At 61.8% G+C, this 56,964-nt stretch carries 50 protein-coding genes (1 of these 50 only partly in view); 35 read left to right on the forward strand and 15 right to left on the reverse strand.

Annotated features, from left to right (window positions below):
• Positions 1-222: 222 nt before the first annotated feature.
• Genes NR164_RS00005 through NR164_RS00035 form a run of 7 tightly spaced genes read left to right on the forward strand, consistent with a single transcriptional unit; the run spans position 223 to position 7,537 of the window.
• Positions 223-1,002 carry a sterol desaturase family protein gene (locus NR164_RS00005; RefSeq protein WP_256822031.1) on the forward strand — a complete coding sequence of 260 codons (780 nt, stop codon included), beginning with the start codon at positions 223-225 and terminating at the stop codon, positions 1,000-1,002.
• Positions 999-2,585, forward strand: coding sequence for a type VI secretion system protein TssA (gene tssA, locus NR164_RS00010; RefSeq protein WP_079444068.1), 1,587 nt, complete (start codon positions 999-1,001; stop codon positions 2,583-2,585). Before NR164_RS00005 ends, tssA begins: the two co-directional genes overlap by 4 nt.
• Positions 2,586-2,609: 24 nt before the next feature.
• Complete coding sequence (tssF, locus tag NR164_RS00015; protein ID WP_079444067.1) at positions 2,610-4,379, forward strand: type VI secretion system baseplate subunit TssF; 1,770 nt, start codon at positions 2,610-2,612, stop codon at positions 4,377-4,379.
• Entirely contained in the window at positions 4,343-5,440 is a 1,098-nt protein-coding gene (gene tssG, locus NR164_RS00020) for a type VI secretion system baseplate subunit TssG (RefSeq protein ID WP_256822032.1), read from the forward strand. Before tssF ends, tssG begins: the two co-directional genes overlap by 37 nt.
• The gene (gene tssJ / locus NR164_RS00025; RefSeq protein WP_256822033.1) at positions 5,421-5,957 is read left to right on the forward strand and encodes a type VI secretion system lipoprotein TssJ; all 537 of its coding nucleotides are present in this window, start codon (positions 5,421-5,423) and stop codon (positions 5,955-5,957) included. The genes tssG and tssJ overlap by 20 nt, the downstream gene beginning before the upstream one ends.
• Before the next feature lie 3 nt (positions 5,958-5,960).
• Positions 5,961-6,401, forward strand: coding sequence for a type VI secretion system baseplate subunit TssE (tssE, locus tag NR164_RS00030; RefSeq protein ID WP_079444065.1), 441 nt, complete (start codon positions 5,961-5,963; stop codon positions 6,399-6,401).
• 23 nt (positions 6,402-6,424) lie between these two features.
• Positions 6,425-7,537 (forward strand): OmpA family protein, encoded by a 1,113-nt coding sequence (locus tag NR164_RS00035; RefSeq protein ID WP_256822036.1) that lies wholly within the window; start codon positions 6,425-6,427, stop codon positions 7,535-7,537.
• Positions 7,538-7,540: 3 nt separating this feature from the next.
• Here the strand turns inward: NR164_RS00035 and NR164_RS00040 are convergent, their stop codons facing one another.
• Entirely contained in the window at positions 7,541-8,785 is a 1,245-nt protein-coding gene (locus NR164_RS00040; protein ID WP_017846579.1) for a methionine gamma-lyase, read from the reverse strand.
• Between the two features lie 123 nt (positions 8,786-8,908).
• Here NR164_RS00040 and NR164_RS00045 point away from each other — a divergent pair, with 123 nt between their 5' ends.
• Positions 8,909-9,379, forward strand: coding sequence for an Lrp/AsnC family transcriptional regulator (locus NR164_RS00045; protein WP_017846578.1), 471 nt, complete (start codon positions 8,909-8,911; stop codon positions 9,377-9,379).
• A 114-nt stretch (positions 9,380-9,493) separates the two neighbouring features.
• Entirely contained in the window at positions 9,494-9,931 is a 438-nt protein-coding gene (locus NR164_RS00050) for a carboxymuconolactone decarboxylase family protein (protein WP_046383718.1), read from the forward strand.
• A gap of 18 nt (positions 9,932-9,949) precedes the next feature.
• Here the strand turns inward: NR164_RS00050 and NR164_RS00055 are convergent, their stop codons facing one another.
• Entirely contained in the window at positions 9,950-12,100 is a 2,151-nt protein-coding gene (locus NR164_RS00055) for a TonB-dependent siderophore receptor (protein WP_256822037.1), read from the reverse strand.
• 181 nt (positions 12,101-12,281) lie between these two features.
• On the opposite strand from NR164_RS00055, the gene NR164_RS00060 reads away from it, so the two are divergent.
• Entirely contained in the window at positions 12,282-13,076 is a 795-nt protein-coding gene (locus NR164_RS00060; RefSeq protein ID WP_256822038.1) for an acetoin reductase, read from the forward strand.
• A gap of 117 nt (positions 13,077-13,193) precedes the next feature.
• Here NR164_RS00060 and NR164_RS00065 read toward each other — a convergent pair whose 3' ends face one another.
• Complete coding sequence (locus tag NR164_RS00065; RefSeq protein ID WP_108526524.1) at positions 13,194-15,062, reverse strand: sigma-54-dependent Fis family transcriptional regulator; 1,869 nt, start codon at positions 15,060-15,062, stop codon at positions 13,194-13,196.
• 310 nt (positions 15,063-15,372) lie between these two features.
• Between NR164_RS00065 and NR164_RS00070 the strand changes: the two genes are divergently transcribed.
• From NR164_RS00070 to NR164_RS00080, 3 genes are read left to right on the forward strand one after another with little or no spacing between them, the layout of a single operon-like run.
• The gene (locus NR164_RS00070; RefSeq protein WP_177034233.1) at positions 15,373-16,350 is read left to right on the forward strand and encodes a thiamine pyrophosphate-dependent dehydrogenase E1 component subunit alpha; all 978 of its coding nucleotides are present in this window, start codon (positions 15,373-15,375) and stop codon (positions 16,348-16,350) included.
• Between the two features lie 39 nt (positions 16,351-16,389).
• The gene (locus NR164_RS00075) at positions 16,390-17,409 is read left to right on the forward strand and encodes an alpha-ketoacid dehydrogenase subunit beta (protein WP_017846572.1); all 1,020 of its coding nucleotides are present in this window, start codon (positions 16,390-16,392) and stop codon (positions 17,407-17,409) included.
• Positions 17,406-18,509, forward strand: a complete 1,104-nt coding sequence (locus NR164_RS00080; RefSeq protein ID WP_017846571.1) for an acetoin dehydrogenase dihydrolipoyllysine-residue acetyltransferase subunit — start codon at positions 17,406-17,408, stop codon at positions 18,507-18,509. Before NR164_RS00075 ends, NR164_RS00080 begins: the two co-directional genes overlap by 4 nt.
• A gap of 400 nt (positions 18,510-18,909) precedes the next feature.
• On the opposite strand, the gene NR164_RS00085 is transcribed toward NR164_RS00080, so the two are convergent.
• The gene (locus tag NR164_RS00085; protein ID WP_256822039.1) at positions 18,910-19,806 is read right to left on the reverse strand and encodes a helix-turn-helix domain-containing protein; all 897 of its coding nucleotides are present in this window, start codon (positions 19,804-19,806) and stop codon (positions 18,910-18,912) included.
• A 140-nt stretch (positions 19,807-19,946) separates the two neighbouring features.
• On the opposite strand from NR164_RS00085, the gene NR164_RS00090 reads away from it, so the two are divergent.
• The 3 genes from NR164_RS00090 to NR164_RS00100 are packed head-to-tail and all read left to right on the forward strand — an operon-like array spanning position 19,947 to position 23,711.
• The gene (locus tag NR164_RS00090; RefSeq protein ID WP_046383711.1) at positions 19,947-21,305 is read left to right on the forward strand and encodes a glutamine synthetase family protein; all 1,359 of its coding nucleotides are present in this window, start codon (positions 19,947-19,949) and stop codon (positions 21,303-21,305) included.
• Positions 21,306-21,327: 22 nt separating this feature from the next.
• Positions 21,328-22,416, forward strand: a complete 1,089-nt coding sequence (locus NR164_RS00095; RefSeq protein WP_079444059.1) for a polyamine ABC transporter substrate-binding protein — start codon at positions 21,328-21,330, stop codon at positions 22,414-22,416.
• Positions 22,413-23,711, forward strand: a complete 1,299-nt coding sequence (locus tag NR164_RS00100) for an FAD-binding oxidoreductase (protein ID WP_079444058.1) — start codon at positions 22,413-22,415, stop codon at positions 23,709-23,711. The genes NR164_RS00095 and NR164_RS00100 overlap by 4 nt, the downstream gene beginning before the upstream one ends.
• Positions 23,712-24,036: 325 nt before the next feature.
• On the opposite strand, the gene NR164_RS00105 is transcribed toward NR164_RS00100, so the two are convergent.
• Positions 24,037-25,290 (reverse strand): hypothetical protein, encoded by a 1,254-nt coding sequence (locus NR164_RS00105; protein WP_079444056.1) that lies wholly within the window; start codon positions 25,288-25,290, stop codon positions 24,037-24,039.
• Between the two features lie 392 nt (positions 25,291-25,682).
• Here NR164_RS00105 and NR164_RS00110 point away from each other — a divergent pair, with 392 nt between their 5' ends.
• The gene (locus tag NR164_RS00110) at positions 25,683-26,099 is read left to right on the forward strand and encodes an SRPBCC family protein (protein ID WP_046383707.1); all 417 of its coding nucleotides are present in this window, start codon (positions 25,683-25,685) and stop codon (positions 26,097-26,099) included.
• Positions 26,100-26,179: 80 nt separating this feature from the next.
• On the opposite strand, the gene NR164_RS00115 is transcribed toward NR164_RS00110, so the two are convergent.
• From NR164_RS00115 to NR164_RS00125, 3 genes are all read right to left on the reverse strand, one after another.
• The gene (locus NR164_RS00115) at positions 26,180-27,571 is read right to left on the reverse strand and encodes a HAMP domain-containing sensor histidine kinase (protein ID WP_046383706.1); all 1,392 of its coding nucleotides are present in this window, start codon (positions 27,569-27,571) and stop codon (positions 26,180-26,182) included.
• Complete coding sequence (locus NR164_RS00120) at positions 27,549-28,232, reverse strand: response regulator transcription factor (RefSeq protein WP_003219726.1); 684 nt, start codon at positions 28,230-28,232, stop codon at positions 27,549-27,551. Before NR164_RS00120 ends, NR164_RS00115 begins: the two co-directional genes overlap by 23 nt.
• A gap of 187 nt (positions 28,233-28,419) precedes the next feature.
• Positions 28,420-29,340, reverse strand: coding sequence for a MurR/RpiR family transcriptional regulator (locus NR164_RS00125; RefSeq protein ID WP_256822040.1), 921 nt, complete (start codon positions 29,338-29,340; stop codon positions 28,420-28,422).
• Positions 29,341-29,624: 284 nt separating this feature from the next.
• Here NR164_RS00125 and iolC point away from each other — a divergent pair, with 284 nt between their 5' ends.
• From iolC to NR164_RS00190, 13 genes are all read left to right on the forward strand, one after another.
• Positions 29,625-31,562, forward strand: coding sequence for a 5-dehydro-2-deoxygluconokinase (iolC, locus tag NR164_RS00130; RefSeq protein ID WP_256822041.1), 1,938 nt, complete (start codon positions 29,625-29,627; stop codon positions 31,560-31,562).
• Between the two features lie 163 nt (positions 31,563-31,725).
• Positions 31,726-32,619, forward strand: coding sequence for a myo-inosose-2 dehydratase (iolE, locus tag NR164_RS00135; protein WP_256822042.1), 894 nt, complete (start codon positions 31,726-31,728; stop codon positions 32,617-32,619).
• Positions 32,616-33,404, forward strand: a complete 789-nt coding sequence (iolB, locus tag NR164_RS00140) for a 5-deoxy-glucuronate isomerase (protein WP_046489003.1) — start codon at positions 32,616-32,618, stop codon at positions 33,402-33,404. Before iolE ends, iolB begins: the two co-directional genes overlap by 4 nt.
• A gap of 10 nt (positions 33,405-33,414) precedes the next feature.
• Positions 33,415-35,346, forward strand: coding sequence for a 3D-(3,5/4)-trihydroxycyclohexane-1,2-dione acylhydrolase (decyclizing) (gene iolD / locus NR164_RS00145; protein WP_256822043.1), 1,932 nt, complete (start codon positions 33,415-33,417; stop codon positions 35,344-35,346).
• Positions 35,347-35,365: 19 nt separating this feature from the next.
• Positions 35,366-36,376, forward strand: a complete 1,011-nt coding sequence (locus tag NR164_RS00150; RefSeq protein ID WP_256822044.1) for a Gfo/Idh/MocA family protein — start codon at positions 35,366-35,368, stop codon at positions 36,374-36,376.
• Between the two features lie 839 nt (positions 36,377-37,215).
• Entirely contained in the window at positions 37,216-38,244 is a 1,029-nt protein-coding gene (locus tag NR164_RS00155) for a Gfo/Idh/MocA family oxidoreductase (RefSeq protein ID WP_256822045.1), read from the forward strand.
• Positions 38,245-38,372: 128 nt separating this feature from the next.
• Positions 38,373-38,552: a hypothetical protein gene (locus tag NR164_RS00160; RefSeq protein WP_079444050.1), complete on the forward strand. Its 180-nt coding sequence runs from the start codon at positions 38,373-38,375 to the stop codon at positions 38,550-38,552.
• A gap of 48 nt (positions 38,553-38,600) precedes the next feature.
• Entirely contained in the window at positions 38,601-39,536 is a 936-nt protein-coding gene (locus NR164_RS00165) for a sugar ABC transporter substrate-binding protein (RefSeq protein WP_057004687.1), read from the forward strand.
• Between the two features lie 65 nt (positions 39,537-39,601).
• Positions 39,602-41,155 carry a sugar ABC transporter ATP-binding protein gene (locus NR164_RS00170; RefSeq protein ID WP_057004686.1) on the forward strand — a complete coding sequence of 518 codons (1,554 nt, stop codon included), beginning with the start codon at positions 39,602-39,604 and terminating at the stop codon, positions 41,153-41,155.
• 54 nt (positions 41,156-41,209) lie between these two features.
• Positions 41,210-42,232: an ABC transporter permease gene (locus NR164_RS00175; RefSeq protein WP_017846553.1), complete on the forward strand. Its 1,023-nt coding sequence runs from the start codon at positions 41,210-41,212 to the stop codon at positions 42,230-42,232.
• 344 nt (positions 42,233-42,576) lie between these two features.
• Positions 42,577-42,981, forward strand: a complete 405-nt coding sequence (locus NR164_RS00180; protein ID WP_010564800.1) for a TraR/DksA C4-type zinc finger protein — start codon at positions 42,577-42,579, stop codon at positions 42,979-42,981.
• Between the two features lie 546 nt (positions 42,982-43,527).
• A complete protein-coding gene (locus NR164_RS00185; RefSeq protein WP_371928173.1) occupies positions 43,528-44,760 on the forward strand; it encodes a methyl-accepting chemotaxis protein in 1,233 nt (410 codons plus the stop codon).
• A 115-nt stretch (positions 44,761-44,875) separates the two neighbouring features.
• On the forward strand, positions 44,876-45,079 hold the full coding sequence (locus NR164_RS00190; RefSeq protein ID WP_017846551.1) for a hypothetical protein: 204 nt from the start codon (positions 44,876-44,878) through the stop codon (positions 45,077-45,079).
• Positions 45,080-45,085: 6 nt separating this feature from the next.
• On the opposite strand, the gene NR164_RS00195 is transcribed toward NR164_RS00190, so the two are convergent.
• The 3 genes from NR164_RS00195 to NR164_RS00205 form a co-directional block, all read right to left on the reverse strand.
• Positions 45,086-45,322, reverse strand: coding sequence for a DUF2789 domain-containing protein (locus tag NR164_RS00195; RefSeq protein WP_017846550.1), 237 nt, complete (start codon positions 45,320-45,322; stop codon positions 45,086-45,088).
• A gap of 72 nt (positions 45,323-45,394) precedes the next feature.
• Positions 45,395-45,625, reverse strand: coding sequence for a hypothetical protein (locus NR164_RS00200; protein ID WP_017846549.1), 231 nt, complete (start codon positions 45,623-45,625; stop codon positions 45,395-45,397).
• A gap of 110 nt (positions 45,626-45,735) precedes the next feature.
• Positions 45,736-46,011 carry a hypothetical protein gene (locus tag NR164_RS00205; RefSeq protein ID WP_081610137.1) on the reverse strand — a complete coding sequence of 92 codons (276 nt, stop codon included), beginning with the start codon at positions 46,009-46,011 and terminating at the stop codon, positions 45,736-45,738.
• 414 nt (positions 46,012-46,425) lie between these two features.
• On the opposite strand from NR164_RS00205, the gene NR164_RS00210 reads away from it, so the two are divergent.
• Positions 46,426-46,875, forward strand: a complete 450-nt coding sequence (locus NR164_RS00210; RefSeq protein WP_017846547.1) for a hypothetical protein — start codon at positions 46,426-46,428, stop codon at positions 46,873-46,875.
• A 132-nt stretch (positions 46,876-47,007) separates the two neighbouring features.
• Positions 47,008-48,024: an ABC transporter substrate-binding protein gene (locus NR164_RS00215; protein WP_256822049.1), complete on the forward strand. Its 1,017-nt coding sequence runs from the start codon at positions 47,008-47,010 to the stop codon at positions 48,022-48,024.
• Positions 48,025-48,113: 89 nt separating this feature from the next.
• Here the strand turns inward: NR164_RS00215 and NR164_RS00220 are convergent, their stop codons facing one another.
• Positions 48,114-50,240 carry a TonB-dependent siderophore receptor gene (locus NR164_RS00220; protein ID WP_046383696.1) on the reverse strand — a complete coding sequence of 709 codons (2,127 nt, stop codon included), beginning with the start codon at positions 50,238-50,240 and terminating at the stop codon, positions 48,114-48,116.
• 93 nt (positions 50,241-50,333) lie between these two features.
• Positions 50,334-50,723 carry a DUF2946 domain-containing protein gene (locus tag NR164_RS00225; RefSeq protein ID WP_046383695.1) on the reverse strand — a complete coding sequence of 130 codons (390 nt, stop codon included), beginning with the start codon at positions 50,721-50,723 and terminating at the stop codon, positions 50,334-50,336.
• 93 nt (positions 50,724-50,816) lie between these two features.
• Here NR164_RS00225 and NR164_RS00230 point away from each other — a divergent pair, with 93 nt between their 5' ends.
• Positions 50,817-51,254: a DUF3995 domain-containing protein gene (locus tag NR164_RS00230; RefSeq protein ID WP_256822050.1), complete on the forward strand. Its 438-nt coding sequence runs from the start codon at positions 50,817-50,819 to the stop codon at positions 51,252-51,254.
• On the opposite strand, the gene NR164_RS00235 is transcribed toward NR164_RS00230, so the two are convergent.
• Positions 51,151-54,282, reverse strand: coding sequence for a DUF6531 domain-containing protein (locus NR164_RS00235; protein WP_372340272.1), 3,132 nt, complete (start codon positions 54,280-54,282; stop codon positions 51,151-51,153). The two genes, NR164_RS00230 and NR164_RS00235, sit on opposite strands and share 104 nt — an antisense overlap.
• Positions 54,283-54,631: 349 nt before the next feature.
• Here NR164_RS00235 and NR164_RS00240 point away from each other — a divergent pair, with 349 nt between their 5' ends.
• On the forward strand, positions 54,632-54,961 hold the full coding sequence (locus NR164_RS00240) for a hypothetical protein (RefSeq protein ID WP_026139966.1): 330 nt from the start codon (positions 54,632-54,634) through the stop codon (positions 54,959-54,961).
• Between the two features lie 948 nt (positions 54,962-55,909).
• Here the strand turns inward: NR164_RS00240 and NR164_RS00250 are convergent.
• Entirely contained in the window at positions 55,910-56,272 is a 363-nt protein-coding gene (locus NR164_RS00250) for an NUDIX hydrolase (RefSeq protein ID WP_017846540.1), read from the reverse strand.
• Positions 56,273-56,398: 126 nt separating this feature from the next.
• Between NR164_RS00250 and NR164_RS00255 the strand changes: the two genes are divergently transcribed.
• Positions 56,399-56,964: the 5' portion of a Gfo/Idh/MocA family protein gene (locus tag NR164_RS00255; RefSeq protein WP_256822051.1), read on the forward strand. 415 nt of this gene lie beyond the right edge of the window; only the first 566 of its 981 coding nucleotides appear in the window; it begins with the start codon at positions 56,399-56,401; its stop codon lies beyond the right edge, outside the window.

Raw genomic sequence — 56,964 nt, forward strand, 5'->3', positions numbered from 1 at the left:
ACCTGACGTGGCACCTGCGCACCGAACTGGATGCGGGGCCGCTGGCGTTGCTCAAACTGCGTGATTTCAGGTTGCCGCAACAGATATTTCTCAATGAGGGCGCCGCAGAAGAACCCTATGCGCAGAACGGGAGTTTCGAACTCCGGTGAATCACTGCCGCCATCGGCGCGCTGACGTAACCAAGGAACACCCTTAACAGGTATTGGATACAAAGGATGTGTAATGCAAAAAATTAAAACTTATCTTCGGGACCATGGCCACGCTCCATTCAAATTCGGCGAGGGGCGTATCAGCGGTTATATCTGCGCTGCACTCGGGCTGTTGAGTCTGCTGGCCGTGTTGTGTTTCTTGCTTCCCGAGTGGCTGACAACGACAGAACTGCGCAAGGTTTACAACGAACAATTGGCGCGTAGCCTGCTACTGCTCGGATTGGCGCTCCTCATCTCCGCGGCGGTCTTTATTCCGCTGGAAAGGCTGTATGCCAAGAATGCGGTGCCGTGGTTATGGCGTTTCCATGCGGTGCACCATTCGAGTACGGCGATGGATTGGCTGACCGGCTCGCGTGTCCACTTTGTCGAAGTGCTATTGACGCGCACCGCCGTACTGATGCCGCTGATGTTGCTGGGCTTTTCTGCGCAGGCATTGAATGCCTATGTGGTGCTGGTCGGCGTCCGGGCGGTGCTGGCTCATGCCAATGTGTGCATCAAAGGTGGTTGGCTGGAATACGTATTGGTACTTCCACGCTACCACCATTGGCACCATGCCCGTCATCCAGACTACCGCTACAAAAACTATGCGATTCACCTGCCGCTGATCGATAGGGTGTTTGGAACATTCAAATTGCCCGCAAAGGACTGGCCAACGCGCTACGGAGTGTTTGGCGAACCGTTGCCGGACGGCATTCTGCGCCAGCATCTATATCCATTCCAAAAGCGTGTGCAGAAGTGCGGCAAGCATGAGGGTGTAACACAGCCCGCTGGCGTGAGTGAGGGGGCCGAATGAGCCTGCGCGCCTTGATCGCCCGCTGCCTTGGGGAGCGTGACGCACTGTCTGTCGCACACGAACACGCCGCCCACTGGCAACCCTGGCTACACCCCATCAGCACCGAATCCCCTGTCGGCGACGACCCCGGCTACGACGATGACTTCCAACGCATGCGCGAAGAAGTCAACAAACTGTCGGGTGCCGATGCCGAGCAGGTTGCCCAGCTGGCGCAGAAGCTGCTGACCCAGCGCTGCAAGGACCTGCGCGTCGCCACGTACTACCTGTGGGCGCGCTTGCACAAGGACGGCGAACTCGGTTTGGCGGATGGCTTGAGCCTGTTGGCCGCGCTGGTGGAGCGCTTTGCCGACGCGGTGCTGCCCAGCCGTCCGAACAGCCGCAAGATGGCCCTGGAATGGTTGGCCAGTGGCAAGGTGTTGGACACGCTGTCGCTGTACCCGGAAGTGGTCAAGGCCGAAGCCGAGCGCACCGCCGCCGCGCTCGCCTGGCTGGAGCGCGGCTTGAGTGGGTGGGCGCCGGAGCAGCGTCCGGATCTGCAGCCGCTGTACGCGGCATTGTCGGCGCGACTGGCGCAGTCCGGCGGGATGGACGCATTGGTCCCGCAACACACCGCCAGCCTTGAGTCGACTGTGCATGCCAACGCGTCGCCGCCGACGATGATCAAATCCGGGCGGGACCTGTTGGACAGCGGCCGGGCCCTGGCGAGCTACCTGCGCGAGCAACCCTTGGGCTGGCTGGCCGCTCACCGACTGATGAAGAGCTTGCGCTGGGACACCGTGCATCAGACGCCGCCTCAGGAGGCCAACGGCAACACGCGCCTGGCGCCGCCGCGTGCAGACTATCGGGCACAGCTCAAGCGTTTGTACCTGCAACAGAACTGGGCGGAGTTGATCGAACAGGTCGAGCGGATGTATGCCGAAGGCGTGAACCATTTCTGGCTCGACCTGCAATGGTACCTGTATCAGGCCTTGAGCAAACAACCCGCACCGCAGGACCGCTGGGCCGCTATCACCAAACGTGACCTGGGCATGTTCCTCGAGCGCCTGCCGGGTCTGGAGGTGCTGTGCTGGAGTGACGGCACCCCGTTCGCCGACGAAACCACCCGCGAGTGGATTGCCCAGCACGTCAGCGGCAACCAACCCCAGCAATGGCTGCCCGTACCCTCGGCGGCCGTGGCCAGCAGTGATGCGGACATCTTGTCCCTGGAAGGTGAGGCCGTGGCCCAGGCCGACAGCGACGGCGTGGATCACGCGCTGGCGTGGCTGGCTGCGCGGCCCGGTATCGACAGTGGACGCCAGCGCTGGCTGCTGCGCTTGCTGATGGCGCGGGTGGCCGAACAGCATGGCAAGAGCGACCTGGCCATTCACCTGCTGGGGGAACTGGACGCCACCGCGCAACGCCAGGCCCTGGCCGACTGGGAGCCGGCGCTGTATTTCGAGGTCAAGGCGCGCCTGCTCAAGCTGCTGCGCGTGAAAGCCCAACGCAACGACGCCGACAAACCCAGCCTGGCGCGGCGCATGGAAACCCTGCTGGCGGCGCTGGTCGCCATCGACCCGGTACGCGCCGCCGTGCTGTGCGGCTAACCCTTATCTATCAGGAGTCGTTCTGTGAACATGGACAATCTCACACTGCGCTATTTCGATGCCGAAATGCGCTACCTGCGCGAGGCCGGCAAGGAATTCGCGGAGGCCTTCCCGGATCGGGCGGCACAGCTCAACCTGGACAAACCGGGGGCGCAAGACCCCTATGTGGAGCGCCTGTTCGAGGGCTTCGCGTTCCTGATGGGCCGCCTGCGGGAAAAACTCGACGATGACCTGCCGGAATTGACCGAAGGCCTGGTCAGCCTGCTCTGGCCACATTACCTGCGCACCATCCCGTCGCTGTCGATCGTCGAACTGGTGCCGGAACTGGCGCAGATGAAGCACAGCGAGTTGATCGCGCAGGGCTTTGAAGTGCTGTCGCAACCCATCGGGCCCCAAAGTACCCGTTGCCGCTACACCACCACCCAGGACCTGGCCCTGCGCCCGCTGGCCCTGGCCTCAGTCGGGCGCAGCTTCGCCCCGGATGGTCGCTCCGTGTTGCGCCTGCGTTTTGCCTGCGGCGCGTTGACTGACTGGAGCCAGATCGACCTGAGTCGCGTGCCGCTGTACCTGAATGCCGAAGCCCCTTTGGCCAGTGCTTTGCATCAGGCGCTGACCCTGAATGTGCAGGCGATGTTCGTGCATTGGCCCGGCCAGACCGAACGCCAGCCGGTGGCCGGGCATTTTGCACCCAGGGGGTTTGCCGATGAAGACCGGCTGTGGCCCAAGGGCGACAGTGCGTTCAGCGGTTATCAGTTATTGCTGGAGTATTTCAGTTTCCGCGAAAAATTCATGTTCGTGACCCTGTGTGGCCTGGAGCATCTGCAGATTGCTCCCGACGCCGCCTGGTTCGAGCTTGAAGTGGTGTTACGTGAACCCTGGCCGGCCGATTTCGACCTGAGCCGCGAGCATATCCGCCTGCATGCGGTGCCGGTGATCAACCTGTTCGCGCTGGAGGCCGACCCGCTGACCCTGGCACCGTTGCAAAGCGACTACCTGCTGCGCCCCATGCGTTTGCAGGACGGCCATACCGAGATCTATTCGGTGGACCGCGTGACCGCCTCGCGAAACGCCGAGCGCCAGGACTATGTGCCGTTCAGCAGCTTTCGCCACAAGGGCGGCATGTTGCGTGACGAGGCTCCCGAACGCTACTTCCATACGCGCCTCAAGCGCGCCGCCAATGGCTTGCATGACACCTGGCTGATCCTCGGCGGCGAGGGCTTCGACAGCGACCGCCTGCGCACGCGTGAAAGCCTGTCGTTGCGACTGACCGGCACCCACGGCCAATTGCCGCGCAAGGCGCTGCAAAGCACCGTGCTCGACACGCTGGTGCAAAGCCCCCAGGCCGGTTTGCGGGTGCGCAACCTGTGTGCGCCGAGCTTGCCCTGCTACCCGCCGAACCGCGACCGCTTTCACTGGCGGGTGCTTAGTCACCTGGGCTCGAACTTCCTGCCGATGCTCGACAACGCCGAGGTGTTGCGCGGCACATTGGCCTTGTACGACTGGACGGGCAGCGAACTCAACCGTCGTCGTCTGGCGGCGATCGTCGAGGTCCGTCATCACTTGGTCCAACGTTTCGAGAAAGGCTTTTTGCTACGCGGCGTGGATATCGAGATCACCCTCGATGCCAACGGCTTTTCAGGGGAGGGCGACATCAGCCTGTTCGGCGAGATGCTCAATCGCTTCTTCGCCTTGTATGCCGACATTCATGTGTACACCCAGCTCACGCTGATCCTGCAACCTACTGGAAAGTGCCTGCGATGGAACGAGAATCACAGTCAGCGTATTCCCGGCTGAAAGCCAGCGGTTTGCTGGATGCCTTACAGGGGCAGGTGGCCGAGGCCAATCTGCAGCGTTTTTGCCAGTTGCTGGAACAGGCCTTGCCCGGCCATCCGCCGCTGGGCAGCACCGCGCACCCGGCGGATGACGCCGTGCGCTTTCGGCCCGATCCGGGCATGGGCTTTCCGGCCGGCGAGTTGAAGTCGATTGAAATCGATGAAGCGCACCCGGAGCGAGCGGCGACGGTACGCACGCGCTTGCTTGGGTTGTACGGGGTCGATTCGCCGATGCCGACCGTGTACCTGGATGACATCGCGCAGCGTCGGGAGGGGCATGAAGCGCTGGAAGCCTTCCTGGATATGTTCAATCACCGGATCTTCACCCAGTTCTACCGGATCTGGCGCAAGTACTCCTACCCGGCGACGTTCGAAGCGGGCGGCACCGATGCCACCTCGCAATGCCTGCTGGGCCTGATCGGCCTGGGCATTCCCGGCACCGCGCAACAGGTCGCCACGCCGGTCTCGCGCTTTCTGGCCTTGCTCAGCGTGATGCGCCTGCCCACGCGGAATGCACAAGGCATCGTCGCACTGGTCAAATTGCTCGCCCCCGACACCCAGGTGCAGGTGACTCCGCATTGGCCGCAGAACATTACGTTGGCGGCGCCGGCCAGCCTCTCCCGGCAACGTCCGGTGAGCCTGGCCCAGGGCACGCCGCTGGGGCGTATCGGCCGCGACGCCAACAGCCAGTTCGGTCTGACGCTCTATACCGAGCACGCCCAGGAAGCCCGTGGCTGGCTCCCCGACGGCCAGCTACACCGCGACCTGCGGGTGCTGTTGCGCGTTTACCTGGGCTGGCGTTGCACGGCGAAACTGCGCTTGTCGCTGCCGTTGCACAGCCTGCCTGCGCCGGTGTTGGGGCTGGCCACCCTCCGGCTCGGCATGACCGGTGTGCTGGGCTTGGGAGGCAGCGCTTGGCGCACGACGGAACACGAGACCCTCACGATCAACCTGGGGCGCTACCAAGGCCTTTCGATTAACCCGCGCAACAGGGAGACACAGCATGTCGCGTACCATTTTTAATCTTGTGCTGCTGGCGGCTTTCACGCTACCGCTCGGCGGTTGTGGGTTAGCCCAGACCGTGGCGGATGGCACGGCATCCACCGCCAAGGCGATCTTCTACAAGCAGGTCAACACCCTGCATCTGGATTTCAGCGCGCGCACGGCGCTGAACACCGATGCCACGGACATGCGTGCGTTGTCGGTGCCGACCCTGGTGCGGGTTTACCAATTGCGCGACAGCAAGGCGGTGGAGCTGGCGACCTACGAAGGCCTGCTGGGCGATGACGAGCGCTTGCTCGCGCGTGCGTTACTGGACAAACACTCGGTGGTGGTAAAGCCCGAAGAAGGCGCTCAGCTGAACGTGCCGATGGACAAGGACGCGCAGTTTGTCACGTTGGTGGCGTTGTTTCGCGACCCCGATACCCGGCAGAACAGCTGGCGCCTGACATTGACGCGTGACGATCTCGACCCGGATCGCGCACGGGTGATCGAACTGGGCGATAACCGCTTGATCCTGCGCCCATTGACGAAGGATTGAGCCATGACCGAGTACGCCCCTTCGCTCTACGAACGCCTGTTGCAGAATTTCGCCGGTGAACTGGACCTGCAGCGGGTCTGCGAGGCGGACCAGCACGCCCTCTCGGTGCTGGACAACCTGCAGCGCATCCTCAACAGTCGAGCGGGCGCGCTCAGCCATCTGCCGGATTACGGGCTGCCGGACATGGGCCTGATCCTGCAAGGGTTGCCCGCCACGGCCCAAGGCCTGATCGGCGTCATGACCGACACGTTGCTCAAGTACGAACCGCGTCTGGCGGCGATCACCATCGAGCTGCTGCCCCAGGTGCTGCCGGGGCATCTGGAGTACGCCCTGGACATGCAATTGAAGGATGGGCAGCACGTGACCTTCGGCACCCGCTTGACACCCGAAGGCCGGGTGCTGGTGCGTCACTTGAAGCGACAGCATTACCTGTCGAAGCCTTGAACCGATAACGCAAGGGAAACCCGATGACGGCGTTGTTTGAGATGCGTATTCAAGTCGGCGGTGATCCGCGCGGCTTCAGTGAGTTCATCGCTTTGCGCGAGGAATTGGCCAAGCTCAGCCATCCCGCCTGCCCGGATGTGGACTGGGCCAAGGTCGAGCAAGGCTGCCTTGCGCTGTTCCAGCAAAACGGCGCGGAGTTGCACAGCGCGTGCTTTTACACCTTGGCTCGCGGCCAGCGTCATGGGGTCGAGGGCATCACCCAAGGTGTGGCGTTGATCGAGGCGCTGGGCGGTGAGTGGGTGCGCCTGTGGCCGCTGATGGCGTCGGCGCGCGTGGACTTGCTGGGATGGTTGTTCGAGCAACTGCAACTGTTGCTGCGCAGCCGGGCGATGACCGCCCACGGCGTGCCCGCGCTGGTTCAATTGGACCTTGAGTTGGCCCGTTTGCAGGTGCGTTTGCGGGCTCATCTAGACCACCCTCTACAACCGCTGCACGCCCTGCGCTATCAGGTCGGCGGCTTGATCCAGCGCCTGGAGCAAAGCCCCGCGCCGGACGGCACGATGCTCGCGCCGCTCAGGTTGCCGGCGCCGGCGCTGGTGAGCCCCGTGGTGATCCTGCCGCCACCCGCAGTGGTGGCGCGCCGGCCACGCATCGCGCTGTGGGGGCTGGTCGGGGCGCTGATCGTTGCCTTGCTCGCAGGGATCGGTTGGCGCATGTGGTTGGCCGGTCCAGGCACTGAACCCCTTATGCCCGACCCCGTTCGACTGGATAGCCTGTCGCTGTTCGATGCCGGCAGTGCCACGCTCAAGCCAGGCTCGGCCAAGGTGCTGATCAATGCCCTGGTCGACATCAAAGCCCAACCCGGCTGGCTGATCGTGGTCGCCGGGCATACGGACGCGACCGGTTCCGTCGAACAGAACCTGGCGCTGTCCCATGCCCGCGCCTCTGCCGTGCGCGACTGGATGCAGCGCATGGGCGACATCGCCGACAGTTGCTTTGCCGTCCAGGGCTTCGCGGCCAGTCAGCCGATTGCCAGCAATGAAACCGACGTCGGGCGCGCCGCGAACCGTCGCGTGGATATTCACCTGGTGCCGCAGACAGGGGCCTGCGGCGAGGCCACGGTGGCCGTGGACTGAGCGCTATTTCATCGCATGCTCGACCACCTGTGTCGCACGCGGCGCAGCCCGCAGACACTTGGTCAAAGCCTGCTGCACATCCGCCAGCAGGTCGGCGATGTCCTCCAGCCCGACCGACAGACGCACCAACCCCTCGCTGATCCCGTGGGCTGCCCGCTCCTCTGGGGTGTAGGTGGAGTGGGTCATGCTCGCCGGGTGTTGGGCCAGGGACTCCGCATCGCCCAGGCTGACCGCGCGGCTGAACAGCTTGAGTGCGTTCATGAAGCGCCGGCCGGTCGCGATCCCGCCTTTGAGCTCGAAGGCAATCATCCCGCCGGGCATCCGCATCTGCCGCGCCGCCAGTTCGTACTGGGGAAATGAGCGCAACCCCGGGTACGTCACGCGCTCGACGGCCGGGTGGGCCTGCAAGGCTTCGGCCACTGCCTGGGCGTTGCTGCAATGGCGGTCCATGCGCAGGGCCAGGGTCTTGAGGCCGCGCATCAGCAGCGATGCGTCCTGCGGGGACATGACCGCACCGGTCAGGTCTTTGAGCCCTTGCAGACGAATGCGCTGCGCCAGTGCGTGGTTGCTCACCGCAATGCCGGCGGTGATGTCGCCATGTCCGCTGAGGTACTTGGTGGCCGAATGCACGACCACATCGGCGCCCAACTCCAGGGGCCGTTGCAGGTACGGCGTGCAGTAAGTGTTATCGACCACCACGATGACGTTGGGCTGCTGGTGCGCCAGCGTGGCGACGGCGGCAATATCGACCAGTTGCAGGTTGGGGTTGGCCGGAGTTTCGCAGTAGATCATGCGCGTGGCCGGGGACAGCGCGGCGTGCAGTGCATCCAGGTCGGTGAGGTCGACATGGCGCACCTTGATGCCGAACTCCGCGATGCCATGGTGCAGTAGGGCGAAAGTGCAGCCGTAGAGTGTCTGGCTGACGATCACCTCATCGCCGGGGCGCAGCAGGGTCCAGAAGGTGGCGGCAATCGCGCCCATACCGGAACTGAAGGCGACGGCGGCCTCGCCGTTTTCCAGGGTCGCCATGCGCGCTTCCAGCAGGGCCAGGGTCGGGTTGGAAATGCGTGTGTAGAAGTGCCCGCTTTCTTCACCGGCAAAACACGCGGCGCCGTATTCTGCGGTGGGGAAGGCGAACGTGGCGCTGAGATAGATCGGCGGTACGAGGGCGCCGTGGTGGTCCTTGGGGTCGTAACCGTGGTGGATGGCACGGGTGGAAAAGCCGAATGCATTGTGTTTATTGTTCATGTCGGACACTCCTTATTTCCTACAATGCTATGCTCATAACCACAGCTGAACTTTGCAATATTTGCTGACAAATCCCGCGCAATGGGATGAAACCTTTCTAAAAATAATGATTAGAGGCACGTTATGCCCCTCAGTCTGGATCGCACCGACAAGGCGCTTTTAAACGCACTGCAAGGCAACGCCCGCTTGACCGTGGCCGAGCTCGCCGAGCGCGTGTCCCTGACCACCTCCCCGTGTTGGCGGCGGGTCAGGAACCTGGAAGAGAGCGGGGTGATCAGCGGTTATCAGGCGATCCTGTCGCCCAAGGCGTTGGGCTATGGGGTGACGGCGTTTGTCAGCATCATGATGGAGAGCCATACCCAGGAAATTGCGCGGGCGTTCGAGCAGCGCTTGCTCGACATTCCGGAAATCGTCGCCTGCCATAACGTCTCGGGGCGCTATGACTTCCTGCTGGAAGTGGTGGCCAAGGACCTGGAGTCGTTTGGCGAATTCGCGCGGGAGGTGTTGCAGACATTGCCGTGCGTCAAAGAGATCTACTCGAGCTTTTCCTACAAATCGGTGCGGCCTTTGCGCGTGATTCCGCTGCCGCGCTGAGGGGCTGAGCCCGTGGGCACATTGGCTACCTGATCTTTGCCGGAATTGGCTATTTCTCCTGAGTGCTGCGCTGACTAATCTGGCCACCAATTTCCAGTGTTCAGGAGCTCTACCATGCAACCCCGTACCGATTTCTACACCGCTTCCCCAGACGCCATGAAAGCCATGCTCGCCCTGGAAACCGCAGTGGGCAAACTGTCCATCGAACTGCCCCTGCTGGAACTGGTGCGCCTGCGCGTGTCGCAGATCAATGGCTGCGCCTTCTGCCTCGATATGCACACCGCCGATGCGCGCAAGGGCGGTGAGACCGAGCGCCGCCTGTACACATTGTCGGCCTGGCGCGAAACGCCGTTCTTCACCCCGCGTGAACGCGCCGCCCTGGCCTGGGCCGAAAGCCTGACCCTGGTCAGCCAGACCCGCGCCGCAGACGAAGACTACAACGCACTCGCCGCCGAGTTCAGCCCCCAGGAACAGGTCGATCTGAGCGTCGCCATCGCCACCATCAACAGCTGGAACCGCCTGGCGGTGGGCTTTCGCAAGATGCCCAAGTAAGCCCGGGGCCGTGCGCGGTCAGAAGTTGACCGAGGCACTCAGGCGCGCTGTCAGCGGCGCGCCCTGGAACAGGTAGTCATCGCCCATGTACTCGCCCGCGTCGCGCCAGTAGCGTTTGTCGAACAGGTTGTCGACACTCAGGCGAAACACCGTTTCATAGCCATCGACTTTGGTGGTGTAACGGCTGCCGACGTTGACCACCGCATAGTCCCCGACCTCGACATTGCCACTGCGGTTGGCGTACTTCTTGGCGCTGTATTGCACGCCGCCCAGGACCGCCAGGCCGTTGACCCACGGCAGCGCATAGTCGGCGTAGACACTGGCGCGCAGCTTGGGCACGTTGATCGCCTGGTGGCCTTCGTAGTCCGGCGTGCCGCTGCCGCTGACCCGCGCCCGAATCGCCGCGACGCTGGTGGCGATCTGCAGGCGGTCGGTGGCCCAACCATTCGCCGACAGTTCCAGCCCAGTGTTCTTCTGCTCGCCTTGTTGCACGTAGGTGAAACTCCCGGCGCCATCCGGCTTGGCGTACTGGTAGGCCTGGCGCGTCTGGAACACGGCCGCGGCGAAGCTGATGCGGCGCCAGTCGTATTTCACGCCGGCTTCTATTTGTCGCGACACGGTCGGGGCCAGGGTCTCGTCCGGGTTGTTCGCGAACCACGGCGCCGTGCCGCCCAGGGACAGGCTCTTGCTGTAGCTGGTGTACAGCGAGATGTTTTCAATCGGCTTATAGATCAGCGAGGCCTGGGGCAGGAACACGTACTGCTGGGTATGGCGCGCCTGGTCGCCATTGCTGTCAAAGGCTTGTTCATCGAGGCGCACTTCGCGACCGCCGAGGAGGGTTTGCCACTGCTCGTTGAAGCGGATGCGGTCGGTGACGAACACGCCGTACTGGCGGCTGTCGAGGGTGCGATGGCTGTCGTTCAGCGGCACGTTGGTCGGCGCAAACGTCGGCGTGTCCTGATTGATATTGCCGCTGCCGATGTACTCGTTGACCGTCTTGCGCTTGTCGATCACCCGGCGAAACGCGCTGGTGCCGAAGGTCAATTCATGGCCCAGGCCGGCGGTGTCGAACAGCCCGGTCATGGCCGCCTGCACTTCATCGTCGCGGCGGGTGTCGTCGGGGCTGCGGTAGTCGTAGATGTCGTAGTCACCCTCGGGGCTGAACGTGTTGGCGTTGCACGTGTTCACGTAGAAACAGCCCCAGGCGAACGAACTGTAGTCATCGATCACCACCTTGCTGCGCGCCGCGCTGACACTGCCTTTCCACTGGTCGCTGAAGCGGTATTCGAACTTGCCGTTGAGGTTCAGCGAATCAATACCGACCTGCTTGGAACCGCTTTGATGGCCCAGCAGCTGTTTCGGCGATGCATCGTGGGGCACTTCACTGCCGCCCAGCAGTTGGTAGCCCGGCACCGAGCGCTGTTGTTTGTTCTGGTATTCGGCATCCAGTTGCAGCACCGCGTCGGGGCTGATGTTCCAGTCGAACGCCAGGGACAGGAAGTCGCGCTGGCCGTTGGCGTGTTCCACGTAGGAATTGAGGTCTTCATGGGCCACGTTGGCGCGCAGGCCGAACTGCCGCTCGCTGCCGAACCAGCCGCCGACGTCGGTGGCGATATAACCGCTGCCACGGTCGTCGCTGGACACCGTCACCGAACGCACGTCTTGCGGGCGCTTGGTCACGTAGTTGATCACGCCGCTGGGCTCGGAGATCCCGCTTTGCAGGCCGGCCAGGCCCTTGAGTACTTCCACCTGCTGTTTGTTTTCCAGGGCGACGTTCTGCTCGCCGGTGATGGTGCGGCCGTTGATCTTGTAGCTGCTCGCCGCGTTCAGCGAGAAGCCGCGCACCACGAAGTTTTCGTAGTAGCCGATCGGTGCGTAGCTGTCGCCCACCGAGGCGTCGTTGCGCAGCACTTCGCTGAGCAGGCGGGCTTGCTGGTCCTTGATCAGGGCGGCGTTGATCACGCTGATCGAGGCGGGAGTGTCCAGCAGCGGCGCTTCATTGAAACCGCCGACCGAGGCGGTTTCACTGCGATAACCGGACTCATCCTGGCCCTGGACCTGTACCGCCGGCAGTTCAATTTCCGCAGCCAGGCTGCTGCCGATGCCACCGCTGAGCAGCAGGCCGAGGGCGAAACGTGACGTGACGACGGGGCGAAAACGCAGAACCATGGGGCAAGGCCTTAAAGCGCAGGACGGGGGGCGCATAAGCTAGGCATAAGTGCGCGCATTTACAAGGATTCGCGCATTGAGACATCCGGTCTCAGCGCGCACGCCGATTCATGTGCGCCTCGACAGCCCTGGCGTGCATCTGCGATAGACGAGGCTTCTCTCATCGTTGCAGGAGGTCGTCATGAGTACCGCTGGAAACCTCATCGCTGGAAAAGTTGCGCTGGTGACTGGCGCCGGGCAGGGCATCGGCCGCGCCATCGCCCTGCGCCTGGCACGGGACGGTGCCGATATCGCGCTGATGGACATCAATGGCGCCAAGCTCGAAGCCGTGGCTGCTGAAATCGTCGCGGCAGGGCGCAAGGCCTCGGTGTTCATCGCCGACGTGTCCAAGCGCGAACAGGTGGTGGCCGCCGTCGAACACGCATACCAGACCCTCGGTGGTTTCGACATCATCGTCAACAACGCCGGGGTGGCACAGATCGATTCACTGCTGGACGTCAGCCCCGAGCAGGTCGAGCGCACCCTGGGCATCAATGTGCAGGGTGTGTTGTGGGGCATCCAGGCCGCCGGCAAGAAGTTCAAGGCGCTCAAGCAGAAGGGCAAGATCATCAACGCCTGCTCAATCGCCGGGCATGAAGGTTTTGCCCTGCTGGGCGTGTACTCGGCGACCAAGTTCGCCGTGCGCGCCCTGACCCAGGCGGCGGCCAAGGAACTGGCCAGCGCCGGGATTACGGTCAATGCTTATTGCCCGGGCGTGGTCGGCACCGATATGTGGGTCGAGATCGACAAGCGCATGGCCGAGATTACCGGCGCCGAAGTCGGTGCGACCTATAAGAAGTATGTGGACGGGATTGCCCTGGGCCGTGCGGAAACGCCTGAGGATGTGGCCGGGCTGGTGTCTTACCTGGCGGGGCCGGATGCGGACTACATGACCGGCCAGTCGCCGTTGATCGATGGTGGGATTGTGTACCGATAACGCGGTTCAAAGGTGGGAGTGGGCTTGCCCGCGAAGGCGGCGGTTCAGTCACGGCATCGGTGGCTGATACACCGCCATCGCGGGCAAGCCCGCTCCCACATGTTTGACGGTGCTGGGTCAGATATGTTTGCCCGGCATGTCGATGCCCAGTTGGTTGACCCGGCGATACAGGGTCGCCCGCGAAATCCCCAGCGCCTGGGCCGTCGGCGACGGCTTCCAGCGATGCCGGATCAGTGCATCCAGCACCACCTGGCGTTCCGGGCTGACACGTTCTTCCACGTCGGCCTCGATCTGCTCGCCGCGCACCTCCACGGGCAGGTCAGCCAGCTGGATGGTGCCGCCGTCGCACACCGCACAGGCATACGCCAGCACATGGCGCAGTTGCCGCACATTGCCCGGCCAGGCATAGCCGAGCAGTACCTCCAGCGCGGCGGGGCCGATGCCCACGGAGATTGCGCCGCTGTGCGCCTCCTGTTCCAGCAGCCGATTGATCAAGGCCAGTTTGTCGCTGCGCTCGCGCAAGGGCGGCAGGCAGAACCGTGCGCAGCCCAGGCGAAAGTACAGGTCTTCGCGAAAGCGCCCCTCGCTGACCAGCACCGCCAGGTCGCGGTGGCTGGCGCAGATCACCTGGATATCCACCGCACGGGTTTTTGCCGCACCCAGCGGCGCCACTTCACCTTCGGCCAATACCCGCAGCAAGCGCGTCTGCAGGGCCAGCGGCATATCGCCGATTTCATCGAGGAACAGCGTGCCGCCATCGGCCTGCAACAACAGCCCGGGCATGCCCTTGTTCGACGCGCCGGTAAAGGCCCCGGCGACATAGCCGAACAGCTCGCTTTCGATGAGGTTTTCCGGGATCGCCGCGCAGTTCACCGCCACGAAGGGCCCGTCGCGACGAGCGCTGCGCTCATGCAGTTGGTGCGCGAAGACTTCCTTGCCGGCGCCGGTTTCACCCTGCACCAGCACCGGCAGGTTGCGGTCCTTGACCCGCAAGGCCAGGCGCAGGTGTTCTTCCACCCGGGGGTCGACCTGATTGTTTACGGCCTTCGCTGGACGCGCCGGCTTACGCCGCGGCGCGCTGACCCGCACATGCAATGCGCCGGGCTCGCCCAGCCAGTGCAGCTGTTGCGCCGATTGATCGGTGACCGCGCGCAACGCATCCAGGTCGAAGACCTCGCCGATATGCGCCGGCACCTGGCCAAAGCGCCGACGCAGGGCCTGGCGCGCCTTGCTGTTCAACGCATGCAGGCGCCCATCCTGGTCCCAGGCCAGCAGCAGGTCGGGCTGGCTGTCGACATAGCCGGGCGTACTGTGGGCCTGGAGCACCCAGTGCTGACGCGCGCTGTGCATGAAGAAGGCATTTTCGATGGCTTGTGCGCTCTGCGCCACCATCTGTCTTACCAGATGCTGGCTGCGCCGGTCATCCGGGGATTTGAGCGCCGAGGCGTCCATCACCCCCAGCAGGTTGCCCTGGGGGTCGAAGATCGGCGCGGCGGAGCAGGTCAGCCCGATAAACGCTGCGCGAAAGTGATCGCGCTTATGCACCGTCACGGCAGCCTTGCTGGTCAGCACCGTGGCCACGCCGCAGGTGCCTTCTTCGGCTTCCGACCAGCAGGTGCCCAGGTACAGGCCGGCCTTGCGGCAATCGGTGCGAATCGCCGTGTCCACGCGGTGGTCGATGGTCTGGCCCTGGGCGTCGGTAAGCATCACGCAGTAGTCGGCATGGCGCACGCGGTGGTGGAGTTGGCCGACTTCTTCGCTGGCGATGTGCATGAACAGTTCGGCGCGCTCACGGCATTCCTTGAGCAGCGGTTCACTGAGAATGCGTGGCCCTTGCAGCGAGCCAGGGTCGAGGTGGTGTTGCTCCATGGAACGGCGCCATGAATCGAAAATCAGCGACGGCACCGGTGCCTGGGGCAGGCGATCGGCATTGCGGACCACGCGACTGACGCAGTCGACATGGTCTTTGGAGTTCGCGGCGAGCATAAGGCCTCCGGTTCTCGATCTTTTGTTGTTATGCCCGCCATTAAGCGCGCATGCGCGCAGGGGGACAAGGGCGGCCTGACCAACTGCCCGGTGTGAGACGCAGCGTCTCATCCGGCCGCGCACGCCACGGGCAGGTTGCAATGGCGCGTCTCATTCTGTGGTTGGCGGTCGCCGCCGCACAACCGCGTGGCACTGCTCTGGATCAAGCCTGTGCGAGGTTTTTCGAGGCGTTGGCACAGGCTGTGCTGAAGGTCTTGCAACTGGCTGCAGCCAGCCTTTTGTGTGTCGAGACAACCTGGAGAACAACAAGATGTCCACTCACCTGTCTACTGATCAACTGCTCCATGCCTACACCGTGATGCGTACCATCCGCGATTTCGAGGAACGCCTGCACGTGGAATTCGCCACTGGCGAGATCCCTGGTTTCGTCCACCTGTATGCCGGCCAGGAAGCCAGCGCCGCCGGGGTCATGGCCCACCTCAACGATGAAGATTGCATCGCCTCCAACCACCGTGGCCACGGCCACTGCATCGCCAAGGGCGTGGACGTGTTCGGCATGATGGCCGAGATCTACGGCAAGAAAACCGGGGTGTGCGGCGGCAAGGGCGGTTCCATGCACATTGCCGACCAGGAGAAAGGCATGCTCGGCGCCAACGGCATCGTCGGTGCCGGCGCGCCCTTGGCGGCCGGAGCGGCGCTGGCGTCCAAGCTCAAGGGCAGCCAGGGCGTGGCCGTGGCGTTTTTCGGCGACGGCGGCTCCAACGAGGGTGCGGTGTTCGAGGCCATGAACCTGGCCGCGATCATGAAACTGCCGTGTCTGTTCGTGGCTGAAAACAACGGCTACGCCGAAGCCACCGGCTCGGGCTGGTCGGTAGCGTGCAAAGACATCGCCGAGCGCGCCGTGGGCTTCGGCATGCCGGGGGTGATCGTCGACGGCAATGATTTCTTCGCCGTCCACGCGGCCCTGGGGGTAGCCGTGGAACGTGCGCGCAACGGCCAGGGGCCGACGCTGGTGGAGGTCAAGTTGAGCCGTTTCTACGGCCACTTCGAAGGCGACGCGCAAACCTATCGCGGCCCCGACGAAGTGAAGAACCTGCGCGAATCCCACGATTGCCTGGTGCTGTTTCGCCAACGCTGCAGCGCCGAAGGCTGGCTCGATACGGCGCAGTTCGAGCGCATCGACGCGGAGGTCGCGCAACTGATCGAAGACGCCGTGCGCCTGGCCAAGTCCGATCCCAAGCCTCAGGCCGCAGACCTGCTCAGTGATGTCTACGTCGCTTACCGCTAATCGCCACCCACTACAAAAATAATCCGTGGAGAATTGATCATGGCTCGCAAAATCAGTTATCAGCAGGCAATCAACGAAGCCCTGGCCCAGGAAATGCGTCGCGACCAGAGTGTGTTCATCATCGGCCAGGACGTGTCCGGCGGCACCGGCTCCCCCGGCGAGCAGGATGCCTGGGGCGGCGTGCTCGGCGTGACCAAGGGCCTGTACCCGGAGTTTCCCGACCGCGTCTTGGATGCACCGTTGTCCGAAATCGGTTACGTCGGCATGGCGGTCGGCGCGGCCACCCGCGGCATGCGCCCGGTGTGCGAGTTGATGTTCGTCGACTTTCTCGGCTGCTGCCTCGACCAGTTGCTCAACCAGGCCGCCAAGTTCCGCTACATGTTCGGCGGCAAGACCGCCACGCCGCTGGTGGTGCGCGCCATGTACGGCGCCGGCCTGCGCGCCGCCGCGCAGCATTCGCAGATGCTCACCTCGATGTGGACGCACATCCCCGGCCTCAAAGTGGTGTGCCCGGCCACGCCCTATGACGCCAAGGGCATGCTGATCCAGGCGATCCGCGACAACGACCCGGTGATCTTCCTCGAACACAAAATGCTCTACAGCCTGCAGGGCGAAGTGCCGGAAGAGCTGTACACCGTGCCTTTCGGCGAAGCCAATTACGTGCGCGAAGGTAATGACGTGACCCTGGTCACCTACGGGCGCATGGTGCATATCGCCCTGGAAGCCGCTGCCAACCTGGCGCGCCAAGGCATCGACTGCGAAGTGCTCGACCTGCGCACCACCAGCCCGCTGGACGAAGACAGCATCCTGGAAAGCGTGGAGAAGACCGGCCGCCTGGTGGTGATCGACGAGTCCAACCCGCGCTGCTCGATCGCCACCGATATCAGCGCGCTGGTCGCGCAGCGCGGGTTTTCGTTCTTGCGCGCACCGATCGAAATGGTCACCGCGCCGCACACGCCGGTGCCGTTCTCCGATGCGCTGGAGGATCTGTACATCCCCAACGCAGCGAAGATCGAAGCCGCGGTGTTGAAGATCGCCGATAAGAGGACTGCCGCATGATCCATATCTTGACCATGCCCAAGTGGGGCTTGTCGATGACCGAAGGCCGCGTGGATGTCTGGCTCAAACAGCCGGGCGACCGGGTGGAGAAGGGCGAGGAAGTGCTCGACGTGGAGACCGATAAGATCTCCAGCAGCGTCGAGGCGCCGTTCAGTGGCGTGCTGCGCCGCGTGCTGGCGCTGAGCGACGAGACCTTGCCGGTGGGCGGGCTGCTCGGGATCGTGGTGGAGGGCGAGGCCACGGAAGCCGAGATTGATGCGGTAATCGAAGGTTTCCAGGCCAGCTTCGTGTCGAGTGCGGCCGAGGCGCAAGCGTCCGGGCCCAGCGCGCAGAAAGTCGAGGTGGGTGGGCGGCTGTTGCGTTATCTCGATCTCGGTGAGGGCGGGACGCCGTTGGTGTTGGTCCACGGGTTTGGCGGCGACTTGAACAACTGGCTGTTCAACCACCCGGGGTTGGCGGCGCAGCGCCGGGTGATCGCCCTGGACCTGCCGGGGCATGGCGAGTCGGGCAAGCAACTGCGCAGCGGCGATGCCGACGAGTTGAGCCAGGCGCTGCTGGCGTTGCTCGATCATCTCGCGCTCGACCGCGTCCACCTGGCCGGCCACTCAATGGGTGGCCTGGTCAGCCTGACCGTGGCGCGCCAGGCCCCCGCGCGGGTCGCCTCGCTGACCCTGATCGCCAGCGCCGGGCTCGGCGAAGAGATCAACGCGGACTACTTGCACGGCTTCACCGACGCGACTAACCGCAACGCGCTCAAGCCGCACTTGATTCAACTGTTCAGCGACCCGGCGCTGGTCACGCGGCAGATGCTGGAGGACATGCTCAAGTTCAAGCGCCTCGAAGGCGTGGATCAAGCGTTGCGCCAGCTCAATGCCCAGCTGTTCGAGGGCGGGCGGCAGCGCCTGGATCTGCGCAATATTGTCGGGCAGCAGCCAAGCCTGGTGATCTGGGGCAGCGACGACGCAATCATCCCGGCCAGACATGCTGAGGGGCTCGAGGCCCAGGTGGAAATCCTGCCGGGGCAGGGGCATATGGTGCAGTTGGAGGCGGCGGAGCGGGTCAACCAGTTGATGGCAACCTTCCTCAACTCCCAGCCTTGATGCAGTCCAATGTGGGAGGGTAACGAGTAGTTTTCAATGCCACCAAACGCGAACGGATTGCGACCGCTTACCACTGATCTCAGGCCGACGAATATCTCAATGTGGGAGGGGGCTTGCCCCCGATAGCGGTGTCTCAGTCAATATTCCTAGTGACTGACCCATTGCCATCGGGGGCAAGCCCCCTCCCACCATTTAGAGTGCATTTCAAAAGTTGGAGGCGGCGGAGCGGGTTAACCCGTTGATGGCAACCTTCCTCAACGCCCAGCCTTGATGCAATCCAATGTGGGAGGGGTGGTGCGACGATTCGACTTGCCCCCGATAGCGGTGTCTCAGTCAATATTCCTGGTGACTGACCCATTGCCATCGGGGGCAAGCTCCCTCCCACCATTTAGAGTTCGTTTCAAACGGCGCGCTTGAGGGTTTCGCTCGGCAGCTCCTTGAACAACGCCCGGTAGCTATTGGAAAACCGCCCCAAATGCCAGAACGACCAGTTCATCGCCACTTGCGCCACTGTGGCCGCGGCTGAACTCAACAACTCCTGCCGCGCCCCGTTCAAGCGGCGCAAACGCAACCACTGCGCCGGGCTCATTCCGGTGTAGGTCTTGAAGCCTTGTTGCAACTGGCGCAACGGCACGCCGGCGATCTGCGCCAGCTCCAGCAGGTTGACGGTGTCATCCGGTGCATCGACCGCCCATTCGCCGATGCGCGTCATCAGCCGGCGCTCTTCGCTGCGGCGCTGCAATGACTGGCGGTCCAGGCATACGCAGGCGTTGTCGAGAATGAACAGGCAATCGTCGAGCAACTGCTGGGTGAGGGCATCGCGGCTGATCGGGTCGGTGGTGCCGGACAACCGTGTGAGCGTACCACTGAGCCAGCGGCTGAATAACGCATTCTGCTGGCAGGTCAGTGGCGCCATGAACAACCCTTCGAGTTTCGCCACATCCAACCGATGGCGCTGCACGAACTGCGGCCCGAATACCACCGCCACTTCACGGTAGTTCTCCGGGGTGATCCAGGTGTTGCGGCTCTCGCCATTGAGCAGGTACAGCGTGTTGTCGCTGCCGTCGAAACAGAACGCCAGGGCCCCCGGCGGCGCGTTGAAATGCTGCTCCACCCGGGTGTTCATGCTCTCTTCGTAGACCTCCACGCCGTGCAGGTCGAGGTAGCGGATCTGCCCGGCAAAATGCCCGGGGGACATCTGCTGGTAGTGCTGCACCCAGCCGGGTGTCGCACGGCATTGAGCGGCCACATCACCGGTGGTGAAGGCCTGTACGCGCAAAGCGGTTGCCTGTGTCATAGGGGGAACCTGCTCGCACTCTATTGGTGCGTTGTGTTCGGAGCAAAGTGGATAGATGCCGTGGCGCGGCGAGCCCAAGATAGACCTCAATGCGCCGGGAGTACAAGCCGGTGCAGTCTCCCACCCATGACGAGGTCCTTATGAACGCCCCCTTCGATCAGCTGTCCGCCTGGCTGAAAGAACACAAGATTACCGAGGTCGAATGCGTGATCAGTGATTTGACTGGCATCGCACGCGGCAAGATTGCGCCCACCAACAAGTTCCTGCATGAGCGAGGCATGCGCCTGCCGGAAAGTGTGTTGCTGCAAACGGTAACCGGGGACTTTGTCGACGACGATGTCTACTACGACCTGCTCGACCCGGCCGACATCGACATGGTCTGCCGCCCGGTGGCCCACGCGACCTACGTGGTGCCATGGGCGATTGAACCGACCGCCATCGTGATCCACGACACCTTCGACAAGCAGGGTAACCCCATCGAACTGTCGCCGCGCAACGTGCTGAAAAAGGTGCTGCAGCTCTACGCCGAGCAGGGCTGGCAGCCGATTGTCGCGCCGGAAATGGAGTTCTACCTGACCCAGCGCTGCGATGACCCGGACCTGCCGCTGAAAACCCCGGTCGGCCGCTCCGGGCGGGCCGAAACCGGTCGCCAGTCGTTCTCCATCGACGCCGCCAACGAGTTCGACCCGCTGTTCGAAGACGTCTACGACTGGTGCGAAGCCCAGGGCCTGGACCTCGACACACTAATCCACGAAGACGGCCCGGCGCAGATGGAAATCAACTTCCGCCACGGTGACGCCCTGGATCTTGCCGACCAGATCACCGTGTTCAAACGCACCCTGCGCGAAGCCGCGCTCAAGCACAATGTGGCCGCGACCTTCATGGCCAAGCCGGTGGCCGACGAGCCGGGCAGCGCCATGCACCTGCACCAGAGCGTGGTCGACATCGCCACGGGCAAGCCGGTGTTCGTCGACGCCGACGGCCAGATGAGCACGCTGTTCCTGCACCACATCGGCGGCCTGCAGAAGTACATCCCCAAGCTGCTGCCGATGTTTGCGCCCAACGTGAATTCGTTCCGCCGCTTCCTGCCGGACACCTCGGCGCCGGTCAACGTGGAATGGGGCGAAGAAAACCGCACTGTCGGCCTGCGCGTGCCGACATCGAACCCCGACGCCATGCGCGTGGAAAACCGCCTGCCCGGCGCGGATGCCAACCCGTACCTGGCGATCGCCGCCAGCCTGTTGTGTGGCTACCTGGGCATGATCGAAAAGATCGAGCCGAGCGCGCCGGTGGAAGGCCGCGCCTATGAGCGGCGCAACCTGCGCCTGCCGATCACGCTCGAGGATGCGCTGGTGCGTATGGAGGAGTGCGCGACGGTCAAGCAATACCTGGGCGACAAGTTCGTGCGCGGCTACGTCGCGGTCAAACGCGCCGAGCATGAGAATTTCAAGCGGGTGATCAGTTCCTGGGAGCGTGAGTTCCTGCTGTTGAGCGTCTAAACAATCATAAAGGGGTGTCGATATGCGTCTGATGAAAAAACTTCTCCCGCTGGCCCTGGTGGCGGCATTCAGCAGCGCCGCGCAGGCGGAGCCGACGGTCAGTGTCTACAACTGGACCGACTACATCGGTGAAACCACCTTGGCCGACTTCCAGGCCAAGACGGGGATCAAGGTGATCTACGACGTGTTCGACTCCAACGAAACCCTGGAGGGCAAGTTGCTGGCGGGGCGCACCGGGTATGATGTGGTGGTGCCGTCCAACCACTTCCTGGCGCGCCAGGTCAAGGCCGGCGCGTTCCTCAAGCTCGACCGCGCGCAGTTGCCCAATTTCAAGAACCTCGACCCCAAGCTGCTCAAGCTGCTGGAGAAAAACGACCCGGGCAACGCGCACTCGGTGCCGTACCTGTGGGGCACCAACGGCATCGGCTACAACGTCGACAAGGTCAAGCAGGTGCTCGGCATCGACCATATCGATTCGTGGGCGGTGCTGTTCGAGCCGGAGAACCTCAAGAAGCTCAACCAGTGCGGCGTGGCCTTCCTCGACTCGGCGGATGAGTTGTTCCCGGCGATCCTCAACTACATGGGCAAGGACCCGCGCAGCGAGAACCCTGAAGACTACAAACAGGCGCAAGCCAAGCTGTTGACGCTGCGGCCTTACATCACCTACTTCCATTCCTCCAAGTACATCTCGGATTTGGCCAACGGCGATATCTGCGTGGCGTTCGGTTATTCCGGCGACGTGTTCCAGGCCGCCAACCGCGCCAAGGAAGCCAAGAACGGGGTGAACATTGCCTATTCGATTCCCAAGGAAGGCTCCAACCTGTGGTTCGACCTGCTGGCGATCCCCGCCGATGCGAGCAACCCGAAAGCAGCCCATGCGTTTATCAACTACCTGCTCGACCCTGAAGTCATCGCCAAAGTCAGCGCCTCGGTCGGCTATGCCAACGCCAACCCGGCAGCCAATGCCTTCATGGACCCGGAATTGGTGAACAACCCTGAGGTGTACCCGTCCCAGGCCGTGCTCGACAAACTCTATATTTCCACCACGCCGACCCCGGCGACCATGCGCCTGATGACCCGCGCCTGGAGCAAAGTGAAGACCGACAAATGATCCAATCGAACGACCACGCCCGGTCCTATTACCGGGCCTCGGCCAATGCCATGCCCGAGCGTCCGGCCTTGGCCGCCGACTTGAGCGCGGATGTGTGTGTGATCGGCGGTGGGTTCACCGGGGTCAATACCGCCATCGAACTGGCCCAGCGCGGGCTGTCGGTGATCCTGCTGGAGGCGCGGCGCATCGGTTGGGGCGCCAGCGGGCGCAACGGCGGGCAATTGATTCGCGGCATCGGCCACGACGTGTCGGGCTTTGCCAAGTATGTGGGCGAGGAGGGCGTGCGTTATCTGGAGCGGGCCGGGATTGATTCGGTCACGTTGGTGGGGGAACGCGTTCGCACGCAGGGTATCGACTGCGACCTGCGCTGGGGCTTTTGCGAACTGGCCAATACCGCGGCGCAGTTCGCCGCGTTCAAGGGCGAGCAGGAGCGCCTGTTGGCGCAGGGCTACAACCATGAGGTCCGTGTGGTAGGTCCGCAGGATATGCACCAGGTCGTCGGCTCGCAGGTCTATGCCGGCGGCCTGGTGGACATGGGGTCCGGGCACCTGCACCCATTGAATCTGGTGTTGGGCGAGGCGCGGGTCGCCGAGTCCCTGGGGGTGCGGATTTTCGAGCACACCCCAGCGTTGGAACTGCTCCACGGCGACACCGTGCAGGTACGCTGCGCCGGCGGCACGGTGCGTGCCAGCAACCTGGTGCTGGCCTGCAATGCACACTTGGAGGCGTTGGAGCCGCGCTTGAGCGGCAAGGTACTGCCTGCCGGCAGCTACATCATCGCCACCGAACCGTTAACGGAAGGGCTGGCCGAGCAATTGATCCCGCAGAACCTGGCGCTGTGCGACCAGAAAGTCGGCTTGGACTACTACCGACTGACCGCCGACCGACGCCTGTTGTTCGGCGGCGCCTGCCATTATTCGGGGCGTGATCCGCAGGACATCGCCGCGTATATGCGACCGAAGATGCTCCAGGTATTCCCGCAACTGGCCAATACCGCGATCGAGTTCCAGTGGGGCGGCAAGATCGGCATCACCGCCAATCGCTTTCCCCAGGTCGGGCGGTTGAAGCAGTACCCGAATGTGTTCTACGCCCAGGGTTATTCCGGGCATGGGCTGAATGTGACCCATTGGTGTGCGCGGCTGCTGGCTGAAGCCATTCATGCCGGGCACAGTCAGGGCTTGGAGGTGTTCAGCCAGGTCCCGCACATGACCTTTCCGGGCGGCAAACTGTTGCGCTCGCCGTTGTTGGCGTTGGGGATGCTGTGGTTCAAGTTGCGCGAGCAACTTGCCTGGTAGCTGGGGGCGCGTTGTGAAAGGGCCTTGCCAGCTTTTATCGAATCGTTGACAGGCAGGGCAAAACGGAAGAGCGCAATTGCTCCTTTTCGTACTGCTTGAGGCTAGCCCCTTTCCGCAATAGGTCCGGGGCGGCGTGTTTCGCTATGCAGCTCAGGTACGCCTGTTTTTTTCCATCGGCTAACGGAATGGCCATCGCATCCGCAGCCAACGTGCTAGCTATTGCAAATAACATTGCGACCGGGAATTTTGCCGGTAGTCTGTGAGACATCACGCACCTCCAACTTAACAGTCTGTGCCAGGCCACGCCGCAAAACGGGCTCCTTGTTCAGGGCAACGTAGCTCCCACCGCATTGAAATCGTTGGAGGTATCCGTCGCCGTACCAAAAATAAATACGCCGCTAGGCGAAATGCCGCTCGACTCGCTGGACGTTCCGCCAAGACCCACCACGGATACGGTGCCTCCCGAGGGCGTCCAACTGCAGGCAGTGGGGTATTGGTTACTGTTCAGGCAAGTCATGGCGACGCTGTCGTTATCCCCAAAACCTGCAAAGTTGGTCTGATTACTGCCCGGCAATGGCTGGATGGGCGCTACGGTGAAAGAGTTGGTGGGGTCTGGCCAGAAGAGAAGTGTCAGGAGGCCCAATGGGTTCCTGCCATAGGCCACCACATGCCCACGGGCATTGATTGCCATTGCCACGTTCTGTGCATTCAACGGCATTGTCAGCAGCAACGGTGTGCTAGTTGCAGAGGCCCAATAGGCGGTCTGGAGCGTATCGGGGGACGAACCGGGGAACGTGCAGGTGCCGACGAACTGACCCGCATCGTTCATGTCCACGGCCTCACAGTAGCTGGCGCCTGCCGGAAGCGGCGGCGTCACGAGGGAAAATCCACTCCCGCTCCAACTGGCCGAGGTGATCTCAGGCGTACCGTTCGCTCCTGGGCAATTCATGAGGATGCGTGGCCAGCCATTCGTCAAGGTTTCAGTCAGGTCGACACCGGAGCAGTTGTTACCCCAGCCCGATACACGCTGTGGCGTCGCGCTACCCGCAGCATAGACCACCACCGTTGCCTGTTCGTTTGCACTCAGGCTCTGTGCGAGCACCATACCGTTCTGATTTTGCGCAGTAGGGACTGTCTGCTTGTCGGCGGGGCGTAGCGGCGGCAACAGCAATGAAAAAGGCAGCGGAGCCATGGCGGTCGGCGGGTTGCCGGGCGTCGCCGCGTTCCAATACACGCCCAAAGCGACATTGCCGACATTGGCGCACAGCCCCACCATCCAGCCATTGTTGGCAATTGCGCTGACGCTGCACGGTTGTCCCGTGACCAATGGCAACAGCACTTGTTGGGGACCTGCCAGTGTCGATGAGAACCACGGGTTGGGGTTGGTACTCGGCGTCGCCGAGTTGCAGTTACCGACCGCCTGACCATTGTCGTTGATCCCGGAGGTCGCGCATTGCGGTCCGGCCGCGTGACCTGAACTGACGAATGTGGCTGCGTTGGCGCTTGCGCTATGTCCGCAAAACGATACGCCAACACTTAACAGCACTGGAACCATTAGCTTCTTGAATGTGCGCTGCATGGGCTGTCCTTCCCTGGTGGGTGAAACCATCTGCGGGGGACAAGGACGCCCCGCAGGCCTTGCGTAACAGTGAAGGCCGCCGTCAGCAGGCCTACAACTGTCATTTTTAACAGGTACAGAACGAGTTGCTGCACCGCGCATGGGCAGCTGTTTGGGCTGTTTGGCGGCTCTGGCGTGCGGGTTTCAGAACGAGGCTACGCAGAGTGTCTGCGCCGGGCCTGAAAACAAGGCGACGAATGGTCAGGAGCGCAGGGGCTTATCGAGCCTCCGTCGCACCACGAATCTGGGTGAAGTGACGAATCGGCTGGCGTACAGTGTTTAACCCCGATCGCCAGCGACTGTCGGTGCGATGGATCTGGCGATCTGAATTTTTATTGTCTGGAGTATTGATTGTGCCTACAGCTTCTTCTGTCATTGAAGTCCCGGTTTCGGCCGATCAGGTGTGGCAATTGGTCGGCGGTTTTGACGCGCTGCCGGACTGGCTGCCATTGATCGTCGAGAGCAAGCCGGGCGACGGCGGGCGCCTGCGTCACCTGAAGACCGCCGATGGCGGCGTGGTGGTGGAGCGCTTGCAGACCTTTGATAACGTGGCCCGCACTTACAGCTACAGCATCGAGGAGTCGCCGTTTCCGGTGAGTGCCTACCTGGCGACGTTGCGGGTCGAAGCCCTGACGGAGTCGTCGGCGAAGGTGACGTGGTCGGGCGTGTTCACCCCGGCGCCGGGCACCACCGACGAGGCGGTGGAGGCTTTGTTTGCCGGCGTGTACCGCGGTGGGCTTGAGGCGCTGCGCGCCAACTTCCCGGCTTGACCTGATCGATCGGGCAACCGACACCCAATGTGGTTGGGAGCAAGCCCCCTCCCACCGTTTCGATCGGTGTCGTGTCTGGTTTATTTGGGCATCAGTTGCTGGCGACACTCCAGCACCAACCGCGCACCGCCGCGTTGGCTGGTGCCGACGTCCAGCTTGAAACCGTGCAGATTGATGATCGCCGCGACAATCGACAAGCCCAGCCCAAACCCACCTTGCTGGTCGCTTTCATCCACGCGATAGAACCGCTGGAACACTGCCTTGCGTTCCGCTATTGGGATGCCGGGGCCGGAGTCGTGGACTTCGATACGCGTGCTGCCCGCATCGTTGACCGCGCGCAAAATCACTTCGCCGCCCGCGGGGGTGAACTTGATCGAGTTGCTCAGCAGGTTGGCCAGAGCCTCGAACAGCAAGGCCCGGTCGCCGGTGATCCAGGGCAGGGATGGCGGGGTGTCGAGCACCAGTTGCAGTTCGCCTTCCTCGGCCAGGGGCAGGTAGAAGTCGTGCAGTTCGCGCAGCAGCGGCAGTGGGTCCATCACCAGAAAGCCCGAGCGGCGTTGGTGGTCTTCCAGTTCCGAGATCCGCAACAACCCGCGAAAGCGCGCCATCAGCGTGTCGGTTTCCGCGATGGCGTCGTCCAGTTGCACCGCGTGGGCCGAGTCGTGTTCGGCTTGTTGCTTGATGCGATAGAGCTGCGCGCGCAAGCGGGTGAGCGGGGTGCGCAGGTCGTGGGCGATGTTGTCGCACACGCCTTTGACCTCGTTCATCAGCTTCTCGATGCGGTCGAGCATGGCGTTGACGATGGCGGCGAGCATGTCCAGTTCGTCACGCCGGTTCGACAGCGGCAGGCGATGGGTGAGGTCGCCGGCGACGATGGCCTCGGCGCTGGCCTGGATCCCGCGAATCCGTCGCAATGGGCGGCGGCGCAGCAAATGCCAGCCGGCGGCGCCGGGGATGATGGTCAGCGACACCGCCCACAGCAGCGCGTGCCAGATGATCCGGGTTACGCCGAACAGCGAACCGTTGGCGCGCACCAGCACCAGCCAGCGGCCATCGGCGGTGTGGGTGACCACGGCGTCGCAGCTGTCTTTGGGCAGTTTCGGGTCGTCGGAGTCGACGCAATTGGCCAGGGCGTGGATCTTGCCGTCCAGGGGCAAGTCGGGCGGTATCGCCTGGATCGGTCCGTTCAATGGGCGAAATTGCTCATCGAACAGACCATAGGCGTCCACGCCCTTCATGTCGAAAGTCATGCTGGTGGTCAGGGCTTCCAACAGTTCTTCGCCGTCGAACCGCTGGAACAGGTGCTGGCGCTGCATCAGCGAATGGCGCGAGAGGTCGCTGAGGTAACCGGACACCTCGTAATACAGCACCCCCATGAGGATGCAGCTCCAGGCCACGAACAGCGAACTGTACAGCGCCAGCAAGCGGCTGCTGGAGGAACGCCAGCCCTTAGAGGGGTTCAGCAATGACATACCCGGAACCTCGTACCGTGCGGATCAGCGGCGTGAGGCCCGGTGGATCGATCTTCTTGCGCAGGCGACCGATGTGGACATCGATCAGGTTGGTCCCGGGGTCGAAGTGATAACCCCAGACTTCCTCGAAGATCATCATCCGCGACAGGATCTGCCCGGTGTTGCGCATCAGGAATTCCAGCAGTTTGTATTCGGTGGGCAGCAGGCTCAGCGGCTGCTCGGCGCGGCTGGCTTCACGGCTGATCAGGTTCAGCTCGAGGTCGGCCACGCGCAGCGCGGTTTCGAATTCCTTGACCGTGCTTTTGCGCCGCAGCAGCACTTCGACGCGGGCGGCCATTTCATCGGAGGCGAACGGCTTGGTCAGGTAGTCATCCCCACCGGCGCGCAGGCCGCGCACCCGCTCGTCGACATCGGAGAGCGCGCTGATCATCAGGATCGGCGTCGACACGCCGATGGTGCGCAGGGTGGTGACGATGGCCAGGCCATCGAGTTCCGGCAACATACGGTCGAGGGTGATCAGATCGTAATCACCACTCACGGCGCGGACCAGGCCTTCGCGGCCGTTGTCCACCCAATCAACATCCAGTCCATGGCTACTCAGCTCGGCGACGATCTCGCGGGCCGTTACGGCGTCATCCTCAATGGTCAAAATGCGGGTCATAGGATTACCTGGTGAGCGATTCACACTAGAAGTGTGGGCATTTTGCCAAGAAATGGCTGAACGCTTCCTAAATAAAACTTCATGTTGGCAAAACTGACACAGTTTTCATAAACCCCGCCTACTCCGATGTGCGGGTTTGCCTGCGATGAAGGCGTGTCAATCGGCGGCTCCGGTGACGGATCCTCCGTCAGTCGTCGAAGCCCACCTGCTCATGAATCTCATCCACCTTCAACTCCAGGCGATACGCCACCGCAATGAACAGCGCCTGGCACAGGCACAACGTGGCGCTCAACGAACGGAAGGCAAACGACGAGCCTTCATTGACCAACAGCACTGCGTTCGCGCGCTTGGCCAGGGGCGACAGGTTGCTGTCAGTAATGATCAGGGTCTTGGCCTGGTGGTGCTGGGCGATACGCAGGCAGTGCTGGGTTTCTTTGCCGTAGGGCGTGAAGCTGATGGCGATCACCAGGTCATTGGCGCGCACGCTGCGCATCTGCTCGCGGTAGCTGCCGCCCAGGCCTGAGATCAGGTGGATGCGCTTGTTGGTGTGTTGCAGGTTGTAGACCAGGTAATCGGCCACCGCAAACGAACGGCGCACGCCAACCACGTAGATGTTGTCGGCGTTGACCACCAGGTCGACGGCTTTTTCGAACGCCGCGTCATCCAGTTCCAGGCCCAGGCGCTCGATGCCCGAAAGCGTGGCATTGACACACTCGCGCGCCAGGTCGCCGCCGCTGGCCTTCTGCGACTTGTTGGCGATCATGCTGCGGATGCGCTGCTGATAGTTCTGCACCGGCGTGGTCTTGTGGGTGTACGCCTCGCGAAACAGCGCCTGCATCTCACTGAACCCGCTGAAGCCGAAACGCTGGGAGAACCGCACGATGGCCGACGGATGCACTTCGCATTCGCGGGCGATGTCGCTGATGCGGTCGACCATGATCCGGTCGCTCTGCTGGCTCATGTAGCTGGCGATGCGCTTGAGCTGGCGTGGCAGGCTTTCGTATTCGTCGGTGATCAGCTGCAACAGGCGTTCGGCATTGATCGCAGGGCTGGCGAGAGTGTCTTGGGAAGCGCTCTCGGGCGTGGCCGGCTGATCGGTGCGGGACATGGGCAATCCTTCTGGCGGGTTCATCTGGTGCGCTGATAGTGGGCGCAAGTCTACAGGGTAGGCGCAAAAAAATACCCCGGCATGCGCCAGCGAGTGGGCGGCTGAAACGATGCACTGTCGCTGGCGTGCCCCTATGCTGACGTATTGGAAAAAATATTCTACCAAAAATAATTATGGAATAAATATTGATTGGGCTCGCTGAACGTTCTAGTCTGCTCCCACCAAGAGCGTGTGCCGTCGCCACGGCGGCACAACGCAGGCTGATAAAAATAACAGGAGCCAGCATGGGCCAGACTCGTTTTGCCAGTGGGCGTCAATTGGATCTGATTTGCCTCGGGCGCCTGGGCGTCGACCTCTATGCGCAGCAAGTCGGTGCGCGGCTTGAGGATGTGTCCAGCTTTGCCAAGTACCTCGGCGGTTCTTCCGCCAACATTGCCTTCGGCACCGCGCGCCTGGGCCTCAAGTCGGCGATGTTGAGCCGGGTAGGGGACGACCATATGGGCCGGTTCCTGACGGAATCCCTGGCCCGTGAAGGCTGCGATGTCAGCGGCATCAAGGTCGACCCGCAACGCCTTACCGCGCTGGTGCTGCTGGGCCTCAAGGACCGCGAAACCTTCCCCCTGGTGTTCTACCGCGAAAACTGCGCCGACATGGCCCTGCGCGCCGAAGACATCAGCGAAGCCTTTATCGCCTCGAGCAAGGCCCTGTTGATCACCGGCACGCATTTCTCCACCGACGCTGTGTACAAGGCCAGCGTCCAGGCCCTGGATTACGCGGCCAAACACAATGTCCAGCGCGTGCTCGACATCGACTACCGCCCGGTGCTGTGGGGCCTGGCGGGCAAGGCCGATGGCGAAACCCGGTTTGTCGCCGACCAGAGCGTCAGCCAGCACGTGCAGAGCATCCTGCCGCGCTTCGACCTGATCGTCGGTACTGAAGAAGAGTTCCTGATCGCCGGCGGCAGTGAAGATTTGCTCAGTGCCCTGTGCACCGTCCGTGAACTGACCCCGGCGACCCTGGTGGTCAAGCTCGGCCCGCAGGGCTGCACGGTGATCCACGGCGCGATCCCGGCCCGTTTGGAAGAGGGTGCGATCTACCCTGGCGTGCGCGTTGAAGTGCTTAACGTGCTGGGCGCCGGCGATGCGTTCATGGCGGGCTTTCTCAGCGGCTGGCTGAACGATGCCAGCGACGCGCGATGCAGCCAGTTGGCCAATGCCTGCGGCGGCCTGGTGGTGTCGCGCCACGCCTGCGCACCGGCCATGCCGACCCCGGCCGAACTGGATTACCTGTTCAACAGCCCGGTGCCGATCACCCGTCCCGATCAAGACGTGACCCTGCAGCGCCTGCATCGGGTCACGGTGCCACGCAAGGCCTGGAAGCAACTGTTCGTGTTCGCCTTCGACCACCGCTGGCAATTGGTCGACCTGGCGCAACGCGGCGGCCAGGACCCGAGCCGCATCAGCGCGATCAAGCAGCTGTTTATCCAGGCCGTCGAACGCGTGGAGAAGACGCTGCGCGGGCAGGGCGTCGAGGCCGATGTCGGTTTGCTCGCCGACCAGCGCTTCGGCCAGGATGCGCTCAACGCCGCCAGCGGTCGCGGCTGGTGGATCGCACGCCCGGTGGAGGTGCAGAACTCGCGGCCCCTGGCGTTCGAACACGGCCGCTCGATCGGCAGCAACCTGATCGCCTGGCCCCAGGAGCAAATCATCAAATGCCTGGTGCAATACCACCCCGATGACGAACCGCTGCTGCGTCTGGAACAGGAAGCGCAACTCAAGGCGGTGTACGAGGCTTCGCTGGTCAGCGGGCATGAACTGTTGCTGGAAGTCATCCCGCCCAAGGATCACCCCTCGACCTACCCCGATGTGCTCTACCGCAGCCTCAAGCGCCTGTACAACCTGGGGATCTACCCGGCGTGGTGGAAAATCGAGGCACAGTCGGCCGAGGACTGGACAAAACTCGACGAACTGATCGAGGAACGCGACCCGTACTGCCGCGGTGTGGTGCTGCTGGGCCTGAATGCCTCGGCCGAGTGCCTGGCCGAGGGCTTCCGCCAAGCCAGCCAGAGTCGCACCTGCCGTGGTTTTGCCGTGGGACGCACGATTTTCCAGGAGCCGAGTCGCGCGTGGATGGCGGGGGAGATTGATGACGAGACCCTGATCCGCCAAGTCCGGGCCACTTTCGAGCAATTGATCAGCGCCTGGTGCAGTGCCAGAGGCTGAACGCAGTTCTTAATTTGAAATGTAATCCAATGTGGGAGGGAGCTTGCTCCCGAAGGCAGTGCGTCAGGCAACACTTCTGTAACTGCACCACTGCCATCGGGAGCAAGCTCCCTCCCACATAATGCAGATCTCAGTGATACCTGAAAATAATAAAGGTGCAGCCATGCCCGCAATCCGAATTGGCATCAACCCGATCTCCTGGAGCAACGACGACCTGCCGGCCCTGGGCGGCGAAACGCCCCTGAGCACGGCGTTGAGCGAAGGCAAGCAGATCGGCTACGAGGGTTTTGAACTCAACGGCAAATTCCCCAAGGACGCCAAGGGCGTCGCCGATGTGTTGCGCCCCTACGACCTGGCGCTGGTCTCCGGTTGGTACTCCAGCCGTCTGGCCCAGCGGTCGGTGGCGGAGGAAATCGAAGCCATCGCCGCTCACGTCGAGTTGCTCAAACACAATGGCGCCACGGTGTTGGTCTACGGCGAAGTGGCCGATTCGATCCAGGGCTCCCGCATCCGCCTGATCGAGCGCCCGCGTTTCCACAGTGAGCAGGCCTGGCAGGACTATGCCGACAAGCTCACCGAACTGGCGCGCTTTACCCTGTCCCAGGGCGTGCGCCTGGCCTATCACCACCATATGGGCGCCTATGTCGAATCGCCGGCGGACATCGATCAACTGATGCGCCGCACCGGCCCCGAAGTCGGCCTGCTGTTCGATTCGGGCCACTGCTACATGGGCGGCGGCGAACCCCTCGACGTACTGCGCAAGCACATCGACCGCGTGTGCCATGTGCATTTCAAGGACGTGCGCAAAGCGGTGGTGCAACTGGCGCGCAACCAGATGTGGAGCTTCCCCGACTGCATCGTCAACGGCACCTTCACCGTGCCGGGTGACGGCGATATCGACTTTGCCGCGTTGCTCGACGTGCTGTTGGCCGCGCATTACCAAGGCTGGCTGGTGGTCGAAGCCGAGCAGGACCCGGCTGTCGCGCCGAGCTATATCTATGCGAAAAAAGGTTACGACACCTTGCGTGCGCTGCTGAACGAGAGGACGGGGCAATGAGTTTGCTGGTCAAGAGCAATAAGCGCGGGCAAACCATGGTCGCCCTCGAAGCGGGCCGCCTGGCCTACGTCGGCTTTGCCGCCTACCGCCTGAGCCTGGGCGAAACCCTGCCAGTCACCGCCGGCGACCAGGAGCTGTGCCTGGTGCTGCTCAGCGGCCGGGTGACGATCGAAGGCGACGGTTTTAGCTGGCAGAACCTCGGCGATCGTCAGTCGGTGTTTGAAGACAAATCGCCCTTTGCCGCTTACCTGCCGCCGGGCACCGACGCCCAGGTGACGGCATTGAGCGACGTGCAGCTCGCGGTCTGCGCCGCGCCTGGCGCGACGGGTTTCGCGCCGCGCTTGATCCGCCCCGAACAGTGCAAGCGCAGCGTGCGCGGCAAAGGCGCCAACACCCGTTACGTGTGCGACATCCTGCCCGACAGCGAGCCCGCCCACTCCCTGCTGGTGGTGGAAGTCCGCACGCCGTCCGGGCATTCGTCGAGCTACCCGCCGCACAAGCACGACACCGACGACCTGCCGCACCAGAGCTTTCTCGAAGAGACCTATTACCACCAGGTCAACCCGCCCCAGGGCTTCGTGTTCCAGCGGGTGTACACCGACGACCGCAGCATCGATGAGGCCATGGCCGTGGAAAACAGCGACCTGGTGGTGGTGCCCAAGGGGTACCACCCGGTGAGCGTGCCGTATGGCTACGAGTCCTACTACCTCAACGTAATGGCCGGCCCCAAGCGCGCCTGGCATTTTCATAACGACCCGCAGCACAGCTGGCTGCTGGACCTTTAAGGGGCGCGACATGACCACCACTCGTTTGACCATGGCCCAGGCCCTGGTGAAATTTCTGGATAACCAATACATCGAAGTCGATGGTGTGCAGAGCAAGTTCGTGGCCGGGGTGTTCACCATTTTCGGCCACGGCAACGTGCTCGGCCTGGGTCAGGCGCTGGAGCAGGACAGCGGCGACCTGGTGGTGCATCAGGGCCGCAACGAGCAAGGCATGGCCCACGCCGCCATCGGGTTTGCCAAACAGCACCTGCGCCGCAAGATCTACGCGTGTACCGCATCGGTCGGCCCGGGGGCGGCGAATATGCTGACCGCTGCCGCGACCGCCACGGCCAACCGCATTCCGTTGCTGCTATTGCCTGGCGATGTCTACGCCAGCCGCCAGCCCGACCCGGTGCTGCAACAGATCGAGCAGTTCCATGACCTGAGCATCAGCACCAACGACGCCTTCCGTTCGGTGAGCAAATACTGGGACCGCATCAACCGCCCCGAGCAATTGATGAGCGCGGCGATCCACGCCATGCGCGTGCTCACCGACCCGGCCGAAACCGGTGCCGTCACCCTGGCGCTGCCGCAGGACGTGCAAGCCGAGGCCTGGGATTACCCGGATTACTTCCTGCAAAAACGTGTCCATCGCCTCGACCGGCGCCCGCCCACCGAGGCGATGATCGGCGATGCTGTGGCAGCCTTCGAGGGCAAGCGCAAGCCGTTGATCATCTGCGGCGGCGGGGTCAAGTACTCCGGGGCGAATGCGGCCCTGCAGGCATTTGCCGAACGCTTCGAGATGCCCTTCGCCGAAACCCAGGCGGGCAAGAGTGCGGTGCTGTCCAGCCATCCGCTGAACGTCGGCGGGATCGGCGAAACCGGCTGCCTGGCCGCGAACCTGTTGGCCGCCGAGGCCGACCTGATCATCGGGATCGGCACGCGCTACACCGATTTCACCACGTCGTCGAAGTCGTTGTTCAAGCACGCTGAGGTGCAGTTCCTCAACCTCAACATCAGCCCCGGCGATGCGTTGAAACTCGATGGCGTGCAAGTGCTGGCGGATGCACGAGTCGCCCTTGAGGCATTGGCCGCAGCGCTGGGCGATTATCGCGCCGGTTGGGGCGAGCAGGTGCGCGATGCCAGGGCGCAACTGGATGCTGAAGTCGACCGAGTGCATCAGTTGGAATACGCCGGCGACGACTTCGTCCCCGAGGTCGACGACCACCTCGACCGCGGCGTGCTGCGCGAATTTATCGAGCTGACCGGTTCGTGCCTGACCCAAAGCCGGGTCCTCGGCGTGCTCAACCAGGTGCTGGCCGACGACGCGATCATCGTCGCCGCCGCCGGCAGCCTGCCCGGCGACCTGCAGCGCAGCTGGCGCAGCAAGGGCGTCAACACTTACCACGTCGAGTACGGTTATTCGTGCATGGGCTACGAGATCAACGCCGCCCTCGGCGTGAAACTCGCCGAGCCGACGCGCGAGGTCTATGCGCTGGTCGGCGATGGCTCCTACATGATGCTGCACTCGGAGCTGGCCACCTCGATCCAGGAGCGCCGCAAGATCAACGTGGTGCTGCTGGACAACATGGCTTTCGGTTGCATCAACAACCTGCAGATCGGCAACGGCATGGACAGCTTCGGCACCGAGTTCCGCTACCGCAACCCCGAGAGCGGCAAGCTCGACGGCGGCCTGGTGCCGGTGGATTTCGCCATGAGTGCGGCGGCCTATGGTTGCAAAACTTACAAGGTCAGTAGCGTCGAACAGCTCGAAGCGGCGCTGGCCGATGCGCGCACGCAAACGGTGTCGACGCTGATCGATATCAAGGTGCTGCCCAAGACCATGATCCACGGCTACCTGTCGTGGTGGCGGGTGGGTGTGGCGCAGGTCTCCACCAGCGAACGCACCAACGCGGCGGCGAAAAAACTCAATGAACAGCTGGCCAAGGCCCGGCAGTACTAATAACAAGAGGAGTGAATGTATGTCGTTGAAGCTGGGTGTTATCGGTACGGGCGCTATCGGCCGGGACCATATTCGTCGTTGCAGCCAGACCTTGCTCCACAGCCAGGTGGTGGCGGTGACCGACATCGACCTGGAGCAGGCCGCCAAGGTGGTGGCGGATCTGAAACTGGACGCCGAGGTGTATCCGGACGGCCATGCGCTGATCCGTTCGCCTCAGGTCGAAGCCATTCTCGTCACTTCCTGGGGCCCGAGCCATGAGGCATTCGTGCTCGCCGCCATCGAGGCGGGCAAACCGGTGTTCTGCGAAAAACCCCTGGCGGTCACCGCCGAAGGCTGTCGCAGGATCGTCGAGGCCGAAGTGGCGCACGGCAAGCGCCTGGTGCAAGTGGGCTTCATGCGCCCCTATGACGAAGGTTATCGCGCCCTCAAAGCGGTGATCGACAGCGGCCGGATCGGCGAGCCGCTGATGCTGCACTGCGCGCACCGCAACCCGCGGGTGGGCGAGAACTACAAGACCGACATGGCGATCACCGACACCCTGATCCACGAGCTGGATGTGTTGCGTTGGCTGCTCGACGACGACTATGTGTCGGTGCAAGTGGTGTTCCCGCGCAAGACCAGCAAGGCCCTGGCCCATCTGCGCGATCCGCAGATCGTGCTGCTGGAAACCGCCAAGGGCACGCGCATCGATGTGGAAGTGTTTGTGAACTGCCAGTACGGCTACGACATTCAGTGCGAAGTGGTGGGGGAGACCGGTATCGCCAAGCTGCCGGAACCGTCGCAGGTGCAATTGCGCAGCGAAGCCAAGCTGTCCAATGCGATTCTGATGGACTGGAAAGACCGCTTTATCGGTGCCTATGACGTCGAGTTGCAGGCGTTCATCGACAGCGTGCGCGCCGGGCAAGTGGGCGGGCCGTCGGCGTGGGATGGGTTTGCAGCGGCGGTCGCGGCGGATGCATGTATCGAGGCCCAAGGCAGTGGGCAAATTGTCCAGGTCAGCCTGCCTGAGCGTCCGCGCTTCTACGGCTGACACGCGGTCAATGTGGGAGGGGGCTTGCCCCCGATAGCAGTGGGTCAGCTAATGAATCTGGATCTGATCCACCGCCATCGGGGGCAAGCCCCCTCCCACAGTTGGATTGGGTGTGCACTTCAATGAAGGAGTGAATGTATGCGAATTGGACTAGTCGGCTATGGCCACGGAGGGCGCTTCTTTCATGCGCCACTGACTGCAACCCTGCCTTCTGCGGCTAACACTCGGTCAATGTGGGAGGGGGCTTGCCCCCCCCCACAGTTGGATTGGGTGTGCACTTCAATGAAGGAGTGAATGTATGCGAATCGGACTGGTCGGCTATGGCCATGGAGGGCGCTTCTTTCATGCGCCACTGACTGCAACCCTGCCTTCTGCGGCTAACACGCGGTCAATGTGGGAGGGGGCTTGCCCCCCCCCACAGTTGGATTGGGTGTGCACTTCAATGAAGGAGTGAATGTATGCGAATCGGACTGGTCGGCTATGGCCATGGAGGGCGCTTCTTTCATGCGCCACTGACTGCAACCCTGCCTTCTGCGGCTAACACTCGGTCAATGTGGGAGGGGGCTTGCCCCCCCCCACAGTTGGATTGGGTGTGCACTTCAATGAAGGAGTGAATGTATGCGAATCGGACTGGTCGGCTATGGCCATGGAGGGCGCTTCTTTCATGCGCCACTGACTGCAACCCTGCCTTCTGCGGCTAACACGCGGTCAATGTGGGAGGGGGCTTGCCCCCGATAGCAGTGGGTCAGCTAATGAATCTGGATCTGATCCACCGCCATCGGGGGCAAGCCCCCTCCCACAGTTGGATTGGGTTTGCACTTCAATGAAGGAGTGAATGTATGCGAATTGGACTAGTCGGCTATGGCCACGGAGGGCGCTTCTTTCATGCGCCACTGATTGCAACCCTGCCCGGCGCTACTTTTGTTGGCGTGGTGACTCGTTCACCCGAGCGCCGTCAGCAATTGAGCACTGATCTTCCAGGGGTTAAAGCCTTTGACAGCATCGGCCAGATCGTCGAGGCCGGCGTTGACGCCCTGGTGATTTCCACCACGCTTAAAGGTCGCCCGGCGCTGGTGCTGGAGGCTATCGAGCACGGCGTCGCCGTGGTCAGCGATAAACCTTTCGCCGCCAACGCCGAGCAGGCCCGGGTGCTGATCACTGCGGCTGAACACCAGGGCGTGTTGCTCAGCGTCTACCAGAACCGGCGCTGGGATTCGGATTTCCTGACCTTGCGCAAACTGATCGACGCCGGCGCCCTCGGCGCTGTCACCCGGTTTGAATCCCGCGTCGAGCGTTTCAGCCCGCAATCGGTGGGCAATGCCAGCGGCGGCGGCTGGCTGCGCGACCTGGGCAGCCATCTGGTGGATCAGGCGCTGCAACTGTTCGGCCCGGTAGATCGGGTTTTCGCGCAACTGCACTACAGCGCCGAACACCCCAGCATCGACCACGGCTTCTTTGTCTCCCTGACCCACGCCAACGGGGTGATTTCGCACCTGTGGGGCAACGCCTTGCAGAACAGCCCGGCACCGCGCTTGCGGGTCAGCGGCACCCTGGGTTGCTACACCGTCGACGGGTTGGACGGTCAGGAAGACGCACTGATGGCCGGCAAGTCGCCCAAAACCGAGGGCGAGCACTGGGGGGCCGAGGAGCACCGCCGCTGGGGCTGGTTCGAACAAGGCCCCGAGCGCGAGCGTGTGCCGTCGGAAAAAGGCTGCTGGACCCAGTTCTATCGCCAGTGGCAGGCCGCCGTGCAAGGGCAGGGGCCGCTGCCGGTGGACGCCTACGAGGCGCTGGAAACCACAAGGATATTGGACGCCGCACGCCTGAGCGCCGAGCGCCAGCAGGTGGTTTCGACAAAAATAGAATAAAATTCTAAAACAGGTTGATATAGAAATTATTTTCCAATAAAGTCTTTTCCAGGTTGCATAAAGTACGTTCCGGACTCGATCCCGACGACTCAACAAAAACAAGATCAAAAACAACCAGGTACCGTCAGATGAAAATCTTCAACGCTGTACTGCGAGTTTTACGCCCAGCCCTTGCGCCACGCGGTCTGCCCCGCACCCGGCCGTTTTACTTCTCCTTCCTCAACGTGCTGTGCGTCGAAAACCAAGGCGCCCTGGTGTGCTGCATTCCGGGAGCACCGCTCGTCCGCCTGCCGTCATCCTCGCTCTGAAAAACGCAACGTCCAAAAAACCAACAAGAAAGTGGAGACAGACCGTTCATGAAGACCCCGATCCGTTTTACCGCGCTGGCGTTGTCCCTGCTGCTGGCCAGCGGTTTTGCCATGGCTGCCGATCTGAAGATCGGCGTGAGCATGTCGCAGTTCGATGACACCTACCTGACCAATGTGCGTGAATTCATGGACAAGCAAGCCAAGGCCTACCCCAAGGGCGATGGCGTGCAACTGCAGTTCGAAGACGCGCGCGCCGACGTGGTCAAGCAATTGAGCCAGGTCGAGAACTTCATCAGCCAGAAGGTCGACGCGATCATCGTCAACCCGGTGGACACGGCGTCCACGGCGCGGATCAGCAAGTCGGCGCTAGAGGCGGGTATTCCGCTGGTCTATGTCAACCGCCGACCTGACCAGAAAGACCTGCCCAAAGGCGTGGCGGCCGTGACCTCCGATGATGAAGAGGCCGGCAGGCTGCAAATGCAGTACATCGCCGAAAAACTGGGGGGCAAGGGCAAGGTGGTGATCCTGCTCGGTGACCTGGCGAACAACTCCACCACCAACCGGACCAAGGGCATCAAAGAAGTCCTGGCCAAGTACCCGCAGATCAAGATCGAGCAGGAACAGACCGGCATCTGGCTGCGTGACCGCGGGATGACCCTGGTCAACGACTGGTTGACCCAGGGCCGCGAATTCAATGCCGTGCTGGCCAACAACGATGAAATGGCGATTGGCGCGGCCATGGCGTTGAAATCGGCCGGCACCAAGCCGGGCAGCGTCTTGATTGCAGGGGTCGACGGCACGCCGGACGGCTTGAATGCGATCACCAAGGGCGAAATGACCGTGTCGGTGTTCCAGGATGCCAAGGGCCAGGCAGTCGGCTCGGTGGAGGCGGCGCGCAAGATGGCGAAGAAGGAAGCGATCGAGCAGAACATTGTCATCCCGTTCAAGCTGATCACCCCGGACAACGTCAAAGACTTCAAGTAGCCCTTACATCACAACAATAAGCCGGCAGGGCGGTCGTGCCCGCCCTGTCGATGGAGTACCGCCCTATGCTTGCTCAAGCCACTGTCTCGCAGCCGCCCGGTATCCAGCCGTCGCTGCTGGAAGAACCGTACCTGCTGGAAATCCTCAACATCAGCAAAGGCTTTCCCGGTGTGGTGGCCCTGGCCGATGTACAACTGCGTGTGCGCCCAGGCTCGGTGCTGGCGCTGATGGGCGAGAACGGCGCGGGCAAGTCGACCCTGATGAAAATCATCGCCGGCATCTACCAGCCCGACGCCGGGGAAATCCGCCTGCGCGGCAAGCCGATTGTGTTTGAGACGCCGCTGGCCGCGCAAAAGGCCGGGATCGCGATGATCCACCAGGAACTCAACCTGATGCCGCACATGAGCATCGCCGAGAATATCTGGATCGGCCGCGAGCAGCTCAACAGCCTGCGCATGGTCAACCACCGCGAAATGCACCGCTGCACCGCCCAATTGCTCGCCCGCCTGCGCATCAACCTCGACCCCGAGGAGCAGGTGGGCAACCTGAGCATCGCCGAGCGGCAGATGGTCGAGATTGCCAAGGCGGTGTCCTACGATTCCGACATCCTGATCATGGATGAGCCGACGTCCGCCATCACCGAGAAGGAAGTCGCCCACCTGTTTTCGATCATTGCCGACCTCAAGGCCCAGGGCAAAGGCATCGTCTACATCACGCACAAGATGAATGAAGTGTTCGCCATCGCCGATGAAGTGGCGGTGTTTCGCGACGGCCAGTACATCGGCCTGCAGCGCGCCGACAGCATGAACAGCGACAGCCTGATCTCGATGATGGTCGGCCGTGAACTGAGCCAGTTGTTCCCGGTGCGCGAAACGCCCATCGGCGAGTTGCTGCTGTCGGTGCGCGACCTGGGCCTGGACGGCGTGTTCAACAACGTCTCGTTCGACCTGCATGCCGGCGAGATCCTCGGCATCGCCGGGCTGATGGGCTCGGGCCGCACCAACGTGGCGGAAACCCTTTTCGGCATCAGCCCAAGCACTCGCGGGCAGATAACCCTCGATGGCAAGGCGCTGCGTATCACCGACCCGCACATGGCCATCGACAAAGGCTTTGCGCTGTTGACCGAAGACCGCAAGCTCAGCGGGCTGTTCCCGTGCCTGTCGGTCCTGGAAAACATGGAAATGGCCGTGTTGCCGCATTACTCGGGCAACGGGTTTATCCAGCAGAAAGCCCTGCGTGCGCTGTGCGAAGACATGTGCAAGAAGCTGCGGGTGAAAACCCCGTCCCTGGAGCAATGCATCGACACCTTGTCCGGCGGCAATCAGCAGAAAGCCCTGCTGGCGCGCTGGCTGATGACCAACCCGCGCCTGCTGATCCTCGACGAACCGACCCGTGGCATCGATGTCGGCGCCAAGGCCGAGATCTACCGTTTGATTGCGTTCCTCGCCAGCGAGGGCATGGCGGTGATCATGATTTCCTCGGAGCTGCCTGAAGTGCTGGGTATGAGCGACCGGGTGATGGTGATGCATGAAGGCGAACTGATGGGCACCCTGGACCGTGCAGACGCGACCCAGGAAAAAGTCATGCAGCTGGCCTCCGGTATGACCGCGGTCCACTGACAGCCGCGCGGGCCTGCGGTTGGCCTGCGCCATAGAATAAAAAGGTGATTGGCTATGAACGCAATAACAGACAACAAGCCTGCCACGGCAGCGGTCAAGCACCGTCGGCGCTTGCCCACCGAGCTGAGCATCTTCCTGGTGCTGATCGGCATCGGCCTGGTGTTTGAGCTGTTTGGCTGGATCGTGCGAGACCAGAGCTTCCTGATGAACTCCCAGCGTCTGGTGCTGATGATCCTGCAAGTGTCGATCATCGGCCTGCTGGCCATCGGTGTGACCCAGGTGATCATCACCACCGGGATCGACTTGTCTTCCGGCTCGGTCTTGGCGTTATCGGCGATGATCGCTGCCAGTCTTGCGCAAACATCTGATTTTTCCCGTGCGGTGTTTCCGTCCCTGACCGACCTGCCGGTGTGGATTCCGGTGGTGGCGGGGCTCGGCGTGGGGCTGCTGGCGGGCGCGATCAACGGCAGTATTATCGCGGTGACCGGTATCCCGCCGTTTATCGCAACGCTGGGGATGATGGTGTCGGCCCGTGGCCTGGCGCGTTACTACACCGAAGGCCAGCCAGTGAGCATGCTCTCGGATTCCTACACGGCCATCGGGCATGGCGCGATGCCGGTGATCATCTTTCTGGTGGTGGCGGTGATCTTCCATATCGCCCTGCGCTACACCAAGTACGGTAAGTACACCTACGCCATCGGCGGCAATATGCAGGCGGCGCGCACCTCGGGGATCAACGTCAAGCGCCACCTGATCATCGTCTACAGCATCGCCGGGCTCCTGGCGGGCCTGGCCGGTGTGGTGGCCTCGGCGCGTGCCGCCACCGGCCAGGCCGGCATGGGCATGTCCTACGAACTGGATGCGATTGCCGCCGCGGTGATCGGCGGCACCAGCCTGGCCGGCGGAGTAGGGCGCATCACCGGCACCGTGATCGGCGCGCTGATCCTTGGGGTGATGGCCAGCGGGTTTACCTTTGTCGGGGTCGACGCGTATATCCAGGACATCATCAAGGGCCTGATTATCGTGGCGGCGGTGGTGATCGACCAATATCGCAACAAGCGCAAGCTAAAACGCTGACGCAGTGCAAAATGTGGGAGGGGCTTGCCCCCTCCCACATTCAGGCCTGTATTCGTCAGATCCAACCGTTTGTCTTCTATATAGCTCCACAACACTGAATTTCTTGCTATAAACGCACTCCGATGACCATTCGCCAAGCCCGTCCTGGTGCCTTTGGGGGTTATCTTGGAAAAAATGCCTGTCTTTTCAGTTGCTGCGCCCTCAAGTCGGCCTTAGACTGCCGCCCCTCGTAAATTGAGTGCCGGGTGGCGCTTGGAATGGATGGCGCCTTTCCGAGACCTGCAGAGGTTGACCGGAACGCTCCCTTATTCGCCTTAATGCACGTATTTTTTATAGAGAAATCAATGACAAAGGAAAAGTTGCTGGCCATGCCGGCGGATGACTACATGAATGCCGAACAGCACGCTTTTTTCGAGCAGTTGCTGCAAGACATGAAAGTGGAACACCACGAGCGCATTGAACAGAACCGCATCGCCATTGAGAGCCTGGACACCCCGGCCGACCCGGCGGATGCCGCCTCCGTGGAAGAAGAGCGCACCTGGTTGGTGAATGCCATTGATCGCGACCAGCGCATGCTGCCGCAACTGGAGCGCGCACTGGAGCGCATCAAGGAAGATTCCTTTGGCTGGTGCGATGACAGCGGCGAGCCTATCGGCCTCAAGCGCCTGCTGATCAGCCCGACCACCAAGTACTGCATCGAAGCGCAAGAGCGCCACGAGCAGATCGACAAGCACCAGCGTCAAGCCTGATGCGCTGAAGCTGGGGGGCGAGTACTGCGCTCCCCAGGGAAAATATCCGTTACGCCCGCTATATTGATCTGTTGCAAGCTCCCCCACTAAAGGCCCATAGATAATGGCCTGATAGTGGCGTTTAATGCAGAGACAATAATGACAAGCAGTGGGGTGACGAAGATGGCTGGAGACGGATCTCTGATGGGCGCAGCAGTGCCACCGCACGCGGTGGTGCGCGGGTTGCCCGGCTGGCTGACGCCGCTTTTGCAGAGCACCGCCGTGGTGCTGGTCCTGCTCGGCCTTGCGTTTGCCAGCCTGCCGATTTATCTCTGCCTGACACTGGCCTTGCTGGTGATCTGGCTGCCCCGTCTGAAAAAACGCACGCCCAGCGCGGCGCCGTCCGAAGCGGTCGATGCGATTGGCGACCTGACCCGCGACCTGTCCTATACCACCAGCCATAACGCATTGTCGGCGGCCGGCGTGGCCTATTCGGTCAAGCAACTGGCTGCGCGCCTGCAGTCGCAGTTGAGCGCTGCCCAGCAGATCGTCAACAGCGCCGAAGTGATGATCGGCACCGAACAAGTCACCTCCCAACTCAGTCACCAGGCGCTGGGCGCCGCCAGCCAGGCGCATCAGCGCAGTACCGAGGGCCGCGAAGTGCTGGCCCAGTCGATCACCCGCATGCACCAACTCAGCCAGCGCGCGAATGCCAGCCGCGAGATGATTGAAGCCCTGAGCCAGCGCAGCGAGGAAATCCAGCGGGTGACCCTGGTGATCCAGTCCATCGCCAGCCAGACCAACCTGCTGGCCTTGAACGCCGCCATCGAAGCCGCGCGTGCCGGCGAGCATGGGCGCGGGTTTGCCGTGGTGGCCGATGAAGTCCGTGGGCTGGCCGGCCGTACCGCTACCGCCACCGAGGAAGTCGGGGTGATGGTGGCCGATATCCAGCAACGCACCGGCCAGGTGGTGGAGCAGATTCGCCAACTGTCGGCGGACCTGCACACCGGCGTGGAGCAGGTGGAGCACGCCGGTGAGCAACTGCAGAACATCGCCAGCCTGGCCGCGGATGTCGAAGGGCAGGTCAACGAAATCGCCCAAGGCACCGAGACCAATCGGGCGCAACTCGACAGCCTGTTCCATGCCGTGGAGCAAATGCGCAGCGACCTGACGGTGAGCGACGAGCAAACCCGTCAACTGGCCGATGCCGCCGTGCAAATGGAAGGGCAGGCCGAAACCATCAGCGAACGCTTGGCCGCCGTCGGGCTGGATGACTATCACCAGCGCGTCTACGACCTCGCCCGCGAAGGCGCGAGCCGCATCGCCGAACAGTTCGAGGCCGATGTACTGCAAAACCGCGTCAGCCTGGAGGATCTGTTCGACCGCAACTACGCGGCGATCCCCAACACCCACCCCAGCAAGTACCACACGCGTTTTGACAGCTACACCGATCAGGTTTTGCCGGCGATTCAAGAGGCGCTGCTGCCGCGACACGAAGGTTTGGTATTTGCCATCGCCTGTACGCAACAGGGGTATGTGCCGACACACAACAAGGCGTTTTCCCAACCCTTGACCGGCGATGTACAGGTGGATGCGTTACAGAATCGCACCAAGCGCAAGTTCGACGACCGTACCGGGATTCGCTGTGGCAGCCATCAGCAAGCGGTACTGTTGCAGACCTACACCCGCGATACCGGTGAGTTGATGCACGACTTGTCGGTGCCGATCATGGTCAAGGGCCGGCATTGGGGCGGGTTGCGCCTGGGCTATAAACCCGAAGGCACGAAGGCCAGGCACTAGAGATTGTTGCTGTTTGCGCAATAGAGCTATCCAGGGGATAGCTTTTTCTGAGGGTAGGAAAAACGTAGCATGGCCGCCGTTGTTAGTTAGCTAACGATTGTTGCGGAGAAGCTCCATGCAAAACAAAGTCGATGTCGCTGTGATGATTGGCAGTGGCGTACCCGAAACCCTGCGTGCGCTGGGTCAGAAGGCTTGTTGGGTCGTGCTGCTCAACGGTGAGCAGCGTGGCACCGTCTTCGCCAGCCGTGATGAAGCCGAGGAGTGCAGGGCCGCCTGGCAAGCGCTGTTGCGCATGGAACAGTCAGACAGCCTGCATTGAGGGGCGTTATTGCGCTTGGTGCAGACGCTGGTTCAGTTCATCCACGGCCATCGCCCATTCAGCGTCTTCCCGAAGTTCTTCCTTGAGAAACTGAGCCTGCTGGGGCGTCCAGAAGGGCGCGTCGATCAGCTTGACGTCGTCGGCCAAAGGATGGGCAGCGATAAACGCGTCGATGTCCTTCGGGGTGGAATCCAGGCCCAGTTGATCAAACAGGGTTTCAAGGGTTGGTACTGGCGCATCCATATCGTTCTCCATGCCGGTTTTGGGGGGGGTATGCATCGGAGGCTTGTCGCGCAGTAGAGTTCTATCGGATTCTCAGGAGGTCAACGCCCCTGAGTCCACCGCTGTCTTGAGGGCCCTGGCGGCTTCTTTTGCCGCGACGGCGGCGGCGTCCGCGGTCTTGAACCAACGATCTTTTTCCACTTGGTGCATTGTGATCGTGGTCAAGGGGGGCTTGGCACGCATTACGATAACTGCTTGGAATTCTCCGTCTACTTCCTTGGCTTCGCCATGGATAAAAAATTCGCCAATATCAAATTCCGTCACGTATAACCTTCCCTTCAAGGTAACTGCACTGATGAAACCTGACCCGCACGGGGCAAACTTCAATGGACGGGCCAGTATGGCAGTTGTTGAGGGGCGACGGCGCGGTAAAGTCATCCAGGTGACGAAACGATCCCGCCGTGCGGGGCGTGCAGGGCGGCCTCGAGGGTTTTTGCCAGTTCGCAGGCGCGGATATGGTTGCTGCGAAAGCCTTTGATCCTGCCGCTGGTGACTTCCAGAATATGAAAGAAGTTGCGCCCGGCCGGTACAACTTGATAAAGCACGGAGTTTGAGTACCCATCATGGCTGTGCAAGCAGTAGTATTGGCGCTCGTCTTGATAGGATGAGTGAGTGCTGGAAGACGTAGCGTTGTGTTGACGTCGTTGCATGGTCAGCTCCTGTCGATCGATCTGGTTGGCCCGCCAGCAGCGGAACGGGTGGTTTTGACCCGTGTTGCTGTTTTAATATTGTCGTCGGCAATCGGTACTCGGTTCCATTCCAGGTGTTTTGTTTTGTGCAGGTTGTCGGAAACTGCGCTTTTTAATTGGGTTATTCTCTGAAGCTGGTCGACCCGTCTTCTCGGGCTGTTAAACCTGTGATTTGCTGTGAAGATCGATGGCCTGCATAAGGCTCGTCGTGTATGCCTGTATTAGTCTTATGGCACCGCAGGGGCGTTTTTTCAGGGTTTTTAATCAATGCGTTGTGTCAGCGTGCCGGTATGGCCGCTTTTTTGTGCTGCCCGTTCCGGCGGACAGTGCTTTTTTTGATCTGGGGGCGTTTCCTTGGCAGTCAGTAATCTGGATATGCACGCGTTATTCGTGCTGGGTGATTTGCGCGCAAAGTTGGTCAAGCAGTTTCAATCCCGTTTTGTTTACATCACTGAACAGACACCGGAAGGCATCTATATCGCCGAGATCGATACTGAATCGGCATTGGTCGTGGATGACAAACAACGCCTTGAACTCAAGGTCGGTGATCATTTTCGTGCCGCGGTATTGCCCAGTCGCGAAGGTGGCAAGTTTGAATTGAAGTTCCGCGATATCAAGTTGACGGTGTATGGCTTGGGCGACTATGCCTTTGTTTCCTCGGCCGAAGGCCAGGGCATTGTGTTCAAGGAAGGTCACAGCGTGATGCTGGTGTTTGCCGCCAACGAACAATTGCAGGAAGGCTTGACCAAAACCCTCAAGGCCGTGACCGGCAAGGCCGCCAAGTGGCGCAAGGGTGAACTGGTGACCTTCAAGGCCAGCGAATAACCCGCTCGTACAGCAAACAGCCTTTATCTCCCGGAACCTCTACTACAGTTGAGTTGACTTAACTATTCAGAGGCTTCGCGCAGTGGCGGCCAAGCCGTCCGTTATTGCAGCGAACACGTGAGGTGCAAAGGCATGAAAGGATTGAGATCCCTGTTGGCGGCGTCCCTGGCGAGCCTGAGTCTGTCGGTGGCTTCGTTGCCGGTTTCGGCTGCACAGGCGCCTGTGCATTTTGCCGACCTGAACTGGGAAAGTGGCAGTCTGATCACCGAAGTGCTGCGCTATATCGTCGAGAAGGGCTATGACCTGCCCACCGACACCTTGCCCGGCACCACCATCACCCTGGAAACCGCCCTGGCGAAGAATGACATCCAGGTGATCGGCGAAGAATGGGCAGGCCGCAGTCCGGTATGGGTCAAGGCCGAGGCCGAAGGCAAGGTGGCCGGGGTGGGCGATACGGTCAAGGGCGCCACCGAAGGCTGGTGGGTGCCGGAGTACGTGGTCAAGGGCGACCCCGCCAAAGGCCTTAAGCCCCTGGCACCAGACCTCAAAAGTGTCGCGGACCTGGCGCGTTACAAGGACGTGTTCAAGGACCCCGAATCCCCAGGCAAAGGGCGCTTTCTCAACAGTCCCATTGGCTGGACCTCGGAAGTGGTCAACAAACAGAAACTCAAGGCCTACGGCCTGGACGACAGCTATGTGAACTTCCGCAGTGGCTCGGGGGCGGCGTTGGATGCCGAGATAACTTCCTCGATTCGTCGCGGTAAGCCAGTGCTGTTCTATTACTGGTCGCCGACGCCCTTGATGGGGCGCTACAAATTGATCCAGCTGGAAGAGCCGGCGTTCGATGCCGAGGCGTGGAAGACGTTGACGGATGCGGACAATCCCGATCCGAAGCCGACACGGTCTTTGGCGTCCAAGTTGAGTATCGGCGTGTCCACGCCGTTCCAGAAAGAACATCCGCAGATTGTCGGGTTCTTCGAGAAAGTCGAGTTCCCGATCGAGCCGCTGAACAAAGCCTTGGCGAGCATGAGCGAGAATCACACCGCGCCACGCGACGTCGCGCTGGCGTTTCTCAAGGCGCATCCTGATGTGTGGAAGGCCTGGTTGACGGAGGATGTGGCACGGAAGGTTGAAGCCAGCCTGAAATAGCGTCCCATCCTGCGGCAGAACGCGGGGCAAGAATGTGGAAGCGGGCTTGTCAGCGTGTGCCCGCTTTCACATTGGCTAGCATTCCAGCCTCAGAAGCGGGTTTGCACCGCCACTTCAAACGTGCGCGGCGACCCCAGGTAATACGCCGGCGACACATGGGCAAATTCGGCATACACCTCGTTGGTCAGGTTGCGCACGCGGCCGGTCACCGAGGTGTGGGCGTCCACCTTGTAGCGCAGGAATGTGCCGAACAGGGTGTAGGCCGGCACTGTCTGGGTGTTGGCGTTATCCGCATACACCTGGGCCACATACCGCGCATCCACGCCGCCTTGCCAATCCTCGGAAAAATCATAGGTCAGCCACAGGTTGCCGACGCGCTTGGGCACATTGGTCGGCGTATTGCCCTTGCGTGAGACCACCGCGCCGCTGGCGATTTTTTCGTTGAACTCGTCGTACTCGGCGTCCACCCAGGCGAAGTTGCCTTCGGCGAGTAGTCGCGGTGTGATGCGCAACGAACTGGCCAACTCAATGCCCTTGGACGACTGTGCGCCTACCGGGATGCTGTTGGTGGGGTCCAGCGGGTCGGTGACGGCAAAGTCCTTGCGCTCGATTTTGTAAGCCGCGACGGTGGCCGAACCGCGACCGTCCAGGTAATCGAATTTACTGCCCACCTCCCACTGTTTGCCGGTCGATACGTCGAATACCTGGGTGGTGGTACTCGGCTGTTCGGCGGCCGTGCTGTATTGCACGTACACGTTGGCCGTCGGGATGAACTGGTAGGTCAGGCCCGCGCGCCCGGTCACCGGCTCCCAACTGCGCGTGAAGTGCCGTGGACTGCTGGCGGTTATCGCGCCATGGTTGGTGACATCCAGATCGATGGCGTCGTAGCGCAGGCCCGTCAGCAATGTCAGTTTATCGGTCAGGCCCAGGCGATTTTCCACGAACAGCGCTTTGGTGGTGACCTCGTTGGTCTTGTCGCTGATAAAGCCCGGTCGGGTGCCTGGGATGTCGTAAAAGTACCCCGGGTCGTAATGGTCAGGATCGACCGTGCTGTTGCCTGCGGCTCTCAGCGGGCTGTTGGTCGTGCTGTTGACCTTGTATTCGAAGCCGCCGGACCAGGTGGTGGCGAGGCCGAAGACGCGGTCGTCGTGGCGCAGCTCGAACTGGTTGCCATTCTGCTCACCCTGATGACGCACCTGGTACGCGGTCGAGCGGTTCACCGCGCTGTTGTCGGCGTTGTACTGGTAGGTCTCCAGGTTGCGGTAATCGCGCTGGCTGTCCAGGTGATACAGGGTGTTTTTCAGCGTGGTGCTGTCGTTGATCCGGTAGTCGATGATCGAACGCGCCCAGAGCGTGCGCTGTTCGTAACGACCGTCGGCGACGTTGTAATTGTTGAAACGGTTGTGTTTATCGATCTTCAGCTCGCCGGCCTTGGGGTTCAGCACCGGCGTGCCCCAGTACGGGCTGTCTTCATGTTCGTCCTGGTATTCCAGGGCCAGGGTATGGGACAGGTTGGGGGTAAGGTCGCTGAGCAGGGAAAACGCTACGCTCCAGGCGTCGCGCTGGTCGCGGTCGATGTAGCTGTGGTTGGTGTTGCGGCTGACGTCCAGGCGTGCGTAATGCTGCACGTCGGCGCTGGGGTCGGTCAGCGCGTGGTTCAGGCCGAATGCCATGCCGGCGGTGTCGTAGCTGCCGTAGGTCAGTTGGCCTTCGGCGGCCTGTTCTTCGCGGGTGGCCAGCTTGGTCACGTAGTTCAGCGAACCGCCCACGGAGCCAGCGCCGTTGATCAAGGACGAGGGGCCGCCGACCAGTTCCACCCGATCATAGATCCACGCATCCACCGGCCGGGCCAGGCCGGTGGCGACGTTGATGCCGTTGAACATCTGGGTGATCTGGCTGCTGGTAAACCCACGATACGAGACAAAACCCCCAAACCCCGGCGGTGCGCTGGCGTTGACACCGGGCAAGGTATTGGCTGCATCCCGGAACGTCTTGGCGCCATGGCGCTCGATGTCATTGCGGTTGGCGATCGCCACCGAGGCGGGCGTTTCGCGCACGCTCAACCCCAGTCGCGATGCCACGCCGCTGGACTGGTCCAGGGCCAGGCCGGGTTCGTGGGAGGGTTCGCCATCGATGGTGGTCGGGGCCAGTTCGAGCGCCCAGGCACAGACTGGCAGACAGCCGAACAGGCCTGCCAACAGAGGTAAATGTTTCATGCTTGAATCCTGAAAAACCTGCTTGAAAACAACGCACAGTCGCCCGTACTTCCTTACGGAAACGGTGTCAGTGCAGATCAGAAAGCGCGAGGATCAGGCGAGGGCGGGAGGCGCCCGTGGGTGGGCCGTGGGCCAGGTGAAGCGGGCAGGAATGTCAGCCGCCAGTACGATAGCCGGCGGCGGTGCGTGGGGTTGCGGCAACACCGCGACGTTGAGGCTGGAGTTCAGCGCCGGGCCCATGCCGCCGGTCGAGCACAGCGGGCAACCAAACGCCTTGGACAGCGTCGGCAGGCTTTCATCGGCGGGGGTGGACGGCTTGGGCGCCTGGGTGCGTGGGTCGACGGTACAGAACTGCCCGCCGATGCCGTTGAGCTGCATGCCCACCATCTGCCCATGACCAATGCTGCACGCGAACACATTGAACAGGACGCTGCAGTAGAGCATCCAGGCAATGAGCGAGCGGTCGGCACGGGTGATTTTCATGGGGTGGCACTTTACCATCGGCCGCCGACGAAATGCCTGCAAAAAATCTCAGGGGGACTATCCTAATTCGCACAAATTCCGGGAGAGGCCGCCATGAGCTTTATCGTCGCACGATGGATCGTCGGTATTTTCACCTTTGTCAGCATGGTGCATTTGTACTGGGCCGCCGGCGGCAAGCTCGGCAGCCTCGCCGCCATCCCTCAACTTCCCGGCGAATTCGCCAGCGGCCCCCGCCTGGCGTTCAAGCCTTCGGCATTGGGCACCTTGCTGGTGGCGATGGGCCTGGTGGCAATCGCCTTGCTCGTTTGCCTGCGGGCCGGGCTGTATTTTTCGCCGGTGTCCCATGGCGCATTGCAATGGGGCATCAGCGCGATTGCCGTGATCATGTTTGCCAGGGCAATCGGCGATTCGGAGCTGGTGGGTTTTTTCAAAAAGGTCGGTGGTTCGCGGTTTGCACGGTGGGATACGTATTTTTATTCGCCGTTGTGCCTGTTGTTGGGCGCCGGGTTGTTGTTGGTGGCGTGGAGTTGATCGCCTGATCGCGCCGCGAGCGTTCACCCGCCTGCAGACCCGCCCCGTGGGGTTGGGCGCTTACCGATAGGCGTTGATCCTGCCCACCCGTCAGGCAGCGACCGTTATCCGGATCGTAGTAGCGGTGGCGATGGTAGTGCAGCCCGCTTTCCCGGTCTAAGTATTGACCTTGGGAGCGCAGCGGGTTTTCGATTTTTTCGACGTCCAATCGCGTAGTCCGGCCATCGGCGCGGTAGTGCGCGGACCACACGATTTCGCCGTCGGGGGTGGTGAGTTCCTGCGCGGTGCCAAGGTGATCCAGTTGGTAGTGGAAAGGCGTGGTGTGCTGTGGGCCGAAGCCTTCCAGCAGGGCCAGTGGGCGGACACTGTCGGGTTCGTAGACGTAGCTGCGATGCCGTTGCGCGTGGTGCTCGGCGATCAGTCTGTCGCCTTGCCAGAAAAACTCGGTGGTCGTGCCGGCGACGGTTTTGCTGATGCGGCGACCAAACGGGTCGTAGCGGTAGTGGACAGTTTGGCCGTTGGGGCGGGTGAGGCCGATCAGGCGCTGCTGGCAGTCGTAGCGGTATTCGGTAACGACAGAGTGGGCCTGGCCACGCCGTTCGCGGATGAGATTGCCAAAGGCGTCGTAGTCGTAGTGGCGGTCATCCTGGAGCGTCAGACGGTTACCCGCCGGCGTGTAGGCGAAGCGTTCCTGTGGGGCCTGGGAATGATCAGCTCGGACCAGACGGTTTAGCGTGTCGTAGTGGTAGCGGTGCTCGCCTTTGCGGGTGTCGAGCAAGTACCTGAGGTTGCCGGCTTTGTCGTAGCTGTACTGGCGGCGGTAGCGAGTGCCTTCGATATCGCAGATGCCATGGTTGAACAGGCGTGCATGCTCATCGTATTGGTAACTGCTGAGCAGTTTGCCTTGGGCGCGTTGGTGTTCTCGGCCGGCGTCGAACAGGTGAGACGTCAACAGCGCGCCATTGAGTTCAACGGTCGCGAGGTGGCCGCCCTTGTCATGGTTGAACCCTAGCTGGTTGTTGTCCGGCAGGCGCAGGTATTTGAGTCGGCCGCAGGCGTCGTAGCCATAACGGAGTGTGCCCCAGCCCTGGTGTTCGGCGATCAGGCGGTTTTGCGGGTCGTATTCGTAGGTAAGCGGGCGGTAGCCGTCGTCGACGCTGAGGAGGTTGCCCTGGCGGTCGTAGGTATATTCAACAATGCCGCCATCGGGCAGGGTTTTCCTGACCAACCGGCCGGCGTGGTCTCGCCGGTAACGGGTGACGAGCTGACTGCCGTCGGTGCCGTGTGCGGTTTTTTCCAGCAGCTGACCGTTGAGGTCGTAGGCATAGGCGGTGCGTCGGCCGTCGAAGTCGATTTCCTGCTGGAGCCGGCCGTTGGGGTGATAGTCGAAGCGGTAGATTTCGCCGACTTCGTTTTCGATCTCGGCGAGCAACAATCGCATGTGGTCGTAGCGGTAGTTGACCTGGCTACCGTCCGCATTGATGCGGCGGCTGATCAGGGGCAGACCGTCGGTGTATTCGTAGCGAGTGACGTGCCCCAGTTCATCGCGTTCGGCGGTGATTCTTCCGTAGGAGTTGTAGCTGTATTCGCGCGTGCCACCGCCGGGCATGACCACACGAACCAATCGTCCGACACCGTCCCACTGGTACTGGGTCGCCACCCCATGCTTGTCCTCCTGCGCCACTCTCCGACCGAGATCGTCATAGCGATAGCGCTTCACACTGCCGTTTGGCCAGTGTTCTTCAAGCAACTGCCCACGCTCATTCCACCACCGCCGCAGGCAGCTATGGTCGGGAAACCAAACCCCGATCAGTTGGCCATACTGGTTGTAGCTATAGTCGGTAACGTTGCCATCGGGGTCGGTCTGACGGATGACATTGCCTTGGTCGTTATGTGCGTAGTTCCAAACTGCCTGGCCACGACGTACAACTCTTAAGAATCCATTGTCATACTCGTAGGACGTTGGCTCATCTTCCCCCGGAAAAAACGCGACCAAGCATCCAGCGTCGTCGTACTGATACGCCGTTACCGCGCCGAGGGGGTCTTGCTCGACTGTGAGACGGCCCTTGTCGTCATAGGATCTGAAATGCTTGGCGCCATCCGGACCCACCCGCTGCACCCGCCGTGCCCGAACATAGGTTTCCTGGCTCCCATCGGCGTTGTGAAGGGTCACGCTACCGTCGTCCCCCCAGGCATACCGCGTGTCCATCTGCAAGAAACTCGCCCAATGCCGGACACATCGCGCCGCCTTGCCAGCCCGTTCCCAAGCCCAAAAGAAGCGCGCGCCGCCGGCTAACTGGCGTTCAAGGATCAAGTGTTGCTCGTCGTACCGATAGGTCTCGCTTTCCCCTACGGCATTGGTCGCCGAAACCAGTCTTCCAATGTCGTCATAGGTGTAGGAAACCACGGTCTGTTCGGTCATCCAATCCCCGGCCGCACCGCCCTCGGGCCGCTGAACCTGATAATCGAGGGCCACCAAGCGGCCGCGCTCATAACGGAAAAACAGCGAGCGACCGACACCGTTATCCAGGCGTTCAATGTGCCCCAACACATCGCGGACAATTCGCAGCCGGTTGCCGTAGGCATCGCTGATCGCGGTCAGCACACCGTGGCAGAAGTGGTAGAAGCGCGATGCCTGGCACAGCACCAGCTCATCCGACCGCGCGCCCAGGTAGATCGCGGCGTCGGCCTGGCGATTGCCGGTTGTCGGTCGCGCCTCGGTCGGCAAGGGCAGGGCGGTCGATCGGTGCTCATGGTCGATCCACACCGCCGAGGCGTCTGTCAGCGTCAGGCGATGCGCCAGCGAGTGGCTCCAGCCAACCCCCAATCCGCAGTCCACATCCACCGCACGGGGGTGATAGCACCGCGTCCATTCGAACGGCAGGAGCCCGTCCAGTGCGGCATCGGTCAGCCTCAGCGAATCCAGTGCGCCATACCCGGCGTTGACCTGCTGGGGATACTCGGCCCGGCGTTGATGCACGCCATCCAGCTCAGGTGTGATAAAGGCAATGTGGGAAGCGTTAGTCATCCGTGACGTCTCGGCAAAGGGTAAGACGTCGGAGTCTGCCGCGGAAAAAAGACGCTGGACGAACGGCTGGAAAAATCAGAAGGGGCTGACACGCCCAGGGAAAATCCCGCGAAAAAGCAATTGAAAGGGCTACCCAAAAAGTCGATCCGACCGATTGCGAGACCGCCCGTCATTGTTCGCGCAAATAAAACCACTCGTCTTGCTGCCCGGTTTCCAGATATCGGCCGGCGAGTTGAGCCCGCATTGTGGCGATCCTTCAATCCGTGCGATAAGGCAATTTAGTGGCCCCTTTGTAACAAAATTCTCGCCAGAATCGCTTTTATTTTCAGCTGGTTAGGTGAGGAAGCAAATGCGCAATGTAGGAATCATGCTGATCGCCTGTTCCCTGGCCGGCGGCGCGGCTGCCGTACAGGCACGGGAGTTGCGCGAGGGCGACAAGTACATGTGCAGTTGGGGCGCGGGTACGGCCGCCAGGGCACAGGAACTCAAGCTGTCGGGCGTTTCACTGTATGCCGCGCGGCAGAAGATCCAGACCATCAAGTTCAACAAGTCATGGATGCGGATGATGGCCATGGGCATCACCGAGCAGACCTATGACAGCCGTTCACGGCTCAAGCCCGAGGCGATTCGCCAGAGTTTCTATCAGGATTGCGTGCGCTACAAAGTGGCGCGCAAATAAGGCGCTTCTTGCTGGTCGAGCAGCGCGGTTTACAAATCCACGACAATCTCAGTGTTTCTATTTGCATACAATTGCCCCCGTCATTGAGGAGGTTGGTATGCAAACGCTTTTTCCCGGGGCGACGTCGGATGATGTCGCCGCGCTGTTCCTGATCGCCGACGTTCGCTGCCAGAAGAGCAGGGCGCATTAAAATGATGATCCCTCCGGAGCCCCGGTCGCCCGACAGCTTGCGCTACTTCGCAGTCGCGGTGTTGTGCGTTGCGGTGTTGCTGGGGATCTATTTCGTACAACTCAATGCCAAAGTCGACCGCCAGCGTGAACAGACCGTCGAGTACCTGGCTCTCTGCAGGCAAGTGGAGCGCGTGGCCAGTGCCGCCTCGGCAAACAGGATTGAACTTAGCGATACGTGCAAACAGTTGAGCGGACAGTCATCGAAAAGTCTGACGCCGAGATCGATTGATAACCCTTCTTTATAAAGGGAAATAATACTTCAAAGTCGCGATGGTATTTGCACCAAAAAGTGGCACTTATATACCTCCATACCTTGATAAATGTGTGGTTATTGAAGGACTTACGATTGTTTTATTCCGACGAAAGGATTAAAACCATCTTGTTACGGAATTAGGCAATCGGTACTATAGCCGGGCGTTCACCTCCCACGGTTTATGCATTTTTTAAATCCCAAGTTTCCATCAGCTACTTGGGATTTTTTTTGCCTGGGATTTGTTGTCGGCATCAACAAGCTCCGCGCGCATCCGACCATTGTGCTTGGCTTGGTACGAGCAACTCGTCGATGTTCTCGGCAAACTCGAGCATCACACTGTTCCATCCAACTCGCTGGATGAGATTACCGATTTCGGTGGCGAGCAAGTCGATAACCTGCCTGAGCACATTCGAGTGAAGCGCCCTGACGCAGAATCTGCACAGGTCGCCGGACAGAGCGCGGAACTACAGGCGTCGCAGAAAGGATTTGACGATGTGCCGGGTGGTATCGGTAGTGTCCAGCTCGTCCATCGCACCGTAGGCGTGCCAGCGGCAATCGATGATTTCGTTGCACGGCCGTGCTTGCGCGATGTTCACCACCGACGCCTCGAACACATGGTGCAGCGTGTCGCGCGCCTTCAATTCCTGCAGGTACAGCAGTCCGTCGACGTTCAACCCGGTTTCTTCTTCCAGCTCCCGTTCGGCGGCGCCTACCGGGCGCTCGTCGCGTTCGACCTTACCGCCCGGCAACGCCCATTTCGATCTGGCTTTGCGCACGAAGAGGATATGCCCTTCGTGTTCGCAAATCACCGTTGCGCGTATTTTCATCGTCTGTGCCCCGCAGCGAGATGTCTGTCATAAAAGTGTAATGCAAATGTCATGCTGGGTGGTGGTGGCGCATCTGCGTGAGGATATAGATACTGGTCGATTGACGACAACGCACGAGGGGAGCAGATGAAGACGGTACGTTGGGGCATGATCGGCTGTGGCAGCGTCACTGAGTTAAAGAGTGGACCTGCTTTCTACAAAGCGCCAGGTTCGGCCCTGGTGGCCGTGATGGGGCGCCGCGAGGAGGCTGTGCGCGATTATGCGACACGCCACGGCATTGGCCGTTTCTATACCGACGCCCAGGCACTGATCAACGACCCTGAGGTGGACGCGGTGTACATCGCTACACCGCCCGACAGCCACCTCGAATACAGCCTGATGGTCGCGGCCGCCGGCAAGCACTGTTGTGTCGAAAAACCCATGGCGCTGAATGCCGAGCAGGGCGCATTGATGCAGCGCACTTTCGAACGTGCCGGGCTGCATTTGTTTGTGTCCTACTATCGCCGCTCGCTGCCGCGCTTCCAGCAAGTGCGCGACTGGTTGCGCGATGGGCGCATCGGCCAACTGCGTCACCTGACCTGGTCCCTGTGCAAGCCGCCAGCCATCGAAGACACCAGTGCCGCCAATTGGCGCACCGACCCGGCCATTGCCGGCGGCGGCTACTTTGCCGACCTGGCCAGCCACGGCTTTGA

Origin of the sequence: Pseudomonas sp. Pse79 (genome assembly GCF_024519615.1) — a bacterium.
Lineage (GTDB): Bacteria > Pseudomonadota > Gammaproteobacteria > Pseudomonadales > Pseudomonadaceae > Aquipseudomonas > Aquipseudomonas veronii.

What these genes read in the sequence shown, in the direction of transcription:
- NR164_RS00005 (WP_256822031.1), top strand. Translation starts at nt 223, where the DNA reads ATGCAAAAAATTAAAACTTATCTTCGGGACCATGGCCACGCTCCATTC.
- tssA (WP_079444068.1), top strand. Translation starts at nt 999, where the DNA reads ATGAGCCTGCGCGCCTTGATCGCCCGCTGCCTTGGGGAGCGTGACGCA.
- tssG (WP_256822032.1), top strand. Translation starts at nt 4,343, where the DNA reads ATGGAACGAGAATCACAGTCAGCGTATTCCCGGCTGAAAGCCAGCGGT.
- tssJ (WP_256822033.1), top strand. Translation starts at nt 5,421, where the DNA reads ATGTCGCGTACCATTTTTAATCTTGTGCTGCTGGCGGCTTTCACGCTA.
- tssE (WP_079444065.1), top strand. Translation starts at nt 5,961, where the DNA reads ATGACCGAGTACGCCCCTTCGCTCTACGAACGCCTGTTGCAGAATTTC.
- NR164_RS00035 (WP_256822036.1), top strand. Translation starts at nt 6,425, where the DNA reads ATGACGGCGTTGTTTGAGATGCGTATTCAAGTCGGCGGTGATCCGCGC.
- NR164_RS00040 (WP_017846579.1), bottom strand. Translation starts at nt 8,785, where the DNA reads ATGAACAATAAACACAATGCATTCGGCTTTTCCACCCGTGCCATCCAC.
- NR164_RS00045 (WP_017846578.1), top strand. Translation starts at nt 8,909, where the DNA reads ATGCCCCTCAGTCTGGATCGCACCGACAAGGCGCTTTTAAACGCACTG.
- NR164_RS00050 (WP_046383718.1), top strand. Translation starts at nt 9,494, where the DNA reads ATGCAACCCCGTACCGATTTCTACACCGCTTCCCCAGACGCCATGAAA.
- NR164_RS00055 (WP_256822037.1), bottom strand. Translation starts at nt 12,100, where the DNA reads ATGGTTCTGCGTTTTCGCCCCGTCGTCACGTCACGTTTCGCCCTCGGC.
- NR164_RS00060 (WP_256822038.1), top strand. Translation starts at nt 12,282, where the DNA reads ATGAGTACCGCTGGAAACCTCATCGCTGGAAAAGTTGCGCTGGTGACT.
- NR164_RS00065 (WP_108526524.1), bottom strand. Translation starts at nt 15,062, where the DNA reads ATGCTCGCCGCGAACTCCAAAGACCATGTCGACTGCGTCAGTCGCGTG.
- NR164_RS00070 (WP_177034233.1), top strand. Translation starts at nt 15,373, where the DNA reads ATGTCCACTCACCTGTCTACTGATCAACTGCTCCATGCCTACACCGTG.
- NR164_RS00075 (WP_017846572.1), top strand. Translation starts at nt 16,390, where the DNA reads ATGGCTCGCAAAATCAGTTATCAGCAGGCAATCAACGAAGCCCTGGCC.
- NR164_RS00080 (WP_017846571.1), top strand. Translation starts at nt 17,406, where the DNA reads ATGATCCATATCTTGACCATGCCCAAGTGGGGCTTGTCGATGACCGAA.
- NR164_RS00085 (WP_256822039.1), bottom strand. Translation starts at nt 19,806, where the DNA reads ATGACACAGGCAACCGCTTTGCGCGTACAGGCCTTCACCACCGGTGAT.
- NR164_RS00090 (WP_046383711.1), top strand. Translation starts at nt 19,947, where the DNA reads ATGAACGCCCCCTTCGATCAGCTGTCCGCCTGGCTGAAAGAACACAAG.
- NR164_RS00095 (WP_079444059.1), top strand. Translation starts at nt 21,328, where the DNA reads ATGCGTCTGATGAAAAAACTTCTCCCGCTGGCCCTGGTGGCGGCATTC.
- NR164_RS00100 (WP_079444058.1), top strand. Translation starts at nt 22,413, where the DNA reads ATGATCCAATCGAACGACCACGCCCGGTCCTATTACCGGGCCTCGGCC.
- NR164_RS00105 (WP_079444056.1), bottom strand. Translation starts at nt 25,290, where the DNA reads ATGCAGCGCACATTCAAGAAGCTAATGGTTCCAGTGCTGTTAAGTGTT.
- NR164_RS00115 (WP_046383706.1), bottom strand. Translation starts at nt 27,571, where the DNA reads ATGTCATTGCTGAACCCCTCTAAGGGCTGGCGTTCCTCCAGCAGCCGC.
- NR164_RS00120 (WP_003219726.1), bottom strand. Translation starts at nt 28,232, where the DNA reads ATGACCCGCATTTTGACCATTGAGGATGACGCCGTAACGGCCCGCGAG.
- NR164_RS00125 (WP_256822040.1), bottom strand. Translation starts at nt 29,340, where the DNA reads ATGTCCCGCACCGATCAGCCGGCCACGCCCGAGAGCGCTTCCCAAGAC.
- iolC (WP_256822041.1), top strand. Translation starts at nt 29,625, where the DNA reads ATGGGCCAGACTCGTTTTGCCAGTGGGCGTCAATTGGATCTGATTTGC.
- iolE (WP_256822042.1), top strand. Translation starts at nt 31,726, where the DNA reads ATGCCCGCAATCCGAATTGGCATCAACCCGATCTCCTGGAGCAACGAC.
- iolB (WP_046489003.1), top strand. Translation starts at nt 32,616, where the DNA reads ATGAGTTTGCTGGTCAAGAGCAATAAGCGCGGGCAAACCATGGTCGCC.
- iolD (WP_256822043.1), top strand. Translation starts at nt 33,415, where the DNA reads ATGACCACCACTCGTTTGACCATGGCCCAGGCCCTGGTGAAATTTCTG.
- NR164_RS00150 (WP_256822044.1), top strand. Translation starts at nt 35,366, where the DNA reads ATGTCGTTGAAGCTGGGTGTTATCGGTACGGGCGCTATCGGCCGGGAC.
- NR164_RS00155 (WP_256822045.1), top strand. Translation starts at nt 37,216, where the DNA reads ATGCGAATTGGACTAGTCGGCTATGGCCACGGAGGGCGCTTCTTTCAT.
- NR164_RS00160 (WP_079444050.1), top strand. Translation starts at nt 38,373, where the DNA reads ATGAAAATCTTCAACGCTGTACTGCGAGTTTTACGCCCAGCCCTTGCG.
- NR164_RS00165 (WP_057004687.1), top strand. Translation starts at nt 38,601, where the DNA reads ATGAAGACCCCGATCCGTTTTACCGCGCTGGCGTTGTCCCTGCTGCTG.
- NR164_RS00170 (WP_057004686.1), top strand. Translation starts at nt 39,602, where the DNA reads ATGCTTGCTCAAGCCACTGTCTCGCAGCCGCCCGGTATCCAGCCGTCG.
- NR164_RS00175 (WP_017846553.1), top strand. Translation starts at nt 41,210, where the DNA reads ATGAACGCAATAACAGACAACAAGCCTGCCACGGCAGCGGTCAAGCAC.
- NR164_RS00180 (WP_010564800.1), top strand. Translation starts at nt 42,577, where the DNA reads ATGACAAAGGAAAAGTTGCTGGCCATGCCGGCGGATGACTACATGAAT.
- NR164_RS00185 (WP_371928173.1), top strand. Translation starts at nt 43,528, where the DNA reads ATGATCGGCACCGAACAAGTCACCTCCCAACTCAGTCACCAGGCGCTG.
- NR164_RS00190 (WP_017846551.1), top strand. Translation starts at nt 44,876, where the DNA reads ATGCAAAACAAAGTCGATGTCGCTGTGATGATTGGCAGTGGCGTACCC.
- NR164_RS00195 (WP_017846550.1), bottom strand. Translation starts at nt 45,322, where the DNA reads ATGGATGCGCCAGTACCAACCCTTGAAACCCTGTTTGATCAACTGGGC.
- NR164_RS00205 (WP_081610137.1), bottom strand. Translation starts at nt 46,011, where the DNA reads ATGCAACGACGTCAACACAACGCTACGTCTTCCAGCACTCACTCATCC.
- NR164_RS00210 (WP_017846547.1), top strand. Translation starts at nt 46,426, where the DNA reads ATGCACGCGTTATTCGTGCTGGGTGATTTGCGCGCAAAGTTGGTCAAG.
- NR164_RS00215 (WP_256822049.1), top strand. Translation starts at nt 47,008, where the DNA reads ATGAAAGGATTGAGATCCCTGTTGGCGGCGTCCCTGGCGAGCCTGAGT.
- NR164_RS00220 (WP_046383696.1), bottom strand. Translation starts at nt 50,240, where the DNA reads ATGAAACATTTACCTCTGTTGGCAGGCCTGTTCGGCTGTCTGCCAGTC.
- NR164_RS00225 (WP_046383695.1), bottom strand. Translation starts at nt 50,723, where the DNA reads ATGAAAATCACCCGTGCCGACCGCTCGCTCATTGCCTGGATGCTCTAC.
- NR164_RS00230 (WP_256822050.1), top strand. Translation starts at nt 50,817, where the DNA reads ATGAGCTTTATCGTCGCACGATGGATCGTCGGTATTTTCACCTTTGTC.
- NR164_RS00235 (WP_372340272.1), bottom strand. Translation starts at nt 54,282, where the DNA reads ATGACTAACGCTTCCCACATTGCCTTTATCACACCTGAGCTGGATGGC.
- NR164_RS00240 (WP_026139966.1), top strand. Translation starts at nt 54,632, where the DNA reads ATGCGCAATGTAGGAATCATGCTGATCGCCTGTTCCCTGGCCGGCGGC.
- NR164_RS00250 (WP_017846540.1), bottom strand. Translation starts at nt 56,272, where the DNA reads ATGAAAATACGCGCAACGGTGATTTGCGAACACGAAGGGCATATCCTC.